The 57,007-nt window shown below is 63.5% G+C and carries 54 protein-coding genes (1 of these 54 cut by a window edge); 22 read left to right on the top strand and 32 right to left on the bottom strand.

Annotated elements, in window-relative coordinates:
* Positions 1-1,255: the 5' portion of a xylose isomerase gene (gene xylA, locus NKK47_RS09375; RefSeq protein WP_352576278.1), read on the bottom strand. 71 nt of this gene lie to the left of the window's left edge; 1,255 of the gene's 1,326 nt are visible here — the first part of the coding sequence; the start codon lies at positions 1,253-1,255; the stop codon falls past the left edge of the window.
* Positions 1,256-1,365: 110 nt separating this feature from the next.
* Here xylA and NKK47_RS09370 point away from each other — a divergent pair, with 110 nt between their 5' ends.
* Positions 1,366-1,728: a nuclear transport factor 2 family protein gene (locus tag NKK47_RS09370; protein WP_352576276.1), complete on the top strand. Its 363-nt coding sequence runs from the start codon at positions 1,366-1,368 to the stop codon at positions 1,726-1,728.
* A gap of 38 nt (positions 1,729-1,766) precedes the next feature.
* Here NKK47_RS09370 and xylB read toward each other — a convergent pair whose 3' ends face one another.
* From xylB to NKK47_RS09355, 3 genes are all read right to left on the bottom strand, one after another.
* Entirely contained in the window at positions 1,767-3,221 is a 1,455-nt protein-coding gene (gene xylB, locus NKK47_RS09365; RefSeq protein ID WP_352576377.1) for a xylulokinase, read from the bottom strand.
* Between the two features lie 191 nt (positions 3,222-3,412).
* Entirely contained in the window at positions 3,413-4,738 is a 1,326-nt protein-coding gene (locus NKK47_RS09360) for a tetratricopeptide repeat protein (protein ID WP_352576274.1), read from the bottom strand.
* Positions 4,739-4,747: 9 nt separating this feature from the next.
* A complete protein-coding gene (locus tag NKK47_RS09355; RefSeq protein ID WP_352576272.1) occupies positions 4,748-5,371 on the bottom strand; it encodes a LysE family translocator in 624 nt (207 codons plus the stop codon).
* A gap of 187 nt (positions 5,372-5,558) precedes the next feature.
* Between NKK47_RS09355 and NKK47_RS09350 the strand changes: the two genes are divergently transcribed.
* The 10 genes from NKK47_RS09350 (at position 5,559) to NKK47_RS09305 (ending at position 13,465) form a co-directional block, all read left to right on the top strand.
* Positions 5,559-6,323: a L,D-transpeptidase gene (locus NKK47_RS09350; RefSeq protein ID WP_352576271.1), complete on the top strand. Its 765-nt coding sequence runs from the start codon at positions 5,559-5,561 to the stop codon at positions 6,321-6,323.
* A gap of 217 nt (positions 6,324-6,540) precedes the next feature.
* Entirely contained in the window at positions 6,541-6,861 is a 321-nt protein-coding gene (locus NKK47_RS09345; RefSeq protein ID WP_023680233.1) for a putative quinol monooxygenase, read from the top strand.
* 79 nt (positions 6,862-6,940) lie between these two features.
* On the top strand, positions 6,941-8,107 hold the full coding sequence (locus NKK47_RS09340) for a diphosphate--fructose-6-phosphate 1-phosphotransferase (RefSeq protein WP_352576269.1): 1,167 nt from the start codon (positions 6,941-6,943) through the stop codon (positions 8,105-8,107).
* Between the two features lie 16 nt (positions 8,108-8,123).
* Positions 8,124-8,849, top strand: a complete 726-nt coding sequence (locus NKK47_RS09335) for an MBL fold metallo-hydrolase (protein WP_352576268.1) — start codon at positions 8,124-8,126, stop codon at positions 8,847-8,849.
* Positions 8,850-9,205: 356 nt separating this feature from the next.
* Positions 9,206-10,744, top strand: coding sequence for a DegQ family serine endoprotease (locus tag NKK47_RS09330; RefSeq protein WP_352576266.1), 1,539 nt, complete (start codon positions 9,206-9,208; stop codon positions 10,742-10,744).
* Positions 10,745-10,877: 133 nt separating this feature from the next.
* Positions 10,878-11,489 (top strand): molybdopterin-dependent oxidoreductase, encoded by a 612-nt coding sequence (locus NKK47_RS09325; RefSeq protein WP_023680229.1) that lies wholly within the window; start codon positions 10,878-10,880, stop codon positions 11,487-11,489.
* Positions 11,486-12,232 carry an FAD-binding oxidoreductase gene (locus NKK47_RS09320; RefSeq protein ID WP_023680228.1) on the top strand — a complete coding sequence of 249 codons (747 nt, stop codon included), beginning with the start codon at positions 11,486-11,488 and terminating at the stop codon, positions 12,230-12,232. The genes NKK47_RS09325 and NKK47_RS09320 overlap by 4 nt, the downstream gene beginning before the upstream one ends.
* A gap of 443 nt (positions 12,233-12,675) precedes the next feature.
* Positions 12,676-12,879, top strand: a complete 204-nt coding sequence (locus tag NKK47_RS09315) for a DUF680 domain-containing protein (RefSeq protein WP_023680227.1) — start codon at positions 12,676-12,678, stop codon at positions 12,877-12,879.
* 71 nt (positions 12,880-12,950) lie between these two features.
* On the top strand, positions 12,951-13,157 hold the full coding sequence (locus NKK47_RS09310; protein WP_352576264.1) for a DUF680 domain-containing protein: 207 nt from the start codon (positions 12,951-12,953) through the stop codon (positions 13,155-13,157).
* Between the two features lie 68 nt (positions 13,158-13,225).
* A complete protein-coding gene (locus tag NKK47_RS09305) occupies positions 13,226-13,465 on the top strand; it encodes a DUF680 domain-containing protein (RefSeq protein ID WP_023680225.1) in 240 nt (79 codons plus the stop codon).
* Here NKK47_RS09305 and NKK47_RS09300 read toward each other — a convergent pair.
* The 6 genes from NKK47_RS09300 to NKK47_RS09275 form a co-directional block, all read right to left on the bottom strand.
* Complete coding sequence (locus NKK47_RS09300; protein ID WP_352576262.1) at positions 13,462-13,674, bottom strand: hypothetical protein; 213 nt, start codon at positions 13,672-13,674, stop codon at positions 13,462-13,464. The genes NKK47_RS09305 and NKK47_RS09300 overlap by 4 nt on opposite strands.
* Positions 13,671-14,783 (bottom strand): ABC transporter ATP-binding protein, encoded by a 1,113-nt coding sequence (locus NKK47_RS09295; protein WP_352576260.1) that lies wholly within the window; start codon positions 14,781-14,783, stop codon positions 13,671-13,673. The genes NKK47_RS09300 and NKK47_RS09295 overlap by 4 nt, the downstream gene beginning before the upstream one ends.
* Before the next feature lie 25 nt (positions 14,784-14,808).
* Positions 14,809-16,473, bottom strand: coding sequence for a beta-galactosidase BglA (gene bglA, locus NKK47_RS09290; protein WP_352576258.1), 1,665 nt, complete (start codon positions 16,471-16,473; stop codon positions 14,809-14,811).
* 4 nt (positions 16,474-16,477) lie between these two features.
* Positions 16,478-17,632: a carbohydrate ABC transporter permease gene (locus tag NKK47_RS09285; protein WP_023680222.1), complete on the bottom strand. Its 1,155-nt coding sequence runs from the start codon at positions 17,630-17,632 to the stop codon at positions 16,478-16,480.
* A 1-nt stretch (position 17,633) separates the two neighbouring features.
* The gene (locus tag NKK47_RS09280) at positions 17,634-18,647 is read right to left on the bottom strand and encodes a carbohydrate ABC transporter permease (protein ID WP_023680221.1); all 1,014 of its coding nucleotides are present in this window, start codon (positions 18,645-18,647) and stop codon (positions 17,634-17,636) included.
* A 227-nt stretch (positions 18,648-18,874) separates the two neighbouring features.
* A complete protein-coding gene (locus NKK47_RS09275) occupies positions 18,875-20,230 on the bottom strand; it encodes an ABC transporter substrate-binding protein (protein ID WP_023680220.1) in 1,356 nt (451 codons plus the stop codon).
* 362 nt (positions 20,231-20,592) lie between these two features.
* Here NKK47_RS09275 and NKK47_RS09270 point away from each other — a divergent pair, with 362 nt between their 5' ends.
* On the top strand, positions 20,593-21,615 hold the full coding sequence (locus tag NKK47_RS09270; RefSeq protein WP_031213013.1) for a substrate-binding domain-containing protein: 1,023 nt from the start codon (positions 20,593-20,595) through the stop codon (positions 21,613-21,615).
* Positions 21,616-21,687: 72 nt separating this feature from the next.
* Here NKK47_RS09270 and NKK47_RS09265 read toward each other — a convergent pair whose 3' ends face one another.
* Positions 21,688-22,596, bottom strand: coding sequence for a LysR family transcriptional regulator (locus tag NKK47_RS09265; protein WP_023680218.1), 909 nt, complete (start codon positions 22,594-22,596; stop codon positions 21,688-21,690).
* Positions 22,597-22,677: 81 nt separating this feature from the next.
* Between NKK47_RS09265 and NKK47_RS09260 the strand changes: the two genes are divergently transcribed.
* A complete protein-coding gene (locus NKK47_RS09260) occupies positions 22,678-23,172 on the top strand; it encodes a DUF8737 domain-containing protein (protein ID WP_023680217.1) in 495 nt (164 codons plus the stop codon).
* A 5-nt stretch (positions 23,173-23,177) separates the two neighbouring features.
* Here the strand turns inward: NKK47_RS09260 and NKK47_RS09255 are convergent, their stop codons facing one another.
* From NKK47_RS09255 to puuE, 13 genes are all read right to left on the bottom strand, one after another.
* Complete coding sequence (locus NKK47_RS09255; RefSeq protein ID WP_023680216.1) at positions 23,178-24,617, bottom strand: S8 family serine peptidase; 1,440 nt, start codon at positions 24,615-24,617, stop codon at positions 23,178-23,180.
* Complete coding sequence (locus tag NKK47_RS09250; RefSeq protein WP_352568403.1) at positions 24,607-25,275, bottom strand: anti-sigma factor; 669 nt, start codon at positions 25,273-25,275, stop codon at positions 24,607-24,609. The genes NKK47_RS09255 and NKK47_RS09250 overlap by 11 nt, the downstream gene beginning before the upstream one ends.
* Positions 25,272-25,835: a sigma-70 family RNA polymerase sigma factor gene (locus NKK47_RS09245; protein ID WP_023676214.1), complete on the bottom strand. Its 564-nt coding sequence runs from the start codon at positions 25,833-25,835 to the stop codon at positions 25,272-25,274. The genes NKK47_RS09250 and NKK47_RS09245 overlap by 4 nt, the downstream gene beginning before the upstream one ends.
* 133 nt (positions 25,836-25,968) lie before the next feature.
* Positions 25,969-26,808: an alkaline phosphatase family protein gene (locus NKK47_RS09240; protein WP_084641081.1), complete on the bottom strand. Its 840-nt coding sequence runs from the start codon at positions 26,806-26,808 to the stop codon at positions 25,969-25,971.
* Positions 26,809-26,901: 93 nt separating this feature from the next.
* Positions 26,902-28,587, bottom strand: coding sequence for an ABC transporter ATP-binding protein (locus NKK47_RS09235; protein ID WP_023676216.1), 1,686 nt, complete (start codon positions 28,585-28,587; stop codon positions 26,902-26,904).
* A complete protein-coding gene (locus NKK47_RS09230; RefSeq protein ID WP_023676217.1) occupies positions 28,587-29,414 on the bottom strand; it encodes an ABC transporter permease in 828 nt (275 codons plus the stop codon). Before NKK47_RS09230 ends, NKK47_RS09235 begins: the two co-directional genes overlap by 1 nt.
* An 11-nt stretch (positions 29,415-29,425) precedes the next feature.
* Positions 29,426-30,385, bottom strand: a complete 960-nt coding sequence (locus NKK47_RS09225; protein ID WP_023676218.1) for an ABC transporter permease — start codon at positions 30,383-30,385, stop codon at positions 29,426-29,428.
* A 16-nt stretch (positions 30,386-30,401) separates the two neighbouring features.
* Positions 30,402-31,988: an ABC transporter substrate-binding protein gene (locus NKK47_RS09220; RefSeq protein WP_023676219.1), complete on the bottom strand. Its 1,587-nt coding sequence runs from the start codon at positions 31,986-31,988 to the stop codon at positions 30,402-30,404.
* 154 nt (positions 31,989-32,142) lie between these two features.
* Positions 32,143-34,125, bottom strand: a complete 1,983-nt coding sequence (locus NKK47_RS09215) for a CocE/NonD family hydrolase (protein WP_352568401.1) — start codon at positions 34,123-34,125, stop codon at positions 32,143-32,145.
* Between the two features lie 85 nt (positions 34,126-34,210).
* Positions 34,211-34,804 (bottom strand): nucleoside deaminase, encoded by a 594-nt coding sequence (locus NKK47_RS09210; protein ID WP_031211650.1) that lies wholly within the window; start codon positions 34,802-34,804, stop codon positions 34,211-34,213.
* On the bottom strand, positions 34,804-35,307 hold the full coding sequence (locus NKK47_RS09205; RefSeq protein ID WP_023676220.1) for an ureidoglycolate lyase: 504 nt from the start codon (positions 35,305-35,307) through the stop codon (positions 34,804-34,806). The genes NKK47_RS09210 and NKK47_RS09205 overlap by 1 nt, the downstream gene beginning before the upstream one ends.
* The gene (locus NKK47_RS09200) at positions 35,304-36,152 is read right to left on the bottom strand and encodes a bifunctional allantoicase/(S)-ureidoglycine aminohydrolase (RefSeq protein ID WP_023676221.1); all 849 of its coding nucleotides are present in this window, start codon (positions 36,150-36,152) and stop codon (positions 35,304-35,306) included. Before NKK47_RS09200 ends, NKK47_RS09205 begins: the two co-directional genes overlap by 4 nt.
* 63 nt (positions 36,153-36,215) lie before the next feature.
* Positions 36,216-37,649 carry an allantoinase PuuE gene (puuE, locus tag NKK47_RS09195; protein ID WP_023676222.1) on the bottom strand — a complete coding sequence of 478 codons (1,434 nt, stop codon included), beginning with the start codon at positions 37,647-37,649 and terminating at the stop codon, positions 36,216-36,218.
* Between the two features lie 173 nt (positions 37,650-37,822).
* On the opposite strand from puuE, the gene uraH reads away from it, so the two are divergent.
* From uraH to xdhC, 4 genes are all read left to right on the top strand, one after another.
* Positions 37,823-38,197 (top strand): hydroxyisourate hydrolase, encoded by a 375-nt coding sequence (uraH, locus tag NKK47_RS09190; protein ID WP_023676223.1) that lies wholly within the window; start codon positions 37,823-37,825, stop codon positions 38,195-38,197.
* Position 38,198: 1 nt separating this feature from the next.
* Positions 38,199-39,680 carry a xanthine dehydrogenase small subunit gene (gene xdhA / locus NKK47_RS09185; RefSeq protein WP_352568398.1) on the top strand — a complete coding sequence of 494 codons (1,482 nt, stop codon included), beginning with the start codon at positions 38,199-38,201 and terminating at the stop codon, positions 39,678-39,680.
* Entirely contained in the window at positions 39,680-42,031 is a 2,352-nt protein-coding gene (gene xdhB, locus NKK47_RS09180) for a xanthine dehydrogenase molybdopterin binding subunit (RefSeq protein ID WP_023676224.1), read from the top strand. Before xdhA ends, xdhB begins: the two co-directional genes overlap by 1 nt.
* A gap of 62 nt (positions 42,032-42,093) precedes the next feature.
* Entirely contained in the window at positions 42,094-43,083 is a 990-nt protein-coding gene (xdhC, locus tag NKK47_RS09175) for a xanthine dehydrogenase accessory protein XdhC (protein ID WP_023676225.1), read from the top strand.
* An 8-nt stretch (positions 43,084-43,091) separates the two neighbouring features.
* On the opposite strand, the gene dps is transcribed toward xdhC, so the two are convergent.
* The 4 genes from dps to NKK47_RS09155 form a co-directional block, all read right to left on the bottom strand.
* Positions 43,092-43,580 (bottom strand): DNA starvation/stationary phase protection protein Dps, encoded by a 489-nt coding sequence (dps, locus tag NKK47_RS09170; protein WP_023676226.1) that lies wholly within the window; start codon positions 43,578-43,580, stop codon positions 43,092-43,094.
* 145 nt (positions 43,581-43,725) lie between these two features.
* Positions 43,726-44,979: an LLM class flavin-dependent oxidoreductase gene (locus tag NKK47_RS09165; protein ID WP_023676227.1), complete on the bottom strand. Its 1,254-nt coding sequence runs from the start codon at positions 44,977-44,979 to the stop codon at positions 43,726-43,728.
* Positions 44,976-45,989 (bottom strand): LLM class flavin-dependent oxidoreductase, encoded by a 1,014-nt coding sequence (locus tag NKK47_RS09160; RefSeq protein ID WP_031211656.1) that lies wholly within the window; start codon positions 45,987-45,989, stop codon positions 44,976-44,978. Before NKK47_RS09160 ends, NKK47_RS09165 begins: the two co-directional genes overlap by 4 nt.
* A 75-nt stretch (positions 45,990-46,064) precedes the next feature.
* Positions 46,065-46,985: a LysR family transcriptional regulator gene (locus NKK47_RS09155; RefSeq protein WP_023676229.1), complete on the bottom strand. Its 921-nt coding sequence runs from the start codon at positions 46,983-46,985 to the stop codon at positions 46,065-46,067.
* 140 nt (positions 46,986-47,125) lie between these two features.
* Here NKK47_RS09155 and NKK47_RS09150 point away from each other — a divergent pair, with 140 nt between their 5' ends.
* The 4 genes from NKK47_RS09150 (at position 47,126) to NKK47_RS09135 (ending at position 51,498) form a co-directional block, all read left to right on the top strand.
* On the top strand, positions 47,126-48,343 hold the full coding sequence (locus NKK47_RS09150) for a urate hydroxylase PuuD (protein ID WP_352576253.1): 1,218 nt from the start codon (positions 47,126-47,128) through the stop codon (positions 48,341-48,343).
* 1 nt (position 48,344) lies between these two features.
* Positions 48,345-49,658, top strand: coding sequence for a guanine deaminase (gene guaD / locus NKK47_RS09145; RefSeq protein WP_023676231.1), 1,314 nt, complete (start codon positions 48,345-48,347; stop codon positions 49,656-49,658).
* Between the two features lie 74 nt (positions 49,659-49,732).
* Positions 49,733-50,236, top strand: coding sequence for a heme-degrading domain-containing protein (locus NKK47_RS09140; RefSeq protein WP_352568395.1), 504 nt, complete (start codon positions 49,733-49,735; stop codon positions 50,234-50,236).
* Entirely contained in the window at positions 50,233-51,498 is a 1,266-nt protein-coding gene (locus tag NKK47_RS09135) for a glycerate kinase type-2 family protein (RefSeq protein WP_352568394.1), read from the top strand. Before NKK47_RS09140 ends, NKK47_RS09135 begins: the two co-directional genes overlap by 4 nt.
* A gap of 1 nt (position 51,499) precedes the next feature.
* Here NKK47_RS09135 and NKK47_RS09130 read toward each other — a convergent pair whose 3' ends face one another.
* From NKK47_RS09130 to NKK47_RS09120, 3 genes are all read right to left on the bottom strand, one after another.
* Positions 51,500-52,222 (bottom strand): UdgX family uracil-DNA binding protein, encoded by a 723-nt coding sequence (locus NKK47_RS09130; protein ID WP_280952098.1) that lies wholly within the window; start codon positions 52,220-52,222, stop codon positions 51,500-51,502.
* An 86-nt stretch (positions 52,223-52,308) separates the two neighbouring features.
* On the bottom strand, positions 52,309-53,730 hold the full coding sequence (locus NKK47_RS09125; RefSeq protein ID WP_031211659.1) for a glutamine synthetase family protein: 1,422 nt from the start codon (positions 53,728-53,730) through the stop codon (positions 52,309-52,311).
* Between the two features lie 14 nt (positions 53,731-53,744).
* A complete protein-coding gene (locus NKK47_RS09120) occupies positions 53,745-55,127 on the bottom strand; it encodes an aspartate aminotransferase family protein (protein ID WP_352568393.1) in 1,383 nt (460 codons plus the stop codon).
* 285 nt (positions 55,128-55,412) lie between these two features.
* On the opposite strand from NKK47_RS09120, the gene NKK47_RS09115 reads away from it, so the two are divergent.
* Positions 55,413-55,736 carry a hypothetical protein gene (locus NKK47_RS09115; protein WP_352576251.1) on the top strand — a complete coding sequence of 108 codons (324 nt, stop codon included), beginning with the start codon at positions 55,413-55,415 and terminating at the stop codon, positions 55,734-55,736.
* An 8-nt stretch (positions 55,737-55,744) separates the two neighbouring features.
* On the opposite strand, the gene NKK47_RS09110 is transcribed toward NKK47_RS09115, so the two are convergent.
* Positions 55,745-56,719 (bottom strand): WD40 repeat domain-containing protein, encoded by a 975-nt coding sequence (locus NKK47_RS09110; RefSeq protein WP_352568390.1) that lies wholly within the window; start codon positions 56,717-56,719, stop codon positions 55,745-55,747.
* Positions 56,720-57,007: the final 288 nt, after the last annotated feature.

Raw genomic sequence — 57,007 nt, 5'->3', positions numbered from 1 at the left:
CCTTGACGACGCGCTCGGCGATTTCCTCCAGCGTGCGCTTGCCGGCAAGCATCGCCTTGGCCTCGGCCGAATCCCAGCCGGCATAGCGCTCGGCGAGCGGGGCGGACAGCGCCTTGTCCTCGACCATGCGTGCCGCCGCCTTGAGGCCGCGGGCGCAACAATCCATGCCGCCGATGTGGCCAATCAGCAGGTCCTGCGGATCGAGCGACTGGCGCCTGAGCTTGGCGTCGAAATTGGTGCCGCCGGTCTTGAAGCCGCCGGCCTGCAGCACCTGATAATAGGCGAGCGCCATCTCCGGTACATTGTTGGGGAACTGGTCGGTATCCCAGCCCGACTGGTAGTCGTTGCGGTTCATATCGATCGAACCGAAAATGCCGAGCGCATTGGCCAGCGCCAGTTCATGTTCGAACGAATGGCCGGCCAGGATGGCGTGGCCCTGCTCGATGTTGAGCTTGACCTCATTCTCCAGTCCGAAACGCTTGAGGAAGCCATAGACGGTGGCGACGTCGTAATCGTACTGGTGCTTGGTTGGCTCCTGCGGCTTCGGCTCGATCAGGATGGTGCCTTCGAAGCCGATCCTGTGCTTGTAATCGACGACCAGATTGAGGAAACGGCCGGCCTGTTCCTGCTCGCGGGCAAGGTCGGTGTTGAGCAGCGTCTCATAGCCCTCGCGGCCGCCCCACAGCACGTAGTTCTCGCCGTTCAGACGCTTGGTGACGTCGATGCAGTGTTTCACCGTCGCCGCCGAATAGGCAAAGACGTCCGGATCGGGATTGGTGGCGGCGCCTGACATGAAGCGGCGGTTGGAGAACAGGTTGGCCGTGCCCCACAACAGCTTGACGCCGGTCTGCTTCATCTTTCCCGAGAAGTAATCGGCGATCTCGTCGAGCCGCGCCGCACTTTCGGAAAAGTCCCGGCCCTCCGGCCGCACGTCAGCATCGTGGAAGCAGAAATAAGGCGCACCCAGCAACGAAAACATCTCGAAGGCGACGTCGGCCTTGAGCTTGGCCAACTCCATGGTGTCGGTGCTGCCGGCCTTCGGAAACCACGGCCGGTCAAATGTCTGGCCGCCGAACGGATCGCCGCCCGGCCAGGCAAAGGAATGCCAATAAGCGACGGCAAAGCGCAGATGGTCTTCCAGCCGCTTGCCGGCGACAATCTCGTCGGGATTGTAGAACCGGTAGGCCAGCGGATTGGTCGAATCCGGTCCGTCATATTTGATCTGTTGGATGTCGCCGAAAAAACCGCTGCTCATGTTCTTTTCCTCTCGCATGGTCCGGCCTGATTACCTCAGGCGTAATTGGTTTCGCGCTGACGCTGGTCGAAAAGGCTCATGTCAAAGCCACCCAACGAAGGAGACAGACCATGACCGACCTCAACACCATTGCCGAAAACTACATCGCCGCCTGGAACGAGAACGACGCCGCGCGCAGAAAAGCCTTGCTCGAGGCAACCTTCACCGAGGACGTCGGCTATCGCGATCCGATCATGCGGGGCGACGGCCATGACGGCATCGCGGCGCTGATCGACGGCGTGCAGCAGCGCTTTGCCGGCTTCAGGTTCTCGCTGAAAGGCAAGCCGGACGGCTTCGCCGATACCATCCGCTTCTCCTGGAACCTCGGGCCGGACGGCACCGAATCCGTCATCGAAGGCACCGATATCGGCGTCATCGAAAATGGCCGGCTGAAAAGCGTCACCGGCTTTCTCGACAAGGTGCCGGCACAGTGAGGCCTTCTCGGCAGGCCACGGCGAGGGCGGGAAACCGCTCACGCCGTGGCGCTCCTGATCGCTGGGTAAAGCTGGCGGTAGCGCTGATAGGCATCCGCATAGGCATCGCCGAGGGCGGCGACCGGCTCGACCGTGGCGTCCGTCGCCGGCGCCGTGCACACGGCGCGCGGATCGGCGCCCGTCGCCCCAATCAGGCCAAGCCGGGCCGCACCGAAGGCGGCGCCGAAATCGCCGTCGGCTGGAATATCGACTGGCAGGCCAAGCGCGGTGGCGATGGCCTTCAGCCAGTAGCGCGAGCGCGAGCCGCCGCCGATCGCCGTCACCCGGGTCAGCGTCGTGCCGGCTTTGGCCAGCGCTTCGAGGCTGTCGCGGAAAGCGAAGGCGACGCCTTCGAGCACGGCCTGGGTCAGCGCCGCGCGGCCGGACTCGTGGGCAAGTCCGGTAAAGGCGCCCCGAATGGCGGAATCATTGTGAGGCGTCCGCTCGCCTGACAGGTACGGCAGGAAGGAGACACCGGTCGGTGCCTGCAGCGCATCGCCGAGTTCGGCGGTCAACTCGCCGGCGCTTTTTCCAGCGATCCCCGACAGCCAGTTGAGCGAATCGGTTGCCGACAGGATGACGCCCATGTGGTGCCAGGTGCCGGGCAGTGCGTGGCAGAAGGTATGCACGGCGCTTTCCGGATTGGGCAGATAGGACGCGTTGGCGGCAAAAAGCACGCCCGACGTGCCGAGCGAGACGAACGCCTGCCCGGCGCCGACTGTGCCCATGCCGCAGGCCGAAGCCGCATTGTCGCCGGCACCGCCGGCGATCGGGATGCCCGCCTGCATGCCCCATTTCGCGGCCAGTTCGGCGCGCAAGGCACCGGCCTTGGCCGTGCCTTCGACCAATGACGGCATCTGGCTTTCGTCGAGCGATGTGGCGGCGAGCAGTTCGGCGGACCAGGCTCGTCTGCCGACATCGAGCCACGACGTGCCAGCCGAATCCGACATTTCCGAAATATGCTCGCCGGCGAGCCAGAGCCGCAAAAAGTCCTTCGGCAGCAGGACCCTTGCCACCTTGGCGAAAACAGCCGGTTCGTTGTTCCTGACCCAGGCCAGCTTCGGCGCGGTGAAACCGGGAAAGACGATGTTGCCGGTCAGCTTGCGAAAGCGCGGGTCGGCATCGAGCGCGGCCGCCTCGGCGTGGCTGCGTGTGTCGTTCCATAGAATGCAGGGGCGCAGCACCTGGTCGGCTGCATCGAGCAGAGTGGCGCCATGCATATGGCCGGAAAGGCCGATGCCTTTGACCGCCGCGAGTTCCTTCGCATGCATTGACCGCAGCTCGCCGACCGCCGCTTCGCAGGCGCGGATCCAGTCGGCCGGGTTCTGCTCGGACCAGCCGGGATGCGGGCGCGACACGTCGAGCGGCGCATGGCCGGAACCGACGATGCTCTGCCTTGCATCGATCAGCAGCGCCTTGACGCCCGACGTGCCGAGATCGAGGCCGAGATACATGTTTCCTCCCATGTCCGTCATGCCTGGCGGCGACGGTCTTTCTTGCTTCCCCGCCCAGTCCTGTGACACGGGCGGCGAAGATATCCCGGCAATCGTGCCGCCGGAAACGCACCCCGGTCAACACGCGAAGATTTTTTCGACGCTCGAAAAAATCTGGTCGGGGCAGTTTTTAAGGCAAGATGTGGCCTTGGTCAATTCGCCGCGAGAGCGGTTGCACGCCGTGAAAACAATGCCGACAACGGGCTGTCCGGCCGTGCCAGCGCGCGTTCCGCCGCAAGCGCCCTCGCCAGCGCGCCGTCACCGGAACGCAATGCCGCTTCGATCAGCGTCAGGTCGATGACGTCGCGTTGTGCGTGGCTGCCGCCGAAGCGATGGGCGATTGCCCGGATCGGCCGGATCAGGCGTATCGTCCCGGCATAATTGCCCTCGCCGAATGCCTTGATGGCGAGCGTCAGGGGATGGCCGACATCCCTGGTGAAAGCAGCGTTGTCGTCCTTGCCGCGCATCGCCTCGCGCTGCGCCTCGAGCAAGCCGCGGGCCGGCGCTTCGAGGCCGGCGCCGACAAACGCCATCATCGCGTGGGCGTCATTGAAGGCATAATGGCCGGCGCTCGCCTTGGGCAACCAGTTGGCGGCGAGTGCCGTCCAGCGCTCGCCGACATCGACGCCGCCGAGATGCAGCCGCCACAGGATCGCCGAGGCATCGACCATGTTGAGCGCCAGCGTCGAGCGCTCGCCATAGATCGGCCCGTCGTAGAGCGCCAGCACCTCGTCGGTCTCGCCGAGATCATAATGGAACAGCGCCAGATGCCACCAATTATGCACCTGCAGGAAGCTTTCCCGGGTCCAAGCTTCGGGATTGGCGCGCATCCACAGAATGCCGGCCTTCTGCCGGCTCTGCATCTCCATGACATGGGCCACCGCATGCTGGGCCCAGCCGTCGCGCGGCTCGAGATCCACCGCCGTGCGGCCAAGTTTTTCGGCGCGCGCGTAGTCGCCCATTTCTTCCAGCCCGAAGGCCTGCATCCCGAGTATGGCGTGATAGCCCGGCATGCCGCTCTGCCAGGACGGCAGCGCGCGGCCGATGCGGTCGCGCAGCATGCGCGCATTGCCGGTGAAGAAGTCGATCTGGTGGCCGGTCTGCAGCGCCAGCGCATCGAGCGGAAACTCGATGGCGATATCCTCCAGCACGCGGGCGGCCTCGTGCCAGCGTCCATCCGCAAGGTGGCCAAGGGCGGCGACATGCGCCTGCTCGCGCGTTGTCGCGGCAAGTGGCAGCGCTGCCTCGTGACATGCCTTGGCCACTGCCGTCGCTTCGCGCTCGGTGGCGAGGCCAAAGAGATAACCCTTGAACACATGCGCCATGACGAAGCCGGGATCTTCGGCGATTGCCCGGTCAATGGAACCGACCGGATCGCCGATGAAGCACTGCAATTCGCGAACAGCCCGGCTGTAGGACGAGAGCCCGGCCTCCGTCGCGCCAGACAGTGTCAGGCCGAATGCATCGCTCACCGCCATGGTCTGTCCTCAGTTGCCCGAGCGCATCGCCACTGTCGCGATCCCGGCGCTGACCAGCAGCGTGCCGCCGGTGCGGTTGAAGATGCGGATCGCCTTTGGATTGCGCACCACGTTGCGCGCCCTTACCGCGATCAGCGCATAACCGAAGGCATTGGCGAAGGCGAGCGCCAGGAAGGTCGTCTCGAAGATCAGCATCTGTGCCCAGAAATCCGCATGCCGGTCGAGGAACTGCGGCAGGAAGGCGACGAAAAAGGTGATGCTTTTCGGATTGAGCGCGGTAACCAGCCAGGCATGCGCCGTCATTTTCGCCGGTGACACCGCATCGGTGCGCGGTTCGGCCCGGAGCGCGCCGCCGGCGCGAAACAGCTTGATGCCGAGATAGATCAGATAGCCTGCGCCGATCACCTTCAGCACGGTAAACACGGTGGCGGACGCCGCCAGCAGCGCCCCGATACCCAGCATCGACAGTGTCATCGCGGTGAAGTCGCCGAGCGCCACGCCGACTGCCATCGGCAGCGCGGTGCGCCAGCCCTGGCCGAGCGCATAGGAAACCACCAGCAGGATGGTCGGGCCCGGAATGACCAGAAGGACTGCCGAGGCGGCGGCAAAGGCGGCCCAGTTTTCGAAGGACATTTTCTTCTCCTTGAGCTCAAAGAAGAGGATAAATCCTTGGCCTCGCGCAGATGTAAAGAGGCAAAATCGAAAAAGCCCCTCGTTAACGCCAGGCGGCCGGCCTTCACGCTTTTTCAACCATGATTGGTGAAAATGCCTGCTATCCGGCCGGATCGTGTTTCCCGCCGATAGCGTGGGGTTTGGGTAAATGCGTGAGTTGCCGCACGGTCTGTCGCTGCCGCATAATGGCGACGCAATCGAAACCGAAATACAGCTTTCCCGTCGCACGGTGCTGTCCGGCGCCGGTGCGCTGGCGCTGCTCGGCGTCGCCGGCTGCAGCCAGACGCTGGATCTGCCGTCGCTGCAGCTCGACGACGTCACCACCGGCTCGATCCGGCCCATCCGTCCGAGTATCAGCGTCGACAAGAACATCACCAGCCCCGACGTGATGTACGCTTCGCTCACCGACGGTGGCTTCAATGTGCCGGAAGTGCCCTATCTCAAGGTCAAGCCGGAGTTCCGCCGCCAGATCGTCGTCGATCCGACCGGCGAGCAACCCGGCACCATCGTCGTTCACTCGCAGGAACGGCTGCTCTATCTGGTGCAGCCTGGCGGCGATGCGATCCGTTACGGCGTCGGCATCGGCAAGGACGGGTTCCGCTGGTCGGGCCGCGCCAACATCCAGTACGGCAAGGAATGGCCGGTCTGGACCCCGCCGCCCGAGATGATCGCCCGCAGGCCGGAACTGGTGAAATGGCAACGCGGACAGCCGGGCGGCCTCGACAATCCGCTCGGCGCGCGTGCCCTCTACATCTATCAGAACGGCAGCGACACCGGCTATCGCATCCACGGCTCGCCCGAATGGTGGAGCATCGGCCAGGCGATGTCGTCGGGCTGCGTGCGCCTGATCAACCAGGACATCATCGACCTCTACAGCCGCGTCTCCAAGAAGAATCCGGTCGTCGTCGTCTGACCGGCGGCCAAGGCTCGAGCGATTACTCTGCCGGCTAGCGCTGCACACCCATGTACTACATTTTGTGCGAATTCATGCGACGCTTCGCCTTGCCCAGCCATGTCCACTCGTGTGACTGACAAGTTTTGGGAGATCGCGACATCGTTGCACTGATCGAGGCGAGCGAAGCGGAGAAGCCGACCATGCGTGGTCCCTGCAAGAAGCAAGAAAGCAATTGATGCCGATTGTCAGGATAGCCGAACTGGAAATCGATCCTAAGCAGATCGGCAGCTACAGGGCCCTGCTTGCCGAAGAGATTGAGGCTTCTGTACGCGTCGAGCCGGGCGTGCTTTTCCTTCATGCGGTGGCAGTAAAAGGCACGCCTGAAAAGGTGCGCGTGATCGAATGCTACGCCGATCAGGCGGCCTATGAGGCCCACCTGACCACGTCGCACTTTCTCAAATACAAGGCGCAGACGGCGAGTATGGTCAGGTCACTTCGGCTCATCGAAACGGATCCTATCGCGCTGCAGGCGAAGAGTGGCCCGATTTCAAACTGACCCACTGCCTCTGCCGTTGCGCGATGCCGCAAGACAGGCGAATGTGCCTGCGATTTTCACCGCCCGGGAGACGTGAACAATGGCCGGAACTTTTGTCATCGCGCAAGGCGGCGGCCCGACCGCCGTCATCAACCAGACCGTGGTGGGCGCCACGCTCGAAATCCGCAAGCGGCATCCCGGCGCCAAGGTGCTTGGTTCCATCCACGGCGTGCGCGGAATTCGTGACGGCAATTACGTCGATCTTTCCGCCATCCCCGAGGACCGCCTGCGGCTGATCGCGGCGACACCGAGCGCCGCGCTTGGTTCGACGCGCGACAAGCCGGATGCCGCCTATTGCGACCTCATCCTCAACGGCTTGAAGAACGCCGGCGCCGATGCCTTCATCTATATCGGCGGCAACGACACCTCGGGCACGCAGCAGATCCTCACCGACGCCGCCGGCGGCAAGATCGCCTTCGTCCACGCGGCGAAAACCATCGACAACGATCTCCAGGAGAACGATCACACGCCCGGCTTCATGTCGGCGGCCGAGTTCGTCGCTGGAGCATTCCTTTCGGTCGATCTCGATTTCCGCGCTCTGCCGGGCATCTATGTCGGCATCGTCATGGGGCGGCATGCCGGTTTCCTGACGGCCGCGTCCGCGGCCTGGCAGCTCGATCAGGACAGCGGCCCGCATCTCGTCTACGTGCCGGAGCGGCCGTTCTCCGCGGCGGGCTTCATCGACGACGTTCGTGCAACGCTCGACCGCCACAAGCGCTGCATCGTTGCCGTCTCCGAAGGCGTCAGCACCGCCGACGGCAAAGCGCTGGTCGAAAGCCTGGTGCCGCCGGAAAGGCTGGAGCGCGACCAGCACGGCAACGTCAAGCTGTCGGGCAGCGACCTGCCGGCAGCCTTGGAGCGCGCGCTCGCCGAAGGATTGCCGGGCAAGCGGGCGCGCGTCGATGCGCTCGGCTATATGCCGCGCGGCTATGTCGGCGCCATCAGCGCGGTGGACGCGCAGGAGGCCTTCGATGCCGGTGCCTTCGCGGTCACGGTGGCCGACGAGGGGGGCGGTTCGGTGGCGCTGCAATATGACGGCAAGAAAACCGTGCTGAAGAAGGTGCCGCTGAAGAACGTCGCCGGCAAGACGCGCCATATGCCGGATGATTTCATGCTGCCGGAAGTCAACCGGCTGTCCGATGCGGGGATGGCCTATCTGAAGCGGCTGGTCCCGCAAAAGTACAAGGTCGGCAAGCCGTTCGTCTGATGCCGGCCTTGATCTGATGGACAGCTGGTTCAGCAAAACCATCGTCGACGCCAAGACGACGATGCTGACCGAGCCCTTCATGCACGAATTCGTGCGCGCCAACATCTGGCATCTGCGCGGCCGCGATGTCGACCTGCTGGTCGACACCGGCATGGGGATCTGCCCGCTGGCGCCGCAGATCGACACGCCGTCCGGCAAGCCGCTGCTCGTCGTCGCCACGCATATCCATCTCGATCATGTCGGCTCGCTGCACGAGTTTCCGTTGCGGGCAGGGCCGCGCCACAGCGCCGCACAGTTCGACAGCATGGATGAAGCGGTGACCTACGCCTACATGTTCCATGATCTGGAAGGCGCCGTCTCCAGGCTGCCGGCAAAGGGCTGGAAGGCGGCCGATTACAGGATTCAGCCGGCGCCTCTGGCCCGGACCCTGGACGAGGGCGATAGGATCGACCTCGGCGACCGCCAATTCCGCGTCCTGCATCTGCCCGGCCACTCTCCGGATTCGATCGCGCTGTTCGACGAGGCTGACGGCCTGTTCTTTGCCGGCGACGCCATCTACGACGCCATGCTGATCGACGACCTGCCGGATTCGGATCGTGCCGCCTATCGCCGCACGATGCAGCGCCTGCTCGAGCTGCCGATCCGCATCGGCCATGGCGGTCATGGACCGAGCTTCGACGGCAGGCGGATGCGCGAGATCGCCACCACCTATCTCAGCCGGACCGACCGGAAAGGCGAATAGGAGGCCTCGGCTGAGGCGGCGCAAATCTGAAGCGATTTGTCTTGCGCAGCTATTTTGTTCTTGCTTTGTGCCGGCAGCTATGCTAGTAATCTGGGTATGGTGCTGATTCGCCCCAATGACCCGCCGCAAGGCGGGTTTTTGTTTTCGGGTTTCGGCGCCAGCCCGGCAAGGCGGCTGCCAGCCGGAAATTAAATCTTCGTAATATTATCTGGAAACCACGATCGGCGCCTAGATGCGGGGCTGTCGATCCGGTCGGCCGCCGTGCCAGGCGAGACAGGCAAGGCCGACACGCCGATAGAGCATTCCGGTGACGGAACGCTGCGGCGCCCGATCAATCTCTCGCCCGGACAACGGCCATGTCACCAATCCAGACCCTTCGCAGACATCGCGTCGCCGCTCTGCTGGGCGCCGCGCTGATCGTCAGCCCCTTCGCCCTGCCCCTCGCTCCCAGGCTGAATGATGTCCTGGCGGCAACAGTGACCCCACCTGTCACCGGAATGACGGCGCCCAGCGGTTCGTTCGCTCCGGTCGTGGCGGCCGACAAACCGGCAGTGGTGACCATCGCGACGGTCATGAAAGTACAACAGCCGGACACCATGAGCGACGCCTCTCCCTTTGGCGGAACCTCGCCTTTCGACGACTATTTCCGCCATTTCTTCGATGACCAGGGACAGCCCGCCCCCAAGACACCGCCGGAACAGGCGCCGCGCACCGAGGCCCTCGGCTCAGGCTTCATCGTCGGCGCCGACGGCACCATCGTCACCAACAATCACGTCGTCGACGGCGCCCAGTCGATCAAGGTGACGCTCGACGACGGCACCGAGCTTCCCGCCAAATTGATCGGTCATGACGCCAAGAACGATCTTGCCGTGCTCATGGTCAAAGCCGGCAAGCCCTTGCCGATCATCAAATGGGGCGATTCCGACAAGCTCATGCCGGGCGACCAGGTGCTCGCGTTCGGCAATCCTTTCGGCCTTGGCACTACGGTCACGGCCGGCATCGTCTCGGCGCGCGGCCGCGACCTGCATAGCGGGCCGTTTGACGACTTCATCCAGATCGACGCACCGATCAACCGGGGCAATTCCGGCGGCCCGCTAACGGATGTGAACGGCAATGTCGTCGGCATCAACACGGCGATCTTTTCGCCGAATGGCGGCAGCGTCGGCGTCGGCTTCGCCATCCCCTCGGACCAGGCGCAAAAGGTCGTCGCCAAGCTGATGAAGGGCGGCTCCATCCAGTACGGTTATCTCGGCGTCCAGATCCAGCCGGTGACGCCTGACATGGCGAGCGCCATCGGCCTCGATCACGCAGCCGGCGTGCTGGTCGCGCAGGTCAGCGACGGATCGCCGGCCGCCAAGGCCGGCATCGAGACCGGCGACGTCATTACCAGTTTCGCCGGCCGCGACATAAAGGATCCAAGGGATCTGTCGCGCACCGTCGCCGACGTTGCGCCCGGCACGAGGGAAACCCTCAATGTCTGGCGCCAGGGGCAAAGCCTGCAGATCTCCGTCGAGGTCGGGCGCAACGAAGACGACATGGCAACGGGATCGGTGACCGGCGATCGGCGTCAGCCGTCGACGGAGCAGGGCCTTCGCGCACCGGCGCTCGGTCTCGGCCTGATGGACGTCACCCCGGATGTGCGCCAGGCAATGAACCTGGCAGGCAACCAGCACGGCGCGCTGGTCGAGCGCGTCGACCCGAACAAGGCGGCATCGGCTTCCGGCATCCAGCCCGGCGACATCATCGTCGCCGTCGACCAGCATCCGGTGAGGAACGCCAGGCAGGCTAACCAGGCGATTGTGCAGGCTGCCAAATCTGGCAAGAAATCGGTGCTGCTGCTTGTCGAGCGTGGCGACGCCCAGATGTTCGTCGCCGTCCCCTTCGCCAGTGGCTGAAGCGGGCGCCGCGCTGCCAAGATCGATGTAGAGCATTGCCGCCAGGCCGGAGCCAAGATTTCGGTTGCCCGCGCACGCGTCTTCGAGAAAACTGACAAAGGTCGATTGGACCTTGCGCAAACGGATATTCTCGATGGTTACCCGAGGCTTCTCTTCCGGACGAAAGCCGCCGACGGATACGGATGCACGTATCCCGCCGGGGCAATATCTCGAGCAAGGTTTCCCGGTCCTGTCGGCCGGCCCGACGCCGCATGTCCGCACCGAGGATTGGTCGTTTACGCTTAAGCACGGGCCGCGGCCGATCAAGAAGTGGAACTGGGCCGAGTTCAACGCGCTGCCCTTGACCAAGATGACGCGCGACATCCATTGCGTCACCGCATGGACCAAGTTCGACACCGCGTGGCAGGGCGTGCTGGTCGACGACATCCTTGCCGACGCCGGCATCGAGCCGCCCACCGCCTTCACGCTGGCGCTGGGTTTCGACGGCTATTCCACCAATGTGCCAACGAAGGATCTCACCGGCGGCAAGGCGATGGTGGCACTGCTTTACGAGGGCAAGCCGATCACCCCCGATCATGGCGGCCCGGCCCGGCTGCTCGTTCCGCACCTCTATTTCTGGAAATCGGCCAAATGGCTGAACGGGTTGCAGTTCACCGAGCGTGACGAGCCGGGTTTCTGGGAATTGCGAGGTTATCATATCTACGGCGATCCGTGGCGCGAGCAGCGCTACACGAACGATCCATGAGCGACGCACCGGCGGCGCAGTCGCCCTGGCAGACGGTCACCATCACCCGCATCCAAAAGCGCACGCCGCGCGTCACCAGCTTTTTCCTGCAGCCGTCGCGGCCCTTCGTCTACCATGCCGGACAGCATGTCGATGTCAGGTTGACAGCGCCGGACGGCTATCAGGCGCGCCGCTCCTACTCCATCGCCTCGGCGCCGGAGACCGGCGAGACCATCGAACTGGCGATTGAAAAACTCGAGGACGGCGAGGTCTCGCCGTTCTTTCACGAGATCGCGGCGGTGGGCGACGAGGTCGAATTGCGCGGGCCGCTCGGCGGCCATTTCGTCTGGTCCGACGGCGATGGCGGACCGCTCCTGCTCGTCGGCGGCGGGTCGGGCGTGGTGCCGCTGATGTCGATGGTCCGTCACCGGGCGATGCGGGGATCGCTGGTCGCCGCCACCTTGGTGTTTTCGGCGCGGGTCTGGGACGAGGTGATCTTTCGCGACGAGTTGATCGACCTCGCCGAGCGCCGGGATGGCTTCGACCTGGTGCTGACGCTGACGCGCGAGCCGGCCCGCCGTCCGGCAGATCATGCGCGGCGGGTCGACGCCGCGATGATGGTGCAAGCCATGACGAGGCTGCCCGCGCCGCCGAAGCTCGCCTTTGTCTGCGGCTCGAACGCATTCGTGACGGCCGCCGCCGAGGCACTGATCGATGCCGGGGTGCCTGCGGCACTCATCCGCACCGAACGCTACGGGGTCTGACCGGTTCTGCTTGCCCGGTTGCTGCCTTTGTTGGGCGGCATAAAGCAGGCCAAAAGCAGCCGCAACGCCGACGCCGCGTTTGGCCGAAATGGTTAACGATTCGACAAAGGAGCCTCGGCTGCGACTTTTATCGGTTTAAAAAATCGAACCGAACGGTTCGTTTCTGTTGACAATGCGTGCAGGACGCTGTGAACGCTGCCTCCCCAAGTCACCTTGCAGCCAGACCGATACTATGGGCTATCTACTTGATATTTAGCAATAAAATTGTGGCGAAGGGAATCTCTGGCACAATTTCAAGGTGTAGATTCTTGGTCCACACCAAACAACTTCGTGATTGGAAACTGGCCATCGCCTTTCCCACATCGGGGCTGTCCGAACGACGCGAATTTCTCCCAAGACACGCCGCTGGACGGACGGAAAAACTGAGATACTGGAGTACTAAAATGAAAAAGATCGCTCTTGCCGCCGTCGCCGTTTTGGCCATCACCGGCAGCGCCTTCTCTGGCAGCGACAACTTTGGTTCCAAGGGTGCGAACCAGCCTGCCGCTTCGGTCGACAGCTCGTATACGGCTTCCATTCAGAAGCCGGCTCATGCTGACCAGCAGCCTGTCCAGGGCGCCGACCGTAACCTCTTCGGCAACAACTAACAGTCGATCCCAGCATCAGGGCGGCGGGCATATCCGCCGTCCGGGGATCTGAATAATTCAGGAGTATTAAGATGAAAAAGATCGTTCTTGCTGCCGCCGCCGTTTTGGCCATCACCGGCAGCGCCTTCGCGGGCAGCGACAACTTTGGTTCCAACGGAGCCAACCAGCCTGCTGTCTCGGTCGACAGCTCCTACACGGCTTCCGTCAAGACGTCGGAACAGGCTGAAAAGCAGCCGGTTGTCCAGGGCGCCGACCGTAACCTCTTCGGCAACAACTAACAGCCGATCCCACCATCAAGGCGGCGGCATGCCCGCCGCTTGATTTCGAAAATCCAGGAGTACCCAAAATGAAAAAGATTGTTCTTACTGCCGCCGCTCTCTTGATTGCCGCCGGCAGCGCTTATGCCCGCAACGACAATGTTGGCGGGACCGACATCAACAAGCAGTCGACCGTCAACGTCGACAACACGCAGACGTATTCGGTACGTGACAGCAACTCGCCGATCTACAAGCTGCTGAATTCGTCTGGCGATGTGCCCAAGTCCGCGCCTCAGGGCGCCGACCGCAACCTCTTCGGCAACAACTAGAGCAATTCCAGGAAAGGTGTGAAACGGTTTTCCCGGGAAAAGCGCGTAGCGCTTTCCCTTGGGAATTGTGTCAAAACAAAGAGATAGAGCTGTTCGGCGTTCCGTGAAACGATGAATCGCTCTAACGGCCGAACTGGAATTCCAGACAAGAGCGGCGGGCCATGCCCGCCGCTCTTGTTTTTTGCATGGCGGAAGAACGCCTGCTTCAAGCCGCCTTTGCTTCTGCTTCATGGAGCGCGAAAGAGCGCCCGTCCGCGTCGAAAATATGCAGGTCGCCGGCGTCCGCCGTCAGCCGCAGCGTCGCTCCGCGCTTGACCTCGACATTGCCCGGCAGCTTGGTCACCAGCGGCAGGTCGGCGCGGCCGATGTCGACATAGACGAGCTGGACCTCGCCGAGCTGCTCGACGTAATCGACCGTCCCTTCGAACAAATAGTCGGCGCGGGTGGCAATCATCAGATCCTCCGGCCGCACCCCGAAGCTCACCGCAGCACCTTTCGCCGACGCAGGCGTTGCGATCGGCACCGTTGCCTTGCGGCCGCCGACATGGCTGACGACCGTCGGGTTGCCGGTCTTGTCGATCGTCGCCGGCAGGATGTTCATCGCCGGCGAGCCGATGAACTGGGCGACGAACAGATTGCCGGGCCGCTTGTAGAGCTCCATCGGCGTGCCGACCTGTTCGATATGGCCTTCCTTCAGCACTACGATGCGGTCGGCCAGCGTCATCGCCTCGACCTGGTCGTGGGTGACGTAGATCATCGTTGTGGCCGGCATCGACTCCTTGAGCTTGGCGATCTCGATGCGGGTGGCGACACGCAGCGCCGCGTCGAGGTTGGATAGCGGCTCGTCGAACAGGAAGACCTTGGGATTGCGCACGATGGCGCGACCGATGGCGACGCGCTGGCGCTGGCCGCCCGACATCGCCTTGGGCAGGCGGTCGAGATATTTGGTCAGCTGCAGGATCTCGGCCGCCTGGCGCACCCGCTTGTCGATCTCGGCCTTGCTTTCCTTGCCGATCTTCATCGAGAAGGCCATGTTGTCGTAGACGGTCATGTGCGGATAGAGCGCATAGGACTGGAACACCATGGCGATGCCGCGCTTTGACGGCGGCACGTCGTTGACGATCTCGCCGTCGATCTTGAGCTCGCCCGATGTGATCTCCTCCAGCCCGGCGATGCAGCGCAGCAAGGTCGACTTGCCGCAACCAGAGGGACCGACGAAGACGATGAATTCGCCCGATTTTATGTCGAGGTCGACGCCGTGCAGAATGTTGAGATTGCCATATGATTTCCTCACTTGCCTTAGCGTGACATCGGCCATGGTACCCTCCAGTTCTTCCTTGAATTCAGTCGATACGCCCGAACCAGGCGCCGTAGCCGCCGAGGCGGATAGTGCCGGCGCCAGTCTGTCCCGAAAACCCGTGTCCCGGCAAGGGCTGCAATGAGCGGCCGCCAAGATCGACTTCGGCCGGCTTTGCTCCGAGATTGAAGGCGCAGACGATCTGCTCGTTGCCTTCACGGCGGGTGAAGGCGACGGTGTCGCCCTCGCTTTCGATGAACTCGATATCACCCTTGGCCAGTGCCGGATGGGCGCGGCGGAAAGCCAGGAAGCGCCGGTAGTGCTCGAGCAGCGAGCCGTCGTCGCCTTGCTGCACATTGACGGCTTGCGCAAGGTGCTTGCTGGGCACCGGCAGCCAGGGCTTTGCCGTCGAGAAGCCGCCATTGCGGGCAGCGCCGTCCCAGACCATCGGCGTACGGCAGCCGTCGCGTCCCTTGAATTCAGGCCAGAAGCGGATGCCGTATGGGTCCTGCAGATCCTCGAAGCTGAGCTCGGCCTCGCTGAGCCCGAGCTCCTCGCCCTGATAGATACAGACCGAGCCGCGCAACGACATCAGCAGCGCCGAGATGACCTTGAGGTAGGCGGTCGGGTCGGGCTCGCCGGCTGCCCAGCGCGAGGCGGGACGCATCACGTCATGGTTGGAGAAGGCCCAGCACGACCAGCCGTCGCTGGCCACCTTGCCGAAGGTTTCCAGCACCGAGCGTACCTTTGCCGCGCTGATCTTCTCCGGCGCCAGGAAGTCGAAGGAGTAACACATATGCACGCGCTTGCCGCCGGCCGTATAGGCCGCCACCACTTCCAGCCCACGCTGCGAATCGCCGACCTCGCCAACCGCGGCCGTCGCCGGGTATTCGTCGAGCAAGGCGCGGAAGCGTTCGAGGAAGCCGAGGTTTTCAGGCCGGCTCTTGTCGTAGAGATGGTCCTGGTAGTTGTAGGGGTTGACGGCCGGCGCCGTCTGGTCGTTGCGCTGCTCGGGCGGCAGCGGCGGATTGTCTTCCAGGCCTTGGCTGTGGAAATAGAAATTGATGGTATCGAGGCGGAAGCCGTCGACACCGCGCTCCAGCCAGAAGCGGGTGACGTCGAGCAGCGCGTCCTGGACCGCGCGGCTGTGGAAATTGAGGTCGGGCTGCTCGGCCAGGAAATTATGCAGGTAATATTGCTGGCGGCTGGTGTCCCACTGCCAGGCCGAGCCGCCGAAGATCGACAGCCAGTTATTGGGTGGCGTGCCGTCCGGCTTGGCATCCGCCCAGACATACCAGTCGGCTTTTGGATTGCTGCGGCTCGAGCGGCTCTCCTTGAACCAGGGATGAATGTCGGCGGTGTGCGAGAGCACCTCGTCGATCATCACCTTGAGGCCAAGCCGATGCGCCTCTGCGGTCAGCGCGTCGAAGTCGGCCAGCGTGCCGAACATCGGATCGACGTCGCAATAATCCGACACGTCGTAGCCAAAATCCTTCATCGGCGATTTGAAGAATGGCGAGATCCAGATGGCGTCGACACCGAGCGAGGCGATGTAGGCCAGCCGGCCGATCATGCCCCTGAGGTCGCCGATGCCGTCGCCGTTCGAATCCTGATAGCTGCGCGGGTAGATCTGGTAGATCACGGCACCTCGCCACCAGTCGCGATCGATCGCGAGATCGGGCTTCGGGGCGGCCTTCAAAGCGGATTGCATGATCTCAACCTCCTTTCACCGAGCCGGCAAGCAGCCCGCGGACGAAATAGCGCTGCAGCGAGAAGAACACGATCAGCGGCACGATGATGGTGACGAAGGCCGATGTCGTCAGGATCTCCCAGTCGCCGCCGCGCGAACCGAGCAACGCATTGAGCTTGGCGGTCAGCACGATCTGGTCGCCCTCGGTACCAAGGAAAACCATCGCCACCAGCAGATCGTTCCACACCCAGAGAAACTGGAAGATGGCGAACGAGGCCAGCACCGGGAACGACAATGGCAGCACGATCTTGACGAAGATCTCGAAATCGCTGGCGCCGTCGATACGCGCCGACTCCATGATCTCGCGTGGCAGGCCGGCGATATAGCTCCTCAACAGATAGATGGCGAAAGGCAGACCGAAGCCGGTATGCGCCAGCCAGATGCCGAGATAGGTCTTCGACGGCACGCCGAAGAAGCTGCCGACGCCGTTATAGAGCTTCAACAGCGGGATCAGCGACATCTGCAGCGGCACGACCAGGAGGCCGATGATGACGGCGATGAGCAGCGCCCGGCCGGGAAAGCGCATCCAGGCCAGCGCGTAGGCGGCAAACGCGGCGATCAGGATCGGGATGACGGTCGCCGGAATGGTGACGGTCAGCGAGTTCATGAAGGAGCGGCCGATGCCTTCCGAAAACAGCACCGTGTCGTAATTGTCGGTGGTGAATTTCGGCGGCGCCGACGAGGCGTAATAGACGCGCTGGCCGCGTTCGCTTTCGAAAGCCTTCGGCGAGGTCATGACGAAACTGCCGTCGGCATTGAGCTGCAGGGTGACGCCGTCGCCGAGATCGGCTGTCGTGCCGGCGGGATATTGCGTCGGCGCGGCCGACTTGACGCCAAAGGCGCTGATGTTGCGGGCCGGGCCGTCGCCGAAGATATTGCCTTGCAGGACGAACTTGCCCTCCTTCTCGACCTGCGCCGAGGCTGGCGGCAGCCGGCCGGCTTCCGTCTGGCTGGAACTGGTGAACGAGTTCCACCAGCCCGAAGCGATGATCTGATCCTTGTCGCGCAGCGACGAGACCAGAATGCCGAGCGTCGGGATCGTCCAGATCGCAACGAAGATGAAGACGGCGATGTGGACGCCGAAACGGCTGACAAAGGACTTTCCGGTCGACGCGGCCATCTCAATGCCCTTCCGTCTCTTTGTTCGCCTGGCGGATGTTCCAGACCATGATCGGAATGACTGCGATCATGATGATGATGGCGATGGTGGCGCCGCGGCCGAAATCGCCGCCGCCGCGGAACATCCAGTCGAACATCAGATTGGCCAACACCTGGCTGTTCCACTGGCCGTTGGTCATGGTCAGCACGATGTCGAAAACCTTCAGCACCAGGATGGTGATGGTGGTCCAGACCACGGCGATGGTGCCCCAGATCTGCGGCACCATGATCTTCCAGAAGATCTGGAAAGGGTTGGCGCCGTCGATGACGGCGGCTTCCAGCGTCTCTTCCGGAATGCCGCGCAAGGCCGACGACAGGATGACCATGGCAAAGCCGGTCTGGATCCAGATCAGGATGACCATCAGGAAGAAGTTGTTCCAGAACGGCAGCGAGATCCAGACCTGCGGCTGGCCGCCGAAATACTGGATGATGGCGTTGAGCAGACCGATCTGCGTCTGCCCGTCGCCGCGATATTCGTAGATGAATTTCCAGATGACGCTGGCGCCGACGAACGAGATCGCCAGCGGCAGGAAGATCAGGCTCTTGGCGATGGTGCCCCACCAGATCTTGTCGGTGAGCACGGCGATGATCAGCCCGAGGAAGGTGCAGGCGGCCGGCACCACCGCCAGCCAGATGATGTTGTTGAGGATCGAGTTGCGGAACTCGCGGTCGCCGAACGCCCATTGATAGTTGGCCAAGCCGACGAAATGGGCGCCGCCGCGATCGAGGAACGACAGCCTCAGCGTCTCCACCACCGGGTAGATCAGATAAATGGTGAGGATGATCATCGCCGGGCCGACGAACAGCCAGGGTCGGATCACCCCCTGCCGGCGCAGATTGTTAATCGCCGCCTTGCCGGAAACGCCGCGTGCTGGAAAGATCGTGTCGAGTGCCTTGTTGGCGCCCCAGAAATAGGCGACGCAGCCGCCCACGCCGATGATGATGACGAATATCGCGGAAAAAATCTGAGCCGCCATGGGTCCCTCCCCCTGCGCACGGATCCGCCAGTCGAGAATGGCTTTGGCGACGGGATCATGCGCCGATTCAGTTGTCTGGAGCGCGACCAGCCGGAAAGCAGGTCACTGGGCGCGCGTCATGCCGGAATGTGTTGTACTCACGACAATCGACGCGACGCCAAGCACCGGGTAGGGTCCGGGCCGTTTGAGGCCCGGACCACATCACATTGGGAACTCAAGCCGGCCGCTTACTTGATCGCGTCCCAGCTTTTCTGGATGTCAGTGGCGACGTCCTGGGCGGACTTGCCGCCGACCAGGTCGATCATGCCGGTCCAGAACGCACCGGCGCCGATCTTGCCCGGCATCAGGTCGGACCCGTCGAAGCGGAAGGTCGAGGCGTTGGCCAGGATCTCGCCCTGCTTCTTCAGCGCGTCGCTAGCATAGGCGTCCTTGTTGACCGACTTGAACGGCGTCACGAAGCCGCCCTGTGCCATCCAGATCTCATGAGCGAGCGGCAGCTTCAGGAATTCGATGAACGCGCGGGCACTCTTGCTATCTTTAGTGATCATGGCCAGCGTGCCGGCGCCGAGCACCGGAGTGCCGAGCTCGGGCTTGGAGGCGTAGGGCGGGTAATAGAAGAAGTCGGCATCCTCGCCGATCTTGGTGCCTTGCGGGAAGAAGGTCGGGATGAACGATGCCTGGTGGTGCAGATAGCATTTCGGCGGCACCGAGAAGAGGCCCTTCGGGCTGTCACGGAAATCGGTCGCCGCAACCGCCTTGGCGCCGCCCTCGACCATCTTGTCGTCGGTCGCGATCTTGCCGAAAATGTCGATGGCGTTGACCACTGCCGGATCGTTGAACGGAATTTCGTTCTTCACCCATTTGTCGTAGGTCTCGGGCGTCTGGGTGCGCAGCATGATGTCTTCGACCCAGTCGGTCGCCGGCCAGCCGGTGGCGCCGCCCGAACCAAGCCCGATGCACCATGGCGTGCCGCCGTCGCCGATGATCTTCTTTTCGAGCTCGGCAAGCTCTTCCTGCGTCTTCGGCACCTTGTAGCCCGCTTCCTCGAAATTGTCCGGCGAGTACCAGACCAGCGACTTCACGTCGGCCTTATACGGAAAGGCGAAGAAGCCGGGCTTGCCGTCCTTGTCCTTGAACGTGCCGAGGTCGACCCAGGATTGGCCGGCGCCGTAATTGTCCTTGACCCAGTTGGCCGTGTCGTCGCCGAGCGGCGTCAAAAGGCCCTTCGATGCCAGATCCTGGATCAGGCCCGGCTGCGGCAGCACGGCAATGTTGGGCGGGCTGCCGGCCTGCGTGTCGATGACGATCTGCTGCTCGTAATTCTCCGACGAGGAGTACTTGATCTCGGCGCCGGTGGCTTCGGAGAAGTAATCGAGGACGGTGCGGATAAGCCCTTCGTCCTCGCCGCGCCACGGTCCGAAGATCGTCAGCGTCTCGCCCTTGAGGTCGACTTTCTTGAGCTCTTCGTAGTTCGCCCAGTTGAAACGGGGATCTTCGCCCGGCTTGAACTTCAATTCGGCTTGCGCCGGCATGGCGAGCGCAAGCGTGGCAAACGCAGCGCCCAGCAGAAGCATTTTCTTCATCGGTATTCCCTCCCAGTGGTGACAAACACCGAACGAAACCTCCATTCCGTCCGCCGGCGCTGCAGGACTGTGACTCAGTCGGAAAGGAACTGCAACCTTTCGTAGAGTCTTCCAAAGCGCTTTGGTGATTTTGATCACGCCACTGAATTGATCCGGAGTCAAGAGAAAGCCAGACTAATCGATTTAATTTCTGCGGCCGAGTGCCGGCAAAAGTGCGCTGCAGCACAGTTTTCTGGCGGTGCAGCAGCAAATTCGGCTTCAAACCGGTCCGAACCGTGCGTATGGTCAGTGCGCTCGGCAACGCGGTTCGTAGCGGCCAGCTCGATTCAGATTAAAAGCGCTTTGAGGTTTGGAGGCCTCCGGTGAACCTCAAGCAGCTCTCCCACATGCTGGCGCTTTCGCAGACTACGGTGAGCCGCGCATTGAACGGCTACCCCGAAGTCAACGAGGAAACGCGCCGGCGGGTGGTCGATGCCGCCAAGCGTCACGGCTATCGCCCCAATCCGAGCGCCCGTCGGCTGGCGACCGGCAAGACCGGCATGATCGGCTATGTTCTGCCGACGGGGACGACCGTCGACATCGACCCGCATTTCGTCGAGTTCCTGTCCGGCCTCGGCGACTATGCGCGTTCGCACGAGCTCGACCTGGTGCTGTCACCGGCCGATGCCGACGACCAGGAGACGACGTACCGCCGCATTGTCGCCAACCGGCAGGTCGACGCGGTCTATATCTCGTCGCCGAGGCCGGCCGACCGGCGGGTGGCGCTGGTCAATACGCTCGGCATTCCTTTCATCGTCCATGGCCGCAGCGAAGGCTTCGATTTCGACTATCCGTTCACCGACATCGACAATGAGGGCGCCTTCCACGAGGCGGCGCGGCTACTCGTTCAGCTCGGTCATAGGCGTCTGGCGCTGATCAACGGCGACGATCGCGAGACCTTCGCCATCCATCGCGAGCGCGGCGTGCGCCGCGCGCTTGCGGCGAGCGGCCTGGTGCTTCGTGATCAGCATGTCTGTTCGCTCACCATGACCGAGGAGAACGGCTACCGCGCCGCCCGGCGCTTGCTGGAACAAAGTGACGCGCCGACGGCGATCGCCTGCTCCAGCCTGATCATGGCGCTCGGCGTGGTGCGCGCGGTGCGCGATCTCGGCCTGACCATTCCGGGCGACCTGTCGCTGATCGCCCATGACGACGTCTTTCCCTGGCTGAAGCCGGAAAATTTTTCGGTGCCGCTGTCGACGACGCGTTCGTCGATCCGCCTCGCCGGCGCGCGCATCGCCGAACGGCTGGCGGCGCGGATTTCCGGCCTGGAGGAGGGCGCTCGCGGCGAAGTCTGGCCGGTCGACCTGGTGGTCAGGGGATCGGTCGCCGGCGCGCCGGCCTAGAGGCAATCACTCTGAACGGCCGAGGTCGACTCTTGGCGGCTGTTGGCCAGCACCAGCGGGTGCGTCCTGGTCTCAGGCCGCGGATTTGAGGTGATCGATGAAGGCGCGCAGCTTCGGCAGGACTTGGCGCTTGCCGGGATGATAAAGGAAGACACCCGGCGTCGTCGTGGCGACGCTGTCCAGCACCGACTGGAGTTTTCCTTCGGCTATCAGACCTTCGGCGAGTGGTCGCGGTGTCTGCGCCAGCCCGACGCCCCGCATCGCAGCCCCGACCAACGTCGAATAGTCGTGCGCGATCAGCGGGCCTGAGACGACCGCTTCGATCGCGCCGTTGCCGTCGATGAACGACCAGGGCGCGATGCTGCCATTCGAGCGGCGCAAGCGTAAGCAGGCGTGGTGGCGCAAGTCGTCGACACGCTCGGGACGGCCGTGGCGCTCAAAATAGTCAGGGCTGCCGACGACCACGAACGAGAACGGCGCTGTCAGCCGCACCGCGACCATGTCGGCGGCGATGAGCTGGCCGAGGCGGATGCCGGCATCGAACCCGCCGGTCGCGAGATCGACCATCTGGTCGCTCACGGCGATCTCCAGTTCGATCTCAGGATAGGCTTGGCAGAACGACGCGATCAGCGGCTCCAACATCAGCGGCACGATAGCGCGGGGCACAGACAGGCGCAGCAGACCGGTCGGCCGCTGGCCGATATCGCGGGCGGCCTCGCCGGCCGCGACAAGCTCTTCGAACGCCGGGCCGGCACGGTCGAGGAACCGCTGGCCAGGCTCGGTTAAACCAACGCTCCGCGTCGTGCGGACGAACAGCGCCGTGCCCAGGCGGGCTTCCAGCGCGCGCACCGTCTGGCTCACGGCGGATGGCGTCACGCCGAGATCGGCGGCGGCACGGCGGAAACTGAGGCGCCTGGCGACGGCCAGGAACGCCTCGACGCCCTCCAGCGCACCATGTCGGACTGTGTAGTTCTGCTTCATAGGTTGTTGTGATTACACCGGATAGTCGAATTGCGGTAGCGGGCTTAAAGCCGCGTGAATCAACTGTTGAGAGAAGGCCAAATGTCCACGGAAATGGTGTTCCAAACCCATCTTGCTCTCGGCTATGTCGCGTGGCTGCTTTGCTTCGGCGCGTACGGTTTGCCGTGGCTCAGGTCGATGGACCGGGTCGCGGCGCAACGCGCCATCGCTACGCTGCACAGCTTCCGCTTCTTCGGGCTCGTCTTCATGGTTCCAGGTGTCGTAAGCCCCAATCTGCCCACCGACTTCGCCGTATTCGCCGCCTACGGCGATTTCGCGACTGGCGTGCTGGCCATGCTGGCGCTGCTCACGGTGAGGATACGCCCGCTCTTCTGGCCGTTAGTCGTCGCCTTCAATGTCGCAGGGACGGTCGACCTCATCGTCGACTATTACCATGCCGTCCAGATCGGCCTTCCTGCACGCGCAGGCGAACTGGGCGCCACCTACGCGATCCCGATCATCTACGTACCGCTGCTGATGATAACGCACATCGCCGCATTCTATTTTCTGCTACGTCCTCAGCAAAACGCGACTTGAGCGGGCTATTCCTTCGCCGCCTCGGCCGCCTTGGTATTCAGCAGGCCAAAGCCGAAATCATTGTCCCGCCCCTTGGGGCCGAGATCCCTGGCGGTGGCGGCAAGTGCTTTCTCGACCCAGTCGGCCGAACGGTCGGGTGCGGCATGGAACAGGTTGGCGACGGCGCCGGTCACGATCGCTGCGGCGAAGGACGTCCCGGTCACCACGTCCGAGCCGGCGCCGCTCGGCGCTACCATCTCGACGCCGGGAGCGGAGATGAAGACATAGGCGCCGCGATTGGCCTGCGGCATCAGCCCGTCCTTGGCATCGGTGGCCGTCACCGCCATCACGCCGTCGAAGGCGGCCGGATAACCATAGGGCGCCTTCGGTCCGTTATTGCCGGCGGCCGCAACCAGCACGATGCCAAACGCGCGCGCATTGCGGCAGGCGATGCCGAGCAGGTCGTTCTTCGGACCGACGAAGCTCATATTGATGATGCGGACATCCTGCTCCGCCGCCCAGTCGAGCGCCGAAAGGATGACGTCCATGGTCGACTTGCCGCCCTCGAAGGCGCGGGCGTGATAGATCCTGGCACCCGGCGCCATGCCTTTGAACGCGCCGGTGCCGGCAATCAGTCCATCGACCGAAGTGCCGTGGTCGCGCGCCTTGATCGGCACGTCGGGCATGGCATCGAACTGCCCGGCGATGACGCCGGAGAGCGCCGGATTGCCGTCATCGATGCCGGTGTCGATGACGCCGACGCGTACATTCTCGCCGCTGGCTTTGTCGGCATCGAGCGCAATGCGCTCGAACGCATAATTGACGATGCTGGCCGCCTGCTGCAGCGAGTAGACATGGTTGGCCTCACGCCGCAAAGTACGGCCGTCGGCGGCAAGTTGCGCCAGCACGACGCCGACCGGGCGGCCATCGGGAATGCCGAAGCGCACCAGCGTGTTGCCGAGCAGCCGCGACTGCCGCTGCGAGCGTATCTCGAGGCCGAACGAGGCCGCGATCTGCTGGACCGCGCCGGCATCGCCATTGACCGTGACCAGCACCTCGTCGGGCACGAAATCGCCGATCACGGCGCGCGGCGGCTCGGTTGCGACAAGATCGGTGGGTGCTACGACCGGACCGCCCGGCGCGGCAGCCTGTATTGCCGGCGCGACGGCGGGTGGGGTTGCAGTATTGCCAGGAGGTATAGGCGCCTCGGTGACTACGGCAGGATTGGGGAACAGGTCGACAATCAAGTCCGGAAGAAACACCGCGCCCGTTATTCCAGGAGCCAGCGCTTTGCCGCCATCCTTCACGGCGCCGCCATCCTTGGCGCAGTCGGCGTTGGCAGCATTTCCCCGGTTCAGGCAGTCGATCTCAGCCTGGGTGAGGTTCGGGTCATTGGTCTGCGCCATTGCGGACGCGGCGAAGATTGTCATCGCTGCCGTCAATCGAATGACCGCCTTAGCCGCCATCAGCCGGTTTCCTTCCCTCCAGCGCAGCTTCGGTGAAAGGCTGGGCGGCAATAAGGCCAAGCAGCTTCTGATAGTCGGCGGCGGTCTTGGCCGGAACGCCGAGGCGGAAGACACCGTCGGCGGTCGGCCCGCCGGCGATCTTCAATTGGTTCTGGTCGAGAAAAGCGATGATGTCGGACAGCTTCGCATCCGGTTTGAACTTCACAAGTGCAAACGGCATTTTGGCCAGGTCGTCTTCCGATCCGGCAATCTCGAAATCGCCACCTCTGTTGCCGGTCTGCACAAAGGATTGCGCGACGACCAGGGCCAGCAGCACCGCGGCCGCGGCCCAGGCGACGCCGACCGGCACCGCCATGAAGCGGCTCCAGGCTTGCGCCAGCCAGGACGATGCCGCAGGCGCGCGGGACGGGCCGGCCTCGGCGTCGAGCGCCTTGGCAAAGCGGCTGAGCGCATCGGCCGGCGGGCGGATTGCCTCGTTTGCGGCAGCGGTGCCGGAGAATTCGGCCTCGGCCTCGCCTAGTGCGGCCATCGCCGCCGGATCGCTCGCCAGCCATTCCTCGATGGCTTCGAGCTCGGTGCCCTCCAGCGAGCCGTTCAGATAAAACGGCAGCAGCATTTCCATTTCGTCGCGGCGTGACATTTTTTCAGCGGCGCTCATGGCCACCCCCTGTCGTAACCGGCGGCCTTGAGGGCTTCGCCGAGTTTCTTGCGGGCGTAGAACATCCTGGTCTTGACCGTTGCGACCGGGATGCCGAGTACCTCGCCGATCTCGCTCACCGATTGCCCGTGATAATAGGCAAGGTCGATCACCGTGCGGTGCTCTTCCGGCATGGCATCGATAAAGCGTCGCAAGGCGGCGGCCTTGTCTTCCTTCATCGTCACGACTTCCGGCGTGTCGGCGCCGTCGGCGACCCGGGCCGCGTCATCGTCGTCGATCCAGTCTTCCTTCTTCTTGCGCAGCAGGGACAGCGCCTTGAAGCGGGCAATGCCGAGCAGCCATGTCGAGACCTCCGAGCGCCCCTCGAAGGCCGGTGCCTGCCGCCAGAGTTCGAGGAACACCTCGTTCGCGATATCGTCGGCCATCAGTTCCGATCCCGTCTGGCGTGCCACGAAGCGGTAGACCCGCGCGTGGTGGCGCATGAACAGGAGCCGCACGGCGGCACGGTCACCTTTCGCGACCCGCTCGACAAGCGCGCGATCGGTCTCCGCGGCCGTCATCGCCGGTCGAGCCGCCTGGCTCCTGCCTGCTCTGTCGCTGATCGGCCCAAAAAGGTTCACCGCATCCGCCCGTATATTTGCGGAGGCTAACTGAAGAGCGGGAGCGTTGCCAGAGGGAGAAGAGGGCGCGCGCTCAGCTCAGGAATGGCTCGGCCTTCATCGTCGCCGGCACCGGCACGCCGAGGCGCACAAGCACCGTCGGCGCGAGCTGCAGCTGATCGAGCAGCGTATTGGCTTCCGGACCCTCGCCGGATCCGAAGTAGTAAAGTGCGAAATCCTGCATCTCCTCGTCGTGGCCGCCATGATGGCCGCGATCGGTCTGGCCATGATCGGCGGTGACGATCACCTCGTAGCCGGCTTCCCGCCAGCGCGGCAGAAAGCCGGCGAGCATGGCGTCCATTGCATAGACGGCATGATCCATCTCGTGGCAGTCATGGCCGAAGCGGTGGCCCATCGAGTCCAGCGTGCAGCTGTGCAGGATGCCGTAGTCGATGCCGTAGCGCCTGGTCAGCATGGTCAACGTCGCGAACAGGTCGACGTCGCTCGGCGTCATCTGGTTCCTGGCATTGTAGCCGGTCATGGTGTGGAACCGGCCATGGCTGATCGGCCTGCCCGGCTGGTCGAACTCCATGTCCTCGACCAGGTCGAACGGATAGGCCCGAAAGAATTCGGACCAGTAGGAGTGGGTGACCGCACCGGTCTTGCCGCCGGCCCTGCTGACTTCGGAAAAGATGTCCGGCTGTTCGACGCGAAACCGGTTCTCGTTCGACAGGATGCCGTGCACTTGAGGCGGCACGCCGGTGTGGATCGAGGCATAGCAGGATGCCGAGGTCGACGGCAGCACGGAGCGCATCTTCCACACGCGGGCTTCGCCTGATTGCACCCAGCCTTCGAGATTGCCCATCAGCCGTCGCCAGTTCCGGTAAGGCACGCCGTCGAGGATGATGAGCAATAGTTTTGTGTTGAGCGCCAAGGGCGCCTCCATGCGGCTTAATCGGAAAAGTCAGGGCGGGCCTGCCGTTCAATCCACGCCCGGACAGGATCGTCGGGCGCAAAGGGCGGCCCGCTAGTTCCCCGCGCTGGCCATGCGCCGTCCCTTGATCGCTTTCTCTAGCCAGCCGATCTCCATTTCTGGCACCGACGATAGCAAAAGATCGGTGTAGGCATCGAAGGGTGGCGTCAGCACGGTGCTCTTGGCGCCGTAGCGCACCACTTCGCCGCGATACATCACGGCGATTGAATCGGCGATCGACTTGACCGTGGCCAGGTCGTGGGTGATGAACAGATAGGCGACGTTTTCCTCTTTCTGCAGCCCGAGGAGCAGCTCCAGTATGCCGTGGGCGACCAGCGGATCGAGCGCCGAGGTCACCTCGTCGCAGATGATCAGCTTCGGCTTTGCGGCGAGCGAGCGGGCGATGCAGACGCGCTGCTTCTGGCCGCCCGAAAGCTCGGCCGGATAGCGGTCGACATAGCCTTTGCCCATTTCGATCTTGTCGAGCAGTTCCGCGACACGGGCGTCACGTTGCCTTCCGCGCAGACCGAAATAGAATTCCAGCGGCCGGCCGATGATGGTGCCGACCGTCTGGCGCGGGTTCATCGCCACGTCGGCCATCTGGTAGATCATCTGCAGTTGGCGAAGATCCTCTTTCGGCCGGTCGGCAAGCCGGTTGGCGAGCGGCCGTCCGTCGAAGGTGACGGTGCCTTGTTCGGGCGGCAAGAGGCCGGTGATGGCGCGCGCCAGTGTCGATTTGCCGGAGCCGGACTCGCCGACCACCGCCAGCGTCTGGCCGGGGAAAATATCGATCGAGACGTTCTTCAGCACCTTGATGTGACTGCGGCCATAGGCGGCGGTGATGTTCTTGACCGACAGGAACGGGCTCGTGCCAGGCTTCTGCTCCTGGTGTTCGATCTCATGCACCGAAACCAGCGCGTTGGTGTATTCCTGGCGCGGCTCCTTGATGATCTGGCGGGTGCCGCCCCATTCGACCAGCCGGCCGTGGCGCAGCACCATGATCTCGTCCGAGACCTGGGCGACGACGGCAAGGTCGTGAGTGATGTAGAGCGCCGCGACATGCGTGTCGCGGATGGCATCCTTGATCGCCGCCAAGACGTCGATCTGCGTCGTCACGTCGAGCGCCGTGGTCGGCTCGTCGAAGACGATCAGGTCGGGTTCCGAGCACAGCGCCATTGCCGTCATCACGCGCTGCAGCTGACCGCCCGAGACCTGGTGGGGGAAGCGCTCGCCGATGCTTTCGGGGTTCGGCAGGCTGAGCTTCTTGAACAGCGCCACGGCGCGCTTTTCGGCTTCGGCCCGCGTCGCCGTGCCGTGCAGGAGTGCTGCCTCGACCACCTGGTCCATCAGCCTGTGCGCCGGATTGAAGGCGGCTGCCGCCGATTGCGCGACATAGCAGACCTCGCGGCCGCGCAATTTGCGAAATCCTTCGTTGCCGCCCTTCAGGATGTCGCGGCCATTGAGGATGACCTCGCCGCCGGTGATGCGCACGCCGCCGCGGCCGTAGCCCATCGACGACAGGCCGATGGTCGATTTGCCGGCGCCGGACTCGCCGATCAGGCCAAGCACCTTGCCCTTCTCCAGCGTCAGCGAGACATCGTGCACCAGCACGATGTTCTTCGGCGCCTCACCCGGCGGGTATACCGTGGCCTCGATGCGCAGATTGCGAATGTCGAGCAGCACGCCGGACTTCGGTTGCCCGGGCTTCGGTTGCCCGGGCTTCGGTTGCTTGTCAGCCATTACCCGCGTCCTCCCTTCAGGCTTGTCGTGCGGTTGAGCACCCAGTCGGCGACGAGATTGACGGAAATCGCCAGCGCTGCGATCGCCGCCGCCGGAATGAGGGCGGCGCCTATGCCGAAGACGATGCCGTCCTTGTTTTCCTTGACCATGCCGCCCCAATCGGCGCTAGGCGGCTGCACGCCAAGGCCGAGGAAGGACAGCGTCGACAGGAACAGTACGGCATAGATGAAGCGCAGGCCGAGTTCCGAAACCAGCGGCGACAGCGCATTGGGCAGGATCTCGCGGAAGATGATCCAGCCGCTGCCTTCGCCGCGCAATTTGGCCGCCTCGACATAATCCATGACGTTGATGTCGACGGCGACCGCCCTCGACAGGCGGTAGACGCGGGTCGAATCCAGAACGCCCATGACCAGGATCAGCGTCACCAGATTGGATGGCAGCACCGACAGCACGACAAGGGCCATGATCAATGTCGGGATCGACATCAGGAGATCGACGAGACGCGACAGAAGCGTGTCGAACCAGCCGCCGAACACCGCGGCCGAGAAGCCGAGGATGGCACCGAGCGAGAACGACAGCGCGGTCGCCAGCACCGCGATGAACAGGGTGATTCGGGCGCCGTAGATCATGCGCGACAACAGATCGCGGCCGAGATTGTCGGTGCCCAGCCAATGCGCCGCCGACATCGGTTCCCAAGGGACGTCGCTGACGATCTCGGCATTGCCATGCGGCGCGATCCACGGCGCAAAAATTGCTGCCAGCACGAACAGCGCCGTCAGCACGATGCCGACCAATGCCGGGATGGGGATGCGTTTGATGACGAGCATACCCGCCCCCCTCATTTCGGATGTCTGAGGCGCGGATTGGCGATGATCGCCGCTATGTCCGCGATGATGTTCAGGCTGATGTAGACGGCGGCGAAGATCAGCCCGACCGCCTGCACCACCGGCACGTCACGCTTGGTGACGTGGTCGACGAGGTATTGGCCCATGCCTGGATAGACAAAGATAACTTCGACCACGACGACGCCGACGATCAGGTAAGCGAGATTGAGCATCACGACGTTGATGATCGGCGCAATGGCATTGGGGAAGGCATGCCTGCGGATGACCGCGAAGGCCGAAAGCCCCTTGAGTTCGGCGGTTTCGACATAGGCCGACTGCATGACATTGAGGATCGCGGCGCGCGTCATGCGCATCATATGGGCTAGCACCACCAGGGTCAGCGCCGCCGCCGGCAGTGCGATGGCCTGAATGCGTTCGCCGAAAGGCATCCCGTCATAGACAGTGGAAATGGCGGGAAACCATTGATGTTGCACCGCGAAGAAAAAGACGAGCACATAGCCGACGAAGAATTCCGGGAAGGACGTCGAGGCCAGCGCCAGTCCCGAGATCAGCTTGTCGACCCAGCCATTGCGGTAGCGCACCGCGATCAGCCCGAGGATGATCGCCAGCGGCACCGCGACGACCGCCGCCCAGAAGGCGAGGAACAGCGTGTTCCACAGCCTTCCCTTGATAGAGGTTGCGATATCCTGACCGCTCGACATCGCCGTGCCGAGATCACCGGTCAGAATGCCGCCGAGCCAGCGAAAATAACGGATGTAAGCGGGATCATTGAGGCCGAGCTGCTCGCGCAGATTGGCGAGCGACTCCGGTGTCGCCGACTGTCCTAGGATGGCTTGCGCGACGTCGCCGGGCAGGATCTGGGTGCCGGCGAAGATCAGGACCGAAACGGCCAACAGCAGCAGAATGCCCAGCGCAATGCGCTGGGCCACCAGTTTCACGATGGGTGAGGACATATCCGCAAGGCCGGGCTCAGGCTTCGAGCCAGCACTTCGCCAGAGCATATCCGTTCATCAACTCCTGATGCGGATCATCCACCCACCCGGCAACCTTGGCGCCCGTCGCGTCGATAAACTGATTGAACATCGGCAGGATCAGGCCGCCCTCGTCGCGCACCATCACAGCCATGTCGTGGTACATTGCCTTGCGCTTGGCCTCGTCGAGCTCGGCGCGAGCCGCCAGCACCATCTTGTCGAAATCCGGACGCTTGAACCGTGTGTCGTTCCAGTCGGCCGTCGACAGATAGGCAGTCGAGTACATCTGGTCCTGCGTCGACCGGCCGCCCCAGTAGGAGGCGCAGAAGGGCTGCTTGTTCCAGACTTCCGACCAATAGCCGTCGCCCGGCTCGCGCTTGATCTCCAGCGTGATGCCGGCCTTGGCAGCACTCTGCTGGAACAGCTGTGCAGCATCGACGGCACCGGGGAAGGCGACGTCCGACGTCCGGAGCAGGACGGCACCGTCATGGCCCGACTTCTTGTAGTGGAACTTGGCCTTGTCGGGATCGTATTTGCGCTGCTCGATTTCGGTGAATAGCGGGTACGATGCATTGATCGGGAAGTCGTTGCCGAGCGAGCCATAGCCACGCAGCACCTTGTTCAGCATCTCCTCGCGGTCGATCGCCAGCTTCAACGCCATCCGCAAATCGTTGTTGTCGAACGGCGCGGTGTTGCAGTGCATGATGAAGACGTAGTGGCCGGGTCCCGAATGGTTGCGGATGGTGACGCCGGGCACGCGCTTGATCAGATCGACGATCTTCGGCTCGACGCGGTTGATCATGTGGACCTGGCCGCCCTGCAGGGCGGCCGTGCGCGCCGTGGCGTCGTTGATGACGATGATCTCTATCTGGTCGGCATGGCCCATCTTGTCGCCCTGCCAATAATTGGCGAAGCGCTCGCCGCCATGGCGCACGCCGGGCTCGTTGGTGGTGACCTTGTAAGGACCCGCCGAGATGCCGGCATCGGCCTTGTCCTTGCCGCCATTCGGCTGAATGATCAGGTGATAGTCGCTAAGCAGGTAGGGCAGGTCGGCATTCGGCTCCTTCAGCGTCAGCACCACTTCCTTGCCGCTGGCCTTGATGCTCTCGATGCCTTTCATATAACCGAGCGCACCGGACTTTGACTTCTCGTCCGAATGGCGTTCGAGGGTGGCGGCCACGTCCTCTGCGGTCACCTTCTTGCCGTTGTGGAACTCGACGCCATCGCGGATCTTCAGCGTCCAGGTCTTGGCGTCGTCCGACGAGCCGATCTCCTCGGCGATGCGGTTCTCGAGCTTGCCTTCGGGAGACAGTTCGACGATCAGTTCGCCCCACATCTTGCCGAAGGCGAACGGCACCTGCGTCATAAACAGCGCCGGATCGAGGCTGTTGGTGGACTCGCCACCGACCAGGCCGGCCTTGAGCGTGCCGCCCTTGACCGGACCCGCCGCGCGGGAAGCGCTGGATAGCAGCGAATTGGCGATGGTTGCGGTGACGCCAAGCGCTGCTGCCCGGCCGAGAAAATCGCGACGGCTCAGCTTGCCGGACGCAACGCGCCGGCTCAGATATTCCAGTTCGTTTGACATGTTGAGTTCCTCACTCTGCTGGTCCGACCTTATGGTCGTTTTTCTCATTTCTATCGGGAGAATAATGACCGTAAGGGAAAGCGGTAAGCAAGACCGAATGCGACATGCCGTGGCGTAAATCGTGCGTCGCAATTGGACCAATCGCTATAAGCGCTCAAAGCAGTGCGCGCGGGATTTTCTCCTCGAAGTTGCGCTCGAAGACCAGTTTTTCGCCTTCGTAGGCTTCGATTCTGGCGCTAACCACGAAGCTTTGCGCGTCGGACCGCATTTCGGCGAAGGTTTCGGTGCGCACCGACCATCCATTTCGCGACAGCGTCTGGGTCCAATGCGTCTTGCCCGAGGCTGACAGCGGATTGTCGGGATGGATCGCCCATGTCTCTCTGGCGATGCTGCCATTGGCGAGGCCATGCTCCAGGTCGCGCACCTCACCGAAATCGTCGACGATGGAAAGCGTAATCATTCCGGTCTTTTCGTCGCGATCGACATGACGCTCGGAATTGGCGGGCCGAAGCGTCTCCGTTGCCCAGGGCGCAGCACCTTCGGGAGCGGGGAAGGTGACCTCGTCGCCTGTCGCCGGCGGGCGTACCGGCAGCATCAATGTCGCGGCCGACAATTCGAGCCGGACCGGCTCCGGCGACGGCCAGATCATCGGCCAGTAGGCGTTCGAAACGGCAACGCGCAAGCGATGGCCGGCCGGCACGCGATAGGCGCATTGGTCGAGCACCACCCGGGCGCTGACGGTTTCGCCGGGCACCAGCGCTTCGGGAAATTCGTGCGAGTTGCGATGCGTCAGGTTGAGCACGCCGTACGAGATCAGCTCCGATGCCCCGTCCGGATGGACGTCGCACAGCCGAACCGCGATGTTCGCCTGGCGCCGGTCCGACGAGACGCTGACCACAACTTCGGGAGCACCGACAATGTCGACCGTTTCGGTCAGCACCGGCTGGTCGAAGCACACCGACAGCGCATCGTCGGGGCGCTGGTCACCCGGCAGTTCCGGGCCGAAGGTGAAGGGGAAATATTCGCCGCCGGCGAGGCCGCAGCTTTGCGGCGAAGCGACGATAGCGTGGTTGCCTTCAGCGATAAGCTCAACCTCTTGCGTCTTGATGTTGGGTGACGGCCATTCCGATTCAGCGACCCAGCGGCCCGGCCGCTCGGGATGCCAGCGTGCCGGACGCACGCTGTCCATGACATAGGCGCGGTAGGCGGGGTCGGCCTCGACGCCGGTGTCGATGTCCTTCAGCCAGCGGTCCCACCAGCGCAAGGCCTCCTGCAGGAAGCCGATGCGCGGTTCGGGCGCGGCGTAATGCGGGTATTTGTGGATCCACGGGCCGACGATGCCCTTGACCGGCGCCTCGATATTGACGGCGAGATGGGAAATCGTATTGCGATAGCCATCATGCCAGCCGCCGATCGACAGCACCGCGGCATGGATGGCGGAATAGTCCTCGCAGATCGAGCCGCGCCTCCAATAGGCATCGCGATGCTGGTGCTTCAGCCACAGCGGTGCCAGGAATGGCTGGTTCTCCAGCCTGGTCAGCCACAGGTCGCGCCATCTGTTGTCGCCGGCCAGCAACGGATCCGGCGGCCTTGACGAATAGGACAGCATGGTCGAGGCCCAGCCGAAATTCTCGATCAGCAGGCAGCCGCCCTTGTAGTGGATGTCGTCGGCATAGCGGTCGACCGTCGAACAGAGACTGATGGCCGCCTTCAGCGCCGGCGGCTGCTTAGACGCCACCTGCAGGCAGTTGAAGCCGCCCCACGAAATGCCCATCATGCCGACATTGCCGTTGCACCAGGGCTGGTCCGCCGCCCAGGCGATGACGTCGCAAGCGTCCTGCAATTCCTGCTCGGAATATTCGTCGTCCATCAGCCCTTCGGAATCGCCATTGCCGCGCATGTCGACGCGGATCGAGGCGTAGCCGTGGCCGGCAAAATAGGGATGCGTCAGCTGATCACGATAGATCGTGCCGTCGCGCTTGCGATAGGGCAGGTGTTCGAGGATTGCCGGCACTGGGTCGTCGGCAGCATCGGCCGGCATCCACACCCGCGCCGACAGCCGGCAGCCGTCCGGCATGATGATCCCCATATCCGGAAATTCGACGATCTTTCGGGGGAATTCAGTGACGATTTTCATGCGGGCGAACTCCAGGAGCGCCAGATGATGGAGCCCGTGAGAGCGCGTCATGGGCCAGTCAACGAATTCGGCTGGTCAATCCGCGTCAATTCAGCGGAATGTCGTTTTCGTCCTTGCCGGCCTGATAGGCGCCGGACAATTCGTCATAGCGCGTTGATATTGTGTGGATGCGCGCTTCCAGCCGACCGCGCTCGGGGTCCGGCAGCGAGCGCACCAATTTGCGGATCGAAAAGCTCTTCCAATAGGCATTCTCGGCATTGTAGCCGCCGGGATCGAGGGTGAAGACCTCTTTCAGGATCTTCAAATCGTGCGGGATGTCGAAGCTGTCGCGCGAGTCCTCGTGGCTGAACAGATAGAAGAAATTGTCGAAGCCGGTCCAGGTGATCGCCGACAGACAGAGCGAGCAGGGCTCGTGGGTGGCGAGGAAGATAGCCTCCCTGGTGTCGACGCGCTCGGCTTTCGGCAGTTCGTAGAAGCGCTTCAGGCAGTGCACCTCGCCGTGCCAGAGCGGGTTTTCGGTCTCGTTATTGGTTTCGGCAAGCACCAGCGAGCGGTCGTCCTTGCGCAGGATCGCCGCGCCGAACAACTTGTTGCCATGCGCGACGCCCTCGGCCGTCTTCGGCACGATGTCGTGCTCTATGACATCGAGCAGGCGGTCGATCAGCGAAATGTCGGTCATCACCGGCTCCCATCGGGAAGATGTATCTCGTAGGCGTGCGAGAAATGGCACTCTTCGAGATTGGAGTCGTCGCCGCCACGGTCGACGACCAGGAAGTCCTGCGGCTCGCCGATCGGCGTCAGCACGCCGTGCCACAAATTGCGCGGATAGTTGATGCCTTGCCCGGGCGCGGTGATGAAGGCATGCGGCTCGCCCGGGCCCTCCTCGCCGTCATGGCAGACGACGACCAGGAACGGCCGTGGTGACAGCGGGATGAAGGCCTGGCTGCCAAACGGATGGCGCTCCACCATGGTAAGCTTCAACGGCAGCTCATAGTGCGTGCCACGCACCATCGAGATCAGCACGCGCGCATTCGGCCCTCGTGCTTCCGCGGTGGCGAGGTCATGGTAGCGCTCGGCCTTGCCGCCATTGATCGGATAATGGTTGTCGCCGCCCATATCGATGACGTCGCCGAATTCGGCGAAATTCTCGCGGGTCAGCGGCCGCGCGACGATGCGGGTCATGGTGTAGGTCTCGCGACGCCGGCGCTGCCAAGCTTGGCGTGGCGGTTGACGTCCTTGTAGAGGAGATAGCGGAATTTGCCTGGCCCGCCGGCATAACAAGCCTGCGGGCAGAAGGCGCGCAGCCACATATAATCGCCAGCCTCGACCTCGACCCAGTCCTGGTTGAGACGATAGACCGCCTTGCCCTCCAGCACATAGAGCCCGTGCTCCATGACATGCGTCTCGGCGAAAGGAATGACCGCGCCCGGCTCGAGCGTGACGATGGTGACATGCATGTCGTGGCGCATGTCGGCCGGATCGACGAAGCGCGTGGTCGCCCATCGGCCTTCGGTACCCGGCATCGGCGTCGGCGCGATGTCCTGTTCGTTGACAAAGAACGCTTGCGGCGGCTCGATGCCGTCGACTGCATCATAAGTCTTGCGGATCCAGTGGAAGCGGACGGCGGCGCCGCTTTCATTGTGCACCGTCCACCCACTCGCCGGCGGCAGGAAGGCAAAGCCGCCCGGCCTTAAGCTATGTTTCTTGCCGGCAAGCGAAACGCTTAGCTCGCCTTCGACCACGAACAGCGCACCTTCGGCGGCGGCGTCAAGCTCAGGGTGGTCGCTGCCGCCGCCAGGCGCGAGCTCGACGATGTATTGCGAAAACGTCTCGGCAAAACCCGACAGCGGCCGCGACAGCACCCAGACGCGTGTCCCATCCCAGAACGGCAAGGCGCTGGTGACGATGTCCTGCATCACGCCCTTGGGGATGACGGCATAGGCCTGTGTGAACACAGCGCGGCCGGTCAGCAATTCGCTCTGGCCGGGATGTCCGCCCTGCGGCGCATAATAGGTTCGCTCGGCCATTTTCATCATATCCATAAATTCAAGCCTGTTGCGGAAGCCAGGGCCTATCGCGGCAGCCAAAGCCTATTGCGGAAGCATGTCCTTGAGACGAAGCAGCGCGATGCGCTCGACCTGTCTGCAGGCGGTTTCGAATTCGACATCGTGGCTGTTGCCAATACGCGCCTCGAACTCGGCCAGGATCTCCCCCTTGGTCTTGCCTTTCACCGCAATAATGAAGGGGAAACCGAAACTGGTGACGTAGGCGGCATTGAGTTTTGCGAACAGCTCGCGCTCCTTGTCGGTCAGCGCGTCGAGGCCGGCCGAAGCCTGTTCCCTCGAGGATTCCGCCGTCAGCCGCTTGGCCTGCGCCAGTTTTCCGGCAAGGTCGGGGTGGGCATTGAGCACGGAAAGCCGCTCGGCCTCGCTTGCCGCGCGAAAGACGCGGCAGAGCGCATTGTGCAGGCCGCCGGCACTGTCATGCGCCGGGCCGAGCTCCAGCTCATAAGCGCGCTCGGCAATCCACGGCGAATGCTCGAACACGCCGCCAAATGTATGGACGAAGGCCTCGAATTCCATTTTCGACGGGCGCAGCGCCGGCAACCGGAACGGATGCGTCTCCTGCCAATGTTTTGCGATGTCGATGCGCCGTGCCAGCCAGACCTTGTCGTGTGATTTGACGTAGTCGATGAAGCGCTTCAGTGCCGCGACCCGGCCCGGCCGGCCGACGAGGCGGCAGTGCAGGCCGATGTTCATCATGCGCGGCCGTCCTGCCTTGCCCTCGGCATAGAGCGTATCGAAACTATCCTTGAGATAGGCAAAGAATTGGTCGCCCGAGTTGAAGCCTTGCGGCGTGGCAAAGCGCATGTCGTTGGCGTCGAGCGTATAGGGGATGACCAGCTGCGGCTTCGCCGACCCGTCCGGTGCCGCATGCTCGAACCAGTAGGGCAGTTCGTCGTCATAGGTGTCCGACACATAATCGAAGCCGCCCTCTTCCGCCGCCAGCCGCACCGTGTTGATCGAGGTGCGGCCGGTGTACCAGCCGGTCGGCCGCGCCCCTGTCACCTCATAATGCAGCCGGATCGCCGCCTCCATGTCGCGGCGCTCGTCTTCTGGCGCATGGTCGCGGTAGTCGATCCATTTCAGCCCGTGCGAAGCGATCTCCCAGCCGGCCTCCTGCATCGCCGCAACCTGGTCGGGCGAACGCGCCAGGGCCGTGGCGACGCCATAGCAGGTGACCGGCACTTGCGCCGCGCTGAATAGGCGCAGCAATCGCCAGAAGCCCGCTCGGGCGCCGTATTCGTAGATCGATTCCATGTTCCAGTGGCGCTGGCCGGGCCAGGGCGCGGCGCCGACGATCTCCGACAGGAAAGCCTCCGAAGCCTTGTCGCCGTGCAGGACGCAATTCTCGCCGCCCTCTTCGTAATTGACGACGAACTGCACCGCGACATGCGCCCCGCCGGGCCATTTCGGATCCGGCGGATTGGCTCCGTAGCCGCGCATGTCTCGTTCGTAACGCATTCTCGCTCCTGCCGGAAATTGTGATCAGGATAGTCGAAAGGAGTGCCTGCGCATTCCCCCGAAATTTTTGAAAGTGTTTTTGTCGCGGTCCGCTCGACCGGGACTTATGCATCGCCTTTAATTGGCGCACAATTCATGAATAGTGTTCGACTGTGCAGGGAATGGAGCAGCCAGTGGCGGAAACGTCGAAAGCCGAAGGCGGGCGCCTGACGACCCACGTCCTCGACACTGCGGCCGGTAAACCGGCGGCCGGTCTGTCGATCGAGCTCTATCATCTTGACGGTCAGGCCCGGACGCATCTGAAAACGGTCGTCACCAATGATGACGGCCGTTGCGATGCTCCGCTGCTTGCCGGCGCGGAATTCCGTACCGGCGAATACGAGCTGGTCTTTGCGGCCGGCGATTATCTGCGCCGGCAAGGGACAAAACTGCCGGAACCGGCCTTCCTCGACCATGTGCCGATCCGCTTCGGTATGGCCGAGCCGATGCACTATCATGTGCCGCTGCTTCTGTCGCCGTACGGTTATTCGACCTACCGGGGAAGCTGAGATGGCAGGGATCAAGACACGCAACGAAATCCGCTTCATCCTCAATGGCGAGGACGTCGCGCTCGGCACGGTTGCACCCGACCAGACCCTGCTCGACTGGCTGCGGCTCGACCGCTCGCTGCGCGGCACCAAGGAAGGTTGCGCCGAGGGCGACTGTGGCGCCTGCACGGTGCTGGTCGGCAGGCTCTCCGGTGGAACACTGGTCTATGAAAGCGTCAATGCCTGCATCCGCTTCCTTGGCTCGCTAGACGGCACGCATGTAGTGACCGTCGAGCATCTGCGCGGCGACGCAGGAAAACTGCATCCCGTGCAGCAGGCGATGGTCGATTTCCACGGCTCGCAATGCGGCTTCTGCACACCGGGTTTCGTCATGTCGCTTTATGCTCTGTGGATGCGGACGCCGGAGCCGTCGGACGCCGCCATCGAAAAGGCGCTGCAAGGCAATCTCTGCCGCTGCACCGGCTACGAGGCGATCATGCGCGCCGCACGTGCCATCTCCAGCTACGGCCCGGCGGCAAAGGATCCGCTGGCGGCGGAGCGCAAGTCAGTCACGGCTAAGCTCGAAGCGATGAAGGACGGTTCGCGCATCGAGATCGGCTCCGGCAGCATGCGGCTGATCGTGCCGGCCAATGCCGACGATCTGGCCAGCGTGCTGGTCAAGGAGCCGGCAGCCACTATCGTCGCGGGTTCGACCGATGTCGGCCTTTGGGTGACCAAGCACATGCGCGATATTGCGCCGGCGATTTTCATCGGCAATCTCGACGGTCTGTGCGGGATTTCCGAGGACAAAGGCGTCATCTCGATCGGCGCCGGTGTCACCTATAGCGAAGCCTTCTCGATGCTGGCGAAACGCATCACGGCGCTCGGCCCGCTGTTCGATCGCATCGGCGGCGATCAGGTGCGCAACATGGGCACCATCGGCGGCAATATCGCCAACGGTTCGCCGATCGGCGACACGCCGCCGCCGCTGATCGCACTCGGTGCCCGCCTGACGCTGCGCCGCGGCGACAAGCGGCGGACGATCCCGCTGGAGGATTTTTTCATCGCTTATGGCCGACAGGACCGGCAGCCCGGCGAATTCGTCGAGGCCGTGCATGTCCCGGTGCCAGGCAGCGAGACGAAATTTGCCGTCTACAAGATCACCAAGCGCCGCGACGAAGACATCACAGCAGCGCTAGGCGCGTTTATCCTGAAGCTCGCCGAGGATGACACGGTGGCGGATGTGCGCATCGCCTACGGCGGCATGGCGGCAACGCCGAAGCGAGCCTTTGGCGTCGAAAAGGCATTGCTTGGCAAGCCCTGGACGGAAGCGACGGTCGAGGCGGCGATGGCCGCGTATGCCGACGATTTCACGCCGCTGACCGACATGCGGGCAAGCGCCGAATACCGGGCGCTGGCGGCGCGCAACCTGCTGCTGCGCTTCTTTGCCGAAACCACCGGCACCCGGGCGCCGATCCAGGTATCACGGCACGAGGCGGCATGATGAACAAGCACGCCACGCCAAACCTGAAGGCAAAAAAAATCGCCGGCGGCGTCGCCACCGACCAGCGCCATGATTCCGCGCACAAGCATGTCAGTGGCACGGCCGTCTATATCGACGACATGCCGGAACCGGCCGGCACGCTGCATGGCTGCCTTGGGCTTTCGACGGCGACGCATGCCACCATCACCAGCATGGACCTTTCGGCGGTGCGCGCCGCACCCGGCGTCATCGACGTGCTGACGGCGAGCGACGTGCCAGGCGAGAACGACATTTCGCCGACCGGCCGTCACGACGAGCCGGTGCTGGCCGACGGCAAGGTGCAATTCTTTGGCCAGCCGATCTTCTGCGTCATTGCCGAAACCCGCGAGCAGGCGCGCCGTGCAACGAGGCTGGCCAAGGTCGAATACAAGGAATTGCCGTTCGTCGCCGATGTCGGTGAGCTCGATCCACGGATGGATAAGCTGGTCACGCCGCCGCTGACGCTGAAGCGCGGTGATGCAGCGGCTGCGATCAAGGCGGCGCCGCGCCGGCTGAAGGGAAAGATGCGCATAGGCGGCCAGGAGCATTTCTATCTCGAAGGCCATATCGCCTTGGCCATCCCTGGCGAGGACCACGACGTCACCATCTATTCCTCGACCCAGCACCCGAGCGAAATCCAGCACATGGTCAGCCACGCGCTCGGTGTTCCGAGCCACGCGGTGACGGTGGAAATCCGCCGGATGGGCGGCGCTTTCGGCGGTAAGGAAACGCAAGGCAATCAGTTTGCGGCATTGGCCGCTATCGCCGCGAAGAAACATCATCGGGCCGTGAAAATCCGGCCCGACCGCGACGACGACATGATCGCCACCGGCAAACGCCACGATTTCCTCGTCGACTACGAGGTCGGCTTCGACGACGAGGGCAATATTCTGGGCGTCGATTTCATGTTCGCGGCGCGCTGCGGCTTCTCGGCCGACCTCTCCGGCCCGGTCACCGACCGCGCGCTGTTCCATTGCGACAACACCTATTTCTGGCCGGCGGTGCACGCGCAATCGGCGCCGCTCTACACCAATACGGTATCGAACACCGCCTTTCGCGGCTTCGGCGGCCCGCAAGGCATGGTCGGCGCCGAGCGCGTCATCGACGAAGTTGCGTTTGCCCTCGGCAAGGACCCGCTCGAAATCCGCAAAAAGAATTTCTACGGCACCAGCGACCGAAACATCACGCCCTATCACCAGACGGTCGAGGACAACATCATCCACCGCATCGTCGCCGAGCTGGAGGCGAGTTCCGACTATGCGAGGCGCCGCCGCACCATCGATGCTTTCAATGCCAACAGCCGCTTCATCAAGCGCGGACTGGCGCTGACGCCGGTCAAGTTCGGCATCTCGTTCACCGCCACCCACTACAACCAGGCCGGCGCGCTGGTGCATGTCTATACCGATGGTTCGGTGCATCTGAACCACGGCGGCACCGAGATGGGGCAGGGCCTCTATGTCAAGGTGGCGCAGGTCGTGGCGGAAGAGTTCCAGATCGACCTCGATCAGGTCAAGATCACCGCGACGACGACCGGCAAGGTGCCGAACACCTCGGCCACCGCCGCGTCTTCCGGCTCCGATCTCAACGGCATGGCGGCGCAGAATGCCGCCCGCCAGATCAAGGACCGGTTGATCAATTTCGCCGTCGAGAGATACCAGGTGCCGCGCGACCAGGTGCTGTTCTTGCCCAACCGCGTGCGCATCGGAAACCAGGAGATCGCCTTCGCCGATCTCGTCAGGCAGGCCTATATGGCGCGCATCCAGCTTTCGGCGGCGGGTTTCTACAAGACGCCGAAAATCCATTGGGACCGCGACAAGGGCGAGGGCCATCCCTTCTACTATTTCGCCTATGGCGCCGCGTGCTCGGAAGTCTCGGTCGATACGCTGACCGGCGAATATGTCGTCGAGCGCACCGACATCCTGCACGAAACCGGCCGCTCGCTGAACCGCGCCATCGACCTCGGCCAGATCGAGGGCGGCTTCATCCAGGGCATGGGCTGGCTGACGACGGAGGAACTGTGGTGGGACGACAAGGGGCGGCTGCGCACCCATGCGCCATCGACCTACAAGATCCCGCTCGCGTCGGACCGGCCGAAGATTTTTAATGTGACTTTGGCCGACTGGGCGCAAGCAGGCGAGCCGACGGTGCACCGCTCCAAGGCGGTCGGCGAGCCGCCCTTTCCGCTCGCAATGTCGGTGCTGCATGCGCTGTCGGACGCAGTTGCGAGCGTTGCCAGCCACAAGATCTGCCCGCGCCTCGACCCGCCGGCCACGCCGGAGCGTGTGCTGATGGCGATCGAACGGCTGAAGCGGGAAGCCAAAACCGGCACTTGAATCCCGGAAAACGTGCAATTCAGGCCGAAAAACTCTATATTTCCCGATAGGGAACGCAAATGATGAACGCGAAAGTGCAGAGCCTGAAAGCCTTTCTTGCCGGCGCCGGCCGGGTCGCCTTCGTTGAGGTGGCCCGGACAAAAGGTTCGACGCCGCGCGAGACGGGTGCCTTCATGCTCGTCTCAGGATCGGCCACTTTCGGTACGATCGGCGGCGGCCAGCTCGAATACATGGCGATCGACAAAGCGCGACAGATGCTTTTCTCCCCCCTTGAGGGGGAGATGGCCGCGGAGCGGCCAGAGGGGGTCGTCTCAGAAGGTACCGCCAGCGCGTCGAGCACTGCCGCGGCGACCCCACCCGGCGGCTTCGCCGCCACCCTCCCCTCAAGGGGGAGGGATATCCGCGCCACCCTCGACATCGCGCTCGGCCCGGACATCGGGCAGTGCTGCGGCGGCAGGGTCGAGCTGCTGATCCAGCTAGTCGACCCCGCGCTTGAAGCCAAGCTGGTTGCGGCGGCGGAAACCGAGGAAGCGCAGCGACCGCATGTCTACATCCTCGGGGGCGGCCATGTCGGCCAGGCGCTGGCCTCCGCGATGGCCTTGCTGCCGGTGCATGTCGTCGTTGTCGAGACGCGAGCCGAGGCGCTCAAAGGCATGCCGGAAGCGGTCGAAACCAAGCTGACGCCGATGCCTGAGGCGATGGTGCGCGAAGCCCCGGCTGGATCCGCCTTCGTCGTCCTTACACATGACCACGCGCTGGACTTCCTGATCGTCGCCGAGGCTCTGAAACGCCGGGATGCCGCCTATGTCGGCATGATCGGCTCCAGAACCAAGAAGGCGACGTTCCGGAACTGGTTCCTGAAATCGGCGGACGGAAGCGAGGCGGAATTTGCCCACCTCGTCTCGCCGATCGGCGGCGATGCCGTTAAGGACAAGCGCCCGCAGGTGATCGCCGCACTCGCCGTAGCCGAGATTATGACAGCGTTGGCCGGCCATGCGGCGGCACCGTCCGCTCAGTCCAAAGCCTCTCACCGCAAGGCGATGGCTGGCTGACGTTTTGGCTATTCCTTCTCCTGCGTGTGCGCCTCAAGGAACCACAGCAATTTGTCGAGCGAGCGCGAATAGGCGGTGAAGATGTCGGCGGTGTCGGCGTCGCCCGCGCCAGCCGCCTCGTCGATCGCCGCGCGTGCCCGCTTGGCGGTTGCGGCATAGCGGTCGATCAGCGCCGCCAGATGGTCTCGGGTCTTGTGGATGTCGGTCGGATAGGCCTCCAGCATAGTCGCCTTCGACACCTCCTGCGAGGTGCCGAGCGCCGTGCCGCCGAGCTGTACGGCGCGCTCGGCAATGGTGTCGACATGGCCGTCGATCTCCTCGCGGAACGTGTCGAGCATCTCGTGGATGGCGATGAATTGCGGTCCCTTGACGTTCCAGTGCGCCTGCTTGGTGATCAAGGCCAGATCGATGGCGTCGGCGAGGCGGGCATTGAGAAGATCGATACACTCTTTCTTGGCATTGGATTGCAGGTCATTGCGGGTGGCGATGGCATCCATGATCGGCTCCTGTGGCGGTTGCGTCCGCGTGGTTTGAAAAGAGGGCGAAGTTTGGGATGGTCAATCGAATATGCGCGCAGACGCCTCATCGCCGCGGCACAGCATCCCAAAACGGCGATCTCCGACTTTCGTTCCGCTCGTCGTTTTACGCCGGCGTTTTCAAGCCCAGATGGTCGCGCAGCGTGCTACCTTCATAATCCTTCCGGAAAAGCCCGCGCCGCTGCAGCTCCGGCACGACAAGCGTGGCAAAGGCTTCGAGTTCGCCGGGAAAATAGGATGGCATGACGTTGAAACCGTCTGCCGCGCCGCCCTCGAAGCGTGCCTCGAGCTGGTCGGCGATCTGGGCCGGAGTTCCGACGACGCGCCAATGACCGCGCGCGCCGGCGAAATGACGGGCAAGCTGGCGAATGGACAGCTTGTCGCGGCGGGATTGCTCGATGACGAGCGCCTGCCGGCTCTGCATGCCTTCGCTGGCCGGCAGCTCGGGCAGCGGTCCGTCGATGGGATAGCGCGCGAGATCGGATATGCTGAGATAGCTGGAAAGCAGCGCGACACCGACATCGTCCGGTATCAGCTCCTGCAGTTCATCATGTCTTGCCCGGGCTTCCGCTTCGCTTGCCGCGACGACCGGCGCGACGCCGGGCATGATCTTGACGTCCTCCGGCTCGCGCCCATGGGGCGCCAGCCGTCCCTTGAGGTCGTCGTAGAAGGCCTTTGCCTCCTCGAATGTTTGCGCCGCAGTGAACACCACATCGGCGGTCCGGGCGGCAAGATCGCGGCCCTCATCCGACGCTCCCGCCTGAACCATGACCGGTGCACCTTGTGGCGAGCGCGGCAGATCGAGCGGGTCGCGCACCGAAAAACTTCTGCCTTCGTGTCCACCCTGGCCTCGCCAAAGGCCGGTAACCACGGCAGCGAATTCGCGCGCGCGTTCGTAGCGGTCCGCATGTGGGCGCAGTCCGGTCGAGCCGAAATTGGCGGCCTCGATCTGGCTCGCCGAAGTGACGAGGTTCCAGCCGGCTCGGCCGCCGCTCAGATGGTCGAGCGACAGGAAGGTCCGCGCCAGTCCGTAAGGCTCGTTATAGCTCGTCGACGCCGTGGAGACGAGGCCGATGCGCTCCGTCTGGACGGCGAGCGCGGCAAGCAGGCTTATCGGCTCGAAGCCGATCGAGCGCGACGTTTGGCTGGCGATGTCGACATTGGCCTCGCGCACGCCGGCGGCGTCCTCGCAGAAGATCATGTCGAACTTGGCTGCTTCCGCCGTCCGCGCCAACTGGACGTAATGGTCGATGTCGATGCCAGCCGTGACATGCGCCTGCGGATGGCGCCAGGCGGCGATGTGGTGGCCTGTCGCCCACAGGAAGGCGCCGAGCTTCATCTGGCCTCGACCGGCGCTCATTGCCGATCCTCCCCTGCAAGCCCGAGATGGGCGCGCAGTGTCGCCGCGCTGTAGCCGGACCGGTCAAGGCCGCGGCGGCGAAGCTCCGGCAGCACGAGACCGACGAAATCGTCGAGCGCCGATGTGAACGGCATGGCGATGTTGAAACCGTCGCAGGCTTTCGAGCGAAAGCACTCTTCGAGCCCGTCCGCAAACAGGTCCGGCGCGGCGGTTATTTCGGCGCTGACGGTAACGTTCATCAGCACTTTCAGCGCCTCCGGACTGCGCCCGAAGGCAAGCGCACGGCGCTTCAGATCGCCAGCCTTCGCCGGCTCGATCGATGCCTCATCCAGCAGGACGACATCGGCGGTGCGGGCGGCGATATCCGTGTCGGGCTCGGACAGGCCGGACATGACCAGCACCGGCGTGTCCTGCGGCGACCGCGCCACGTTGAGCGGCCCGCGCACGGAAAAATATTCGCCCTTGTGGTCGAGCAAATGCATCTTTTCAGGATCGAAGAAGCGGCCGCCACTTTTGTCGAACAGCAGCGCGTCTGCGTCCCAGCCTTTCCACAAGCCTTGCACGATGCCGATGAATTCCTCGGCGCGCAGGCGGAAATCGTCGCCGGAAAACCCTTCCGGTCGGCTGAAATTGGCCGCCTCGCGCGGATCGGGAAACATGCTCGCGTTCCAGCCGGCGCGGCCATGGCTGATGATATCGAGCGAGGCGAAACGGCGTGCGAGGTTGTAGGGCTGGTGGGCGACCGTCGACGCTGCCGCGACGAGGCCGATCCTGCTTGTCACCGTCGCCAGCGCTGCCACCAAGGTCGTTGCTTCGAATCGCATTTGGCGGTTCGGCCCGCCTGCAACCGGTGCGGAATCGCCCAGCAACACCATGTCCAGACCGGCCGCTTCGGCTTCTTGCACGAACCGCGTCAGCAGACTGAAGTCCGGGCCGGCGTCGGGCGGATGGGAAGGGGCGGCTTCCGGAGACAGTGAAACGGCGAGACACATTGTGGCGCCGTTGGCCATCGCTTTTCCCTGTTGAGCGAGATTCCTGGAGAATTATCTCGCCGGCTGGACGGAAAGCAACCGGCCAGCCGGCGATCATTTGCCGGCCAGAATATCCCTGATCAGCCGCTGGCAGCGCTCGGCCATGAAATCGAGCAGCAGCCGCACCTTCGGATCCTGCAGCTTCTTGTGCGGGTAGACGGCGGCGAACTGCACCGGCGTCGGCGGCGTGTTGCTCAGGATCACCTTCAGCCGCTGGTCGCGGATAAACGGCTCGACCTCGAAGCGCGGCTTGTTGATGATGCCGCGGCCGGACAGCGCCCAGCCGGTCAGCACGTCGCCATCATCGGTATCGTAGGGGCCGTGCACCTCGAACTTTTGCGGCCCATTCGGCGTCTGCAGCGTCCAGACATATTCGCGCGCGCCGGAATAGCGCAGCATCAGGCAATCGTGTTTCTTGCCGATCAACTCCTGCGGCTCGCTCGGCTCGCCGCGCACGTCCAGATATTGCGGAGCCGCTACCAGCACGCGTTCGCACTCCATGATGCCGCGCATCCTGAGGCTGGAATCCTCGATAATGCCCAGCCGGAACGCAACGTCGATGCCTTCCTTCATGATATCGACATTGTGATCGGAAAGCCGGAGCCGCACCTCGATATCTGGGTACCTGTCGTGGAAATCCGGGATTCCGGATGCTACCAGCCGCCGCCCGAGGCCGAGCGGCGCTGTCACCTTTATGGTGCCGCGCGGCTGGCCGGATAACGCGCTGACCGCCGCTTCCGCCTCGGTGACCGCCTCCAGCACCTGCTTGGCGCCAGAGTAGAACACCGTGCCGTGCTCGGTCGGCATCAATTGTCGCGTCGTGCGGTTGAACAGCCTGACTCCCAGGTGCTTCTCGAGCTCCTTGATCCGGTTAGAGGCGACCGCCGGCGAAATGCGCATGTCGCGCCCAGCCGCCGATAAATTGCCGAGCTCGACGACGCGGACGAAAACGGCGATGTTGTCGAGATAGGCCATGCGGCTTCCGTGGCTCTCATGTGGCAGCGTGTAACGAGCCTAGTATTTTCCAAATTTTTTTGAAAGTCATCGTGCAGCTCGGCTCTTTCCGTTTGCGCTCCAGTCCGTAAAGTCAGTGGATCGGCAGGGACGATTTTTTCATGATGGATTTCGCGATATTCTGGGATTGGCTGAGTTTCGCCGTGCGCTGGCTGCACGTCGTCACCGGTATCGCCTGGATTGGATCGTCCTTTTATTTCGTCGCGCTCGATCTCGGGCTGCGCCAGCGTCCGGGCATGCCTGCCGGAGCCTTCGGCGAGGAATGGCAGGTGCATGGCGGCGGCTTCTACCATGTGCAGAAATATCTGGTGGCGCCGGCTGAGATGCCCGAGCATCTGACCTGGTTCAAGTGGGAATCCTACGCCACCTGGCTGTCGGGTTTCGCCATGCTGTGCGTCGTCTACTATGCCGGGGCGGACCTGTTCCTGATCGATCCGAATGTGCTTGCCATGTCGGTGCCTACAGGCATCTTGCTGTCGCTGGCGACGATCGGCGTCGGCTGGGTGGTCTACGATCTCTTGTGCCGTTCGCCGCTTGGCAACAGCGACACCGGCCTGATGCTGGTGCTCTACGGCGTGCTGGTGTTCATCGCCTGGGGCCTGACCCACCTGTTCACCGGCCGCGCCGCTTTCCTGCATCTCGGCGCCATCACTGCGACGATCATGTCGGCCAACGTTTTCATGGTCATCATCCCCAACCAGAAGATCGTCGTCGCCGACCTGATCGCCGGCCGTAAGCCCGATCCGAAATATGGCAAGATCGCCAAACAGCGCTCGCTGCACAACAACTACCTGACGCTGCCGGTTTTGTTCCTGATGCTGTCGAACCATTATCCGCTGGCGTTCGGCACAGAGTTCAACTGGGTCATCGCCTCGCTGGTGTTCATCATCGGCGTGCTGATCCGGCACTATTTCAACACCAGGCATGCGCGCAAAGGGAATCCGACCTGGACCTGGCTGGCCGCCGCCGTCCTGTTCGTCGTCATCATCTGGCTGTCGACGGCACCGAAGCTGCTGACCGGCGAAGTCAAAACGTCCTCGGCGGCACAGGTCTACGTCGCCTCGGCACATTTTCCCGCCGTGCGTGATACGGTGCTTGGCCGGTGTTCGATGTGCCATGCGGCGGAGCCGTCCTACGAGGGCATTTACCACGCACCTAAGGGCGTGATGCTCGATACCGATGCCGGCATCGCCGAGCACGCCGGCGAGATCTACCTGCAGGCCGGACGCAGCCACGCCATGCCGCCCGCCAACGTCACCCAGATCACCGACAAGGAACGGGCACTGCTGGTAGCCTGGTTCGAAGGCGCGGGGGAATAGCATGACCAGCACGCTGCTGCGCGGCCGCACGCTGTCGTTTTTGCGCTGGCCAGAAACCATCGACGACCATTCCGCCTGGCGCTACGAGCAAGATGGCGGCCTGCTGATGCGCGACGGCAGGATCGTTGCCGCTGGTGCCTATGCCGAGGTCGAGAAAAAGGCTGGCGCGGGAACAAAAAAGATCGACCACAGGCCATATCTGCTGCTGCCCGGGTTCATCGATGCGCATGCACATTTTCCGCAGATGCAGGTCATCGCTTCCTTCGGCGCCGAGCTGCTCGATTGGCTGAACACCTACACTTTTCCGGAAGAGACAAAATTCCAGAACGCCCAGCATGGCCGCCGTATCGCCAGGCTGTTCCTGGATGAAGTATTGCGGCATGGCACCACGACAGTCGCGGCCTATTGCTCGGTACACAAGGAATCTGCCGAAGCGTTCTTTGCCGAGTCGCACGACCGCAACATGCTCAACATCGCCGGCAAGGTGATGATGGACCGCAACGCGCCGGACGGCGTGCTCGACACGCCGCAATCGGGCTATGACGACAGCAAGGCGTTGATCGATGAGTGGCACGGCAAGGGGCGCCAGCACTATGCCATCACGCCGCGCTTCGCCATCACCTCGTCGCCCGAGCAATTGGAGATGGCGGGCGCGCTCTGCCGCGAATATCCTGATCTGCACATGCAGACGCATCTGTCGGAAAACCACGCCGAGATCGCCTTCACGCAGCAATTGTACCCGCAGACGCGGGACTACACCGACATCTACGAACACTATGGGCTGCTCGGGCGCAGAAGCCTGTTCGGCCATTGCATCCACCTGTCGGAACGCGAGGCGGATGCGCTTTCGGATAGCGGCTCGGTGGCGGTGTTCTGCCCGACCTCCAACCTGTTTCTCGGCTCGGGCCTGTTCGATTATCAGCGCTATAGCCGCCGCCAGAAGCCGCTTCGCATCGCCGCCGCCACCGATGTCGGCGGTGGCACCAACTATTCGATGCTGCGCACCATGGACGAGGGCTACAAGGTGATCGCGCTGAGCGGCGAGAAGCTCAATCCGTTCCAGTCCTTCTGGCAGCTGACCCGCGGCAATGCCGAGGCGCTGTCGCTTGCGGAAAAGATCGGCACCCTGGAGGAAGGCAGCGACGCCGATATCATCGTGCTCGACGCCCGCGCCACGCCGGCGATGCGGCTGCGGGTGGAGACGGCGGACACGCTCGCCGAGGAATTGTTTCTGCTGCAGACGCTCGGCGACGACCGCGCCGTGCGCGAGGTCTATGTCGCCGGCCGGGCGGCCAAGGCGGATATAGGGGTGTAGCCGTCGTATGCGGCCGGCTTGACCGGGCGGCAGCCATCCGCCAAAGCAACAGGCGAGATCGACAGGGGAACGACATGGCCGTTGCGGACGATATCGCTCTGATCAAGAAACAGGAAGCCACGCTTGTCTTTTCGGCCTTCGATGAAGCCGTCGCTTTCGAGATCGGCTCGGCGATCCGCGACCGGGCTCTCAAGAAAAACCTGCCGATCATCGTCGATATCAGAACTTTCGACCGGCCGCTGTTCTATGCGGCAATGCCCGGCTCGAACGCCTCCAATCCGGACTGGGCGCGGCGCAAGATCAACGTCGTGCGGCGGTTCTTGAAAAGCACCTACCGCATTGTGCTGGAGCAGCAGCGCCCCGACCGCAGCTTCAAGCCCGGCGAGGGGCTGGACATTGCCGACTATGTGCTGGCCGGTGGCGGCTTTCCCATCACTGTCAAGGGCGCTGGCGTCATCGGCGTGATCGCCGTCTCCGGTCTACCGGAGCGCGAGGACCACGGAGTGGTCGTGGATACGCTGTGTGAGCATCTCCGCATCGACGCGCGCGAGCTGGCATTGCCGGCGGAAGCAAAATGACAGAGGTAGATCCCAAGCCTTTCCTCATTTCGATCTTCAACGCCGCCGTTGCCGCCGCCGATCCCCAGAGGTCGATCAAGGATCATTTGCCGGCAAGGCCGAAGGGCCGGACCATCGTCATCGGTGCAGGAAAAGGCTCGGCGCAGATGGCGGCGGCTTTCGAGAAAGTGTGGGACCGGCCGATCGAAGGTTTGGTCGTCACCCGCTACGGCTATGGCGCGGCCTGCCGGCGCATCGAGATCATCGAGGCGGCGCATCCGGTGCCGGATGCTGCGGGGCTCGAAGCTTCCCGGCGGCTGCTCGAAAAAGTCCAGGGACTGACTGCGGACGACCTCGTCGTGGCGCTCATTTCGGGCGGCGGCTCGGCGCTGCTGCCGTCACCTGCCGAAGGTCTGACGCTAGCCGACGAGATCGCCGTCAACGAGGCGCTGCTCGCCTCCGGCGCGCCGATCGCCGCGATGAACACCATCCGCAAACATCTGTCCTCGATCAAGGGCGGCAGGCTGGCGGCCGCCGCCTATCCTGCCAAGGTGGTCTCGCTGGTTGTTTCTGATATTCCGGGCGACGATCCGGCTCTGGTCGCTTCTGGTCCGACCGTGCCGGATATAGGCAGCCGCGAAGATGCATTAGCGTCGATCGCCGCCTATGACATGAAACTACCGGCTTCAGTGATGGCGCACATCAATTCGCCGGCCGCCGATGCGCCACGTCCGGACGACCCGCGTTTTATCCGCAACGAGGTACATCTGATCGCCTCGGCCGGCGTATCGCTGGAAGCGGCTGCGGCCGAAGCCAGGTACCAAGGTATCGAAGCGGTCATTCTCTCCGATTCCATCGAGGGCGAGGCGCGTGAGGTCGGCAGCGTCCACGCCGCAATCGCGCGCGAAGTGGCGACGCGCAACCGGCCATTCGCAAAACCGGTGCTGATCCTGTCGGGCGGCGAGACGACCGTGACCTTGCGCGCGAAAGGCAAAGGCGGCCGCAACTCGGAATTCCTGCTCGCCTTCGCCATTGGGATCAGCGGCATGGCGGGCGTCCACGCACTGGCCGCCGACACCGACGGCATTGACGGTTCGGAAGACAATGCCGGCGCCTTCGCCGACGGCTCGACAGTGTCGCGGATGCATAAGGCGGGCGTCGATGCCAAGGCCATGCTTGCCGGCAACAACGCCTGGACGGCATTCAATGCCGTAGATGACCTTTTCGTACCCGGTCCGACCGGCACAAACGTCAACGATCTCCGGGCGATATTGATCAAATAGCTCAGGCGGCCATCAGCTTTTTCACCGCTCTCATATCCTGCAGGAACCGGTCGCGTTCTGCCTGCTTGTCCGCCGGCTCGCGAATGCGCAGGATGAAGGACGGGTGGATGGTGACGAAGACACGCAAGCCATCGTCGCGCTCCACGACGGCCCCGCGCATCTTCATGATCGGCACCACCTTGCCAAGCAGCGCCTGCGCCGCCGTTGCGCCGAGCGCCACCGCCAGATTGGGCTTGATCAGATCGATTTCCTTGTCGAGCCACCAGCGGCAAGCCTGCACCTCGCCGGCGTTTGGCTTGGAGTGGATGCGCCGCTTGCCGCGCGGCTCGAACTTGAAATGCTTGACCGCGTTGGTGACGTAGACTTTCAGCCGATCGACGCCGGCATCGTCCAGGATCGCGTCGAACACCTTGCCCGCCGGACCGACGAAGGGCTTGCCCGCCAGGTCCTCCTGGTCGCCCGGCTGTTCGCCGACGAAGATCACCTTAGCTTTATCAGGGCCCTCACCGAACACGGTCTGCGTGGCGTCGTGCCATAGCGGACAGCGGCGGCAGATCTTGGCCGTTTCGCGCAGTTCAGGAATCGTCCTGGCGTCGATTTCTGTCGTTTCCGGAGACTTGCTTGCAGGCAAGCGTCTTGCCTGCACTTTGGCATGGTGCGGCGTCGGGGTTGTCTGCATCCTGGCGATCATGACTAAGGCGGCCTTGCTCGCTCCTGCAATCAGACACGCAATGAGCAAAGCCCGCCGAAGGTTCCGTTGAAATTATTCCGCATGGGCCTTCACCGGCGGATGGCCGACGATGTGATGCCCTACACCTCGTGCAGATAGAGGTGATAATCCAGTTCGCTGACCGTGCGCGCCACGCGCAGATATTCCGACTGCTTGATCGCCACGAACGTCCGGTGCAGGTCTTCGCCCAATGCGCCCTTGAGGAAGGTCGACGCCCTTGCCGCCTCGATCGCGGCACGCCAGTCGACCGGCATCGTCGTGCGCGTGACGGCCGATTCGTAGCCATTGCCGGTGGTTTCGGGACCGGGATCGAGGCCTTCGTCGAGGCCTTTGACGACACCGGCCAGCACCGTTGCTGCCACTAGGTAAGGATTCGCGTCGACGCCCGATGGCCGGTGCTCGATGCGGCGGTTCTTGGCATCGCCGGCCGGCACACGCAGTGCCACCGAACGGTTGTTGACGCCCCAGGTCGGCGCCACCGGCGCATAGGATTGCGAGACGAAGCGCCGCCATGAATTGGCATGCGGCGCGAAGACCAGCATCGATTCCGCCATCGTCTGGATCAGTCCGCCGAGGCCGCGCAGCAGCGGCAGCGACCAGCTTTCGCCGCCGGTTTCGGCAAAGACATTCTTGCCGGCATCATCCAGCAGCGAGACATGAAAATGCATGCCCGAGCCGGCATATTTCTCGATCGGCTTGGCCATGAAGCAAGCGGTGACACCATGACGGCGCGCCTGCGCCCGCACCAGTCGCTTGAGCATCACGAGATCGTCGGCCGCCCGCATCACATCCTTGCGGTAGTTGAGCGTCAGCTCGTACTGGCCGGGCGCATATTCCGAGATGACCGTCTCGGCCGGGATGCCTTGCACCTTGGCTGCGGCGTAGATGTCGGAAAACAGCGGCTCCATGCCGTGTAGATGGTCGACGGAATAGACCTCCGTCTTGGCCGAGCGGCGTCCGTCAAGCACCGCGTGCGCCGGCTGCACCTTGCCTTCGGCATCGCGCTCGTTGGCGAGCAGGAAGAATTCGAGCTCGAAGGCGCCGGCCGGATGCAGGCCCTTGGCCGCGAGGATGTCTACCTGGCGGGCGAGTGCCAGCCGCGGGTCGGACGACATCGGCTGGCCATCGAGATGGTACATCGCCATCAGCACCTGGCCGCGCGGCGGCTGGGTGGCGAACAGCGGCACCAGTGTGCCGGGGATCGGCCACGCCCGCAGGTCGCCGTCGCCCGTCGTCCAGATCAGCCCGGTCTCGTGAACATCCTCGCCGGTGATGTCGAGGCCGAGGATCGAGATCGGCATGTGCCGGCCCCCCTCGTAGATGCTCATCAACTCATGCCGGCGCACGATCTTGCCGCGCCCGACGCCATTGGCGTCGGTCAGCACGATGTCGAACGCTTCGATCTCGGGATGAGCGTCGAGAAAGGCCTGCGCCTCGGCGGGCGTCGAGCCCGAAGGGGATGCCGTGACCAGGTTCAAACTTTGCTTGGGCGCTTGTTTCATGCCGCAAGCTTGTCTCACGCCGTAAGCTTTGCCGCAACCGCGCCGAAGGCAGTGATCAGCCGGTTCACCTGGGCGGCGCTGGTCGTAGGAGAGATCAGCATCATGTTGTGGAAGGGTGCGATCAGCACGCCGCGATTGACCAGCGCGACATGGATTGCCGCCTCGAGCTCCGGCACGTGCGCAGCTTCCGCTTCGCCGCCGTTCCTCAGCGGGCCCGGCGCGCAGATGAACTCGACACGGGCACCGACGCGAGCAACATGCCAGGGCAGACGATAGCGATCGATGACGGCGGTCAGCCCGGCGTCGAGCCGCTGCGCCAGATGGTCCATATGGCTGTAGTTCTCGTCGGTCATGACGTATTCGAGCGTGGCGCGCATCGCTGCGAATTGCAGCGGATTGGCCGACAGCGTTGTCCCCATGCCGGAGTAGCCGGGCTCTTTCCGGCTGATATAAGCGGCATAGCGGGCCGCAACGTCTTCGCTCATGCCCCAGACGCTCGCCGGTACGCCGCCGGCAATCGGCTTGCCCAGCACGAACAGGTCCGGCTCCAGCCCGTATTTGCTTGTATAGCCGCCGGGACCGGTCGAGATTGTATGCGTCTCGTCGATTAGAAGCAGCGTGCCGGTCGCACGGGTGAGACGCCGCAAGCCATCATGAAAGCCGGCTTCGGGCAGCACCATGCAGGAATTGGTCAGCACCGGCTCGGCGATGACGCAGGCGACATCGTTGCCCCGGAGTGCCGCGTCGAGCGCCGGCAGATCGTTGAACTCGACGACATCAGTCGCCCGCGTCAGGTCGCGGAACTCGCCGGCCAGTCCCGGTCGATTCACCGCTTTCCCGGCGACCAGCCGCACCATCGTCTCGTCGACCGAGCCATGATAGCAGCCGTTGAAGACCAGTATCTTCTCCCGGCCGGTAACGGCGCGGGCAACCCGCAGCGCGAAGCGGTTGGCATCGGTCGCCGTCGTCGCGATCTGCCACGACAGCAAACCGAAGCGCTGCTGCAGCAACGGCCCGATGGCGAGCGCGTTCTCGGCAGGCAGCATGTAGGTCAGGCCGCGTCCGGCCTGCCTGCGGATGGCGCGTGCGACCGGCGGCGGCGAATGACCGAACATCGAACCGGTGTCGCCAAGGCAGAAATCGTCGAGCCGGTTGCCGTCGATATCTCTGATGATGGCGCCCCTGGCACTATCGACGAGGATCGGGAATGGCGTCGGCCAGTCGTTCATCCAATGCATCGGCACGCCGCCGAAGAAGCCGGGCAGGCCATTGCCGATTTTCGCCATCGATTTTGGCCGCGCCCGGCGGAAGACTTCTGCCTCGGTCGCGCGCAACTCGACGATCCGGGCCGGGCCGATGCCGCCGATGCAAGTCTTTGAATGGTTCATGACGTTCATGGCGGCCCTCTCAGTCGCACTTTAGACAATCGGCATCCGCCACCGCAATTGGCCGGGCGGCTGCCCTGTGTTGGGTCAGCGGTCATTTGAATGAAAACAGGCGCTTGACCGCGAGCCGCCTTCGGGCGCCAATGGTACTTCGGCTGGAGGGCATAAGATGGTGCGGGCGATCGTCTGCGCAGCAACGCTGCTGTCGTCGGTGCGGCTCTGGCGTCCGGCGGCATCTGGTGTTCCGCCGAGGATGCAGCCGTCAAATTTCAGGTCGGTGCCGGGATCACCAGAGGCATGGGCGGGCCGACCTTCAATTTTAGCGGCGAGCTCGAGATTCTGGGCAGGCCGGCTGGCGACAGTCTGCGCGAGACATTGTTCGAGGATCAGAACCTCACGCAATATTGGCTCGACAACAAGGAATTGCGGCTGCTCGTCTACCACGAACGGCTGGTCGAAAACGCCTACGGCTATGTCGAACTGGCGATCCTGACCAAGGCCAGCGACGAAGGCGTCTATGACGGTCGCTATTTGCTCTCAATCCATGATGTAACGGCCGATGCCGAAAAGGACGGCAAGCAGGCTGAATTGACCGGCAAAGTATCTTGCGGAGCCGAGTAAGTAACAGGCTACGCCGAAATATCGATGACGCCGCAGTCGCCCGCAGCGCTGCCAAAGGCGACGCGGCGCTCTTCCTTGTCCCACATCATCGAAGTGACGGCGCCCTTGCCCGGCCGGCGCAACAGCACTTCCTTGGCGTCGGCGAAGCGCACCGCCATCACCATCCCGTCATCATAGCCGATAGCAACGACGTCCTGGCTCGGGTGACAGGCGACGGAGGTGACCATCGCATTGCCGCGCGTGCCGAGTTCCAGCGGCGCCTTGCCCATCGGCCCGTCTTTGCCGGAAAACGGCCAGACGATCGCCGCCGGCGCGCCGGAACTCGCCAGCCATTTGCCCTTGGCGCTCCACGATAGGCTTTTCACCTTGCCGGGGTAGCCGGACATGCGCATGTGCTTGCCGTCGGCGAGCTTCCAGCCATGAAGCGCGTTTTCCTGCATGGTGGTGACGACGAAGCCGCCGTCCGGCGAGAAGGCGATGCCGGTGTGGGCGCCGGCCCATTCGAGCTCGACCGGCTTGCCGTCGGCAGCCGGGAAGTGCAGCGTCGCGCCATTGTAGCGGGCAACGCCGAAGCGCATGCCCTTGGGCGAGAAGGCAAGCCCCTCGACTGAGCGCGGATGCGAGAATTCCCTGGTTTTGCCGTCGGCAAAGCGCACATAGGCAATCTTGCCCGAAGCATAGGCAACAGCGCCTTGCGGCCCGGCGGCGACGCTGGTTATCCATTTTTTGCCTGCGGTCGCCAATTCCGTTGTATTGCCGCCTGGGGTCACGGCAAAGATCCTGCCGTCCTCACCACCGGTGATCAGTCGGTCGTTTGCCGCATCATGGAAGGCGGCGAGCATTCCGTCATTGGCCTGCACCGTCTTGTGGCCGTGGTCGAGCCAATGGATTGTGCCGTCGGCCAGCGCAAAATGCGGCACGTCGCCGAGAAACACGGCGGCGAGGCAGTGGCCTTCGAGATCGAGCGGGGCGACTGTCGGCATGAGAGATCATTCCGTTCGAGATTTCTGCTTGTCATCTAACCCCGCCGGGCTGTCGGCGAGGCTCCGCCTTCTCCCCTTGTGGGAGAAGGTGGATTGGCGCGCAGCGCCAAGACGGATGAGGGGTGCTGGAACGAGCGCCGTCGATGCCAAGCTGGAGCACCCCTCATCCGACCGAGCTACGCTCGGCCACCTTCTCCCACAAGGGGCTAGCGTGCGCACACATCTGATTTGGCGGGGATTAGTTTGGATTTGCAAGAGCGAAGCCCTCGGCGATGGCGTGGAAGCGTT

Origin of the sequence: Mesorhizobium sp. M0019, assembly GCF_040323975.1 — a bacterium.
In the GTDB taxonomy this organism is placed as follows: domain Bacteria; phylum Pseudomonadota; class Alphaproteobacteria; order Rhizobiales; family Rhizobiaceae; genus Mesorhizobium.
The sequence above is the reverse complement of the archived record's forward strand: the minus strand, read 5'-3'. Positions and strand labels throughout refer to the sequence as shown.

Bases quoted from the DNA above. Each gene is read 5' to 3' on its own strand.
- NKK47_RS09370 (WP_352576276.1), top strand. From the start codon at position 1,366: ATGACCGACCTCAACACCATTGCCGAAAACTACATCGCCGCCTGGAAC.
- xylB (WP_352576377.1), bottom strand. From the start codon at position 3,221: ATGTATCTCGGCCTCGATCTCGGCACGTCGGGCGTCAAGGCGCTGCTG.
- NKK47_RS09360 (WP_352576274.1), bottom strand. From the start codon at position 4,738: ATGGCGGTGAGCGATGCATTCGGCCTGACACTGTCTGGCGCGACGGAG.
- NKK47_RS09355 (WP_352576272.1), bottom strand. From the start codon at position 5,371: ATGTCCTTCGAAAACTGGGCCGCCTTTGCCGCCGCCTCGGCAGTCCTT.
- NKK47_RS09350 (WP_352576271.1), top strand. From the start codon at position 5,559: ATGCGTGAGTTGCCGCACGGTCTGTCGCTGCCGCATAATGGCGACGCA.
- NKK47_RS09345 (WP_023680233.1), top strand. From the start codon at position 6,541: ATGCCGATTGTCAGGATAGCCGAACTGGAAATCGATCCTAAGCAGATC.
- NKK47_RS09340 (WP_352576269.1), top strand. From the start codon at position 6,941: ATGGCCGGAACTTTTGTCATCGCGCAAGGCGGCGGCCCGACCGCCGTC.
- NKK47_RS09335 (WP_352576268.1), top strand. From the start codon at position 8,124: ATGGACAGCTGGTTCAGCAAAACCATCGTCGACGCCAAGACGACGATG.
- NKK47_RS09330 (WP_352576266.1), top strand. From the start codon at position 9,206: ATGTCACCAATCCAGACCCTTCGCAGACATCGCGTCGCCGCTCTGCTG.
- NKK47_RS09325 (WP_023680229.1), top strand. From the start codon at position 10,878: ATGGTTACCCGAGGCTTCTCTTCCGGACGAAAGCCGCCGACGGATACG.
- NKK47_RS09320 (WP_023680228.1), top strand. From the start codon at position 11,486: ATGAGCGACGCACCGGCGGCGCAGTCGCCCTGGCAGACGGTCACCATC.
- NKK47_RS09315 (WP_023680227.1), top strand. From the start codon at position 12,676: ATGAAAAAGATCGCTCTTGCCGCCGTCGCCGTTTTGGCCATCACCGGC.
- NKK47_RS09310 (WP_352576264.1), top strand. From the start codon at position 12,951: ATGAAAAAGATCGTTCTTGCTGCCGCCGCCGTTTTGGCCATCACCGGC.
- NKK47_RS09305 (WP_023680225.1), top strand. From the start codon at position 13,226: ATGAAAAAGATTGTTCTTACTGCCGCCGCTCTCTTGATTGCCGCCGGC.
- NKK47_RS09295 (WP_352576260.1), bottom strand. From the start codon at position 14,783: ATGGCCGATGTCACGCTAAGGCAAGTGAGGAAATCATATGGCAATCTC.
- bglA (WP_352576258.1), bottom strand. From the start codon at position 16,473: ATGCAATCCGCTTTGAAGGCCGCCCCGAAGCCCGATCTCGCGATCGAT.
- NKK47_RS09285 (WP_023680222.1), bottom strand. From the start codon at position 17,632: ATGGCCGCGTCGACCGGAAAGTCCTTTGTCAGCCGTTTCGGCGTCCAC.
- NKK47_RS09280 (WP_023680221.1), bottom strand. From the start codon at position 18,647: ATGGCGGCTCAGATTTTTTCCGCGATATTCGTCATCATCATCGGCGTG.
- NKK47_RS09275 (WP_023680220.1), bottom strand. From the start codon at position 20,230: ATGAAGAAAATGCTTCTGCTGGGCGCTGCGTTTGCCACGCTTGCGCTC.
- NKK47_RS09265 (WP_023680218.1), bottom strand. From the start codon at position 22,596: ATGAAGCAGAACTACACAGTCCGACATGGTGCGCTGGAGGGCGTCGAG.
- NKK47_RS09260 (WP_023680217.1), top strand. From the start codon at position 22,678: ATGTCCACGGAAATGGTGTTCCAAACCCATCTTGCTCTCGGCTATGTC.
- NKK47_RS09255 (WP_023680216.1), bottom strand. From the start codon at position 24,617: ATGGCGGCTAAGGCGGTCATTCGATTGACGGCAGCGATGACAATCTTC.
- NKK47_RS09250 (WP_352568403.1), bottom strand. From the start codon at position 25,275: ATGAGCGCCGCTGAAAAAATGTCACGCCGCGACGAAATGGAAATGCTG.
- NKK47_RS09245 (WP_023676214.1), bottom strand. From the start codon at position 25,835: ATGACGGCCGCGGAGACCGATCGCGCGCTTGTCGAGCGGGTCGCGAAA.
- NKK47_RS09235 (WP_023676216.1), bottom strand. From the start codon at position 28,587: ATGGCTGACAAGCAACCGAAGCCCGGGCAACCGAAGCCCGGGCAACCG.
- NKK47_RS09230 (WP_023676217.1), bottom strand. From the start codon at position 29,414: ATGCTCGTCATCAAACGCATCCCCATCCCGGCATTGGTCGGCATCGTG.
- NKK47_RS09225 (WP_023676218.1), bottom strand. From the start codon at position 30,385: ATGTCCTCACCCATCGTGAAACTGGTGGCCCAGCGCATTGCGCTGGGC.
- NKK47_RS09220 (WP_023676219.1), bottom strand. From the start codon at position 31,988: ATGTCAAACGAACTGGAATATCTGAGCCGGCGCGTTGCGTCCGGCAAG.
- NKK47_RS09215 (WP_352568401.1), bottom strand. From the start codon at position 34,125: ATGAAAATCGTCACTGAATTCCCCCGAAAGATCGTCGAATTTCCGGAT.
- NKK47_RS09210 (WP_031211650.1), bottom strand. From the start codon at position 34,804: ATGACCGACATTTCGCTGATCGACCGCCTGCTCGATGTCATAGAGCAC.
- NKK47_RS09205 (WP_023676220.1), bottom strand. From the start codon at position 35,307: ATGACCCGCATCGTCGCGCGGCCGCTGACCCGCGAGAATTTCGCCGAA.
- NKK47_RS09200 (WP_023676221.1), bottom strand. From the start codon at position 36,152: ATGGCCGAGCGAACCTATTATGCGCCGCAGGGCGGACATCCCGGCCAG.
- puuE (WP_023676222.1), bottom strand. From the start codon at position 37,649: ATGCGTTACGAACGAGACATGCGCGGCTACGGAGCCAATCCGCCGGAT.
- xdhA (WP_352568398.1), top strand. From the start codon at position 38,199: ATGGCAGGGATCAAGACACGCAACGAAATCCGCTTCATCCTCAATGGC.
- xdhB (WP_023676224.1), top strand. From the start codon at position 39,680: ATGAACAAGCACGCCACGCCAAACCTGAAGGCAAAAAAAATCGCCGGC.
- xdhC (WP_023676225.1), top strand. From the start codon at position 42,094: ATGAACGCGAAAGTGCAGAGCCTGAAAGCCTTTCTTGCCGGCGCCGGC.
- dps (WP_023676226.1), bottom strand. From the start codon at position 43,580: ATGGATGCCATCGCCACCCGCAATGACCTGCAATCCAATGCCAAGAAA.
- NKK47_RS09165 (WP_023676227.1), bottom strand. From the start codon at position 44,979: ATGAGCGCCGGTCGAGGCCAGATGAAGCTCGGCGCCTTCCTGTGGGCG.
- NKK47_RS09160 (WP_031211656.1), bottom strand. From the start codon at position 45,989: ATGGCCAACGGCGCCACAATGTGTCTCGCCGTTTCACTGTCTCCGGAA.
- NKK47_RS09155 (WP_023676229.1), bottom strand. From the start codon at position 46,985: ATGGCCTATCTCGACAACATCGCCGTTTTCGTCCGCGTCGTCGAGCTC.
- NKK47_RS09150 (WP_352576253.1), top strand. From the start codon at position 47,126: ATGATGGATTTCGCGATATTCTGGGATTGGCTGAGTTTCGCCGTGCGC.
- guaD (WP_023676231.1), top strand. From the start codon at position 48,345: ATGACCAGCACGCTGCTGCGCGGCCGCACGCTGTCGTTTTTGCGCTGG.
- NKK47_RS09140 (WP_352568395.1), top strand. From the start codon at position 49,733: ATGGCCGTTGCGGACGATATCGCTCTGATCAAGAAACAGGAAGCCACG.
- NKK47_RS09135 (WP_352568394.1), top strand. From the start codon at position 50,233: ATGACAGAGGTAGATCCCAAGCCTTTCCTCATTTCGATCTTCAACGCC.
- NKK47_RS09125 (WP_031211659.1), bottom strand. From the start codon at position 53,730: ATGAAACAAGCGCCCAAGCAAAGTTTGAACCTGGTCACGGCATCCCCT.
- NKK47_RS09120 (WP_352568393.1), bottom strand. From the start codon at position 55,127: ATGAACGTCATGAACCATTCAAAGACTTGCATCGGCGGCATCGGCCCG.
- NKK47_RS09115 (WP_352576251.1), top strand. From the start codon at position 55,413: ATGGGCGGGCCGACCTTCAATTTTAGCGGCGAGCTCGAGATTCTGGGC.
- NKK47_RS09110 (WP_352568390.1), bottom strand. From the start codon at position 56,719: ATGCCGACAGTCGCCCCGCTCGATCTCGAAGGCCACTGCCTCGCCGCC.